We start from the raw sequence: 57,671 nt of genomic DNA, 5'->3' as shown, positions 1-57,671 counted from the left end.
AGGTGCCGGCGTCGAGCAGGACCGCGACGCCGGTGACGCCGCTGTGCCGCAGCCTGGCCAGCTCCCTGGCCTCCTCGGGGTCGAGCGCGCCGAGCACGGCCACGATCAGGCCGTCGCCGCCGCCCTGGCGCAGGGCCGAGACGCCCATCTCCAGCGAGCGGGCCGAGCTGTGCCGCACCACGGCGAGCGTGTCCAGCAGCGAGTAGCTGAGCCCCTGGTCGGTCAGGTGCTCGGCGCCCTGGTCGGTCACCAGCCGCAGGCCCAGGCCCTCGTGGGCGAGGTGCACGCCGATCGAGGCCGCGGCCGAGACCGCCACCTCGAAGGAGGAGCGCGGGCCCTCGCCGCGGTGGGCGTGCCTGCGGGTGTCCAGCAGGAGCGCGCCGCGGCTCTGCCACTGCTGCTCCTCGCGGCGCACCATCAGCTCGCCGTACCGGGCGGTCGAGCGCCAGTGCACCCGGCGCAGGTCGTCGCCCTGCCGGTACTCGCGCGGCGCCACGTCGTCGTCGCCGGCCGCGGCCACGCTCCGGGTGCGGCTGTCGCCGCCGCCCGTCCACTCGCCCGACAGCCGTACGTGCGGTAACGCCACCACCTGCGGCGTCACCACGAGCGTGTCGCTGATCGTGAACGCCCGCGTCAGCTCCACCAGCCCGAACGGGTCGGCGATGCGCACCGACAGCGGCCCGATCGTGTACCTGCCGCGCAGGTCGGACCGGACCCGGTAGTCGATCTCACGCACCCCCTTGGACTCGACCCGGTCGAGCACGAACCGCGGCCGCACGCCCAGCGCGTACGGCACGGTGTCCTCGATCAGCAGCAGCCCGGTCGGCAGCCTGGTCACGTTCTCCAGGCGCAACGTCACCGTGGCCTCCCCGCCCACCTCCGCCCTGGGCGGGTCCAGCCTCCGCGCGCAGCTCAGCCGGTACCTGGTACGTGCCACCACCAGCGCGGCCAGCAGCGGCAGCGCCGTGACCAGCACGCCGATCCTGAACAGGTCGTTCTCGCCCAGGATCAGCGCCATCAGCAGCGCCGCGATCCCCGAGGCCAGGAACGACCTGCCGCGGGAGGTCAGCGCCCGCAGTCCGGCCCTCACGACGCTCGCGTCTCCGGCACCGGCACACGCCTGACGAGGTCGGTCACCACCTGCTCGGGCAGACGGCGCTGGCCCTGGGCCTCGACGCTGGGCAGCAGCCGGTGCGCCAGCACGGGCACGGCCAGGTCCTGCAGGTCGTCGGGGATGACGTAGTCGCGTCCGGCCAGCGCCGCGTGCGCCCTGGCCGCGCGGACGAGCTGCAGCGTGGACCGGGGGAGGCGCCCAGCCGCAGGTCGGGGGAGTGGCGGGTGGCCACGACGAGGTCGATGGCGTACTTCTTGACCGGCTGCGAGACGTACACGCCGCGCACGGCCTCGATCAGGGCACGCACCTCGGCGGTCGTGGCGACCGGCTCCAGCTTGTCCAGCGGCGAGGTGCTGCCGTGCACGTCGAGCATCTCCAGCTCGGCCGTCGGCTCCGGGTAGCCCATGGCGACCCTGGCGGTGAACCGGTCGCGCTGGGCCTCGGGGAGGGGGTAGGTGCCCTCCATCTCGATGGGGTTCTGGGTGGCGATCACCATGAAGGGGGCGTCCAGGGGGTACGTCACGCCGTCCACGGTGACCTGGTGCTCCTCCATGCACTCCAGCAACGCCGACTGTGTCTTGGGGGAGGCGCGGTTGATCTCGTCGCCCACCACGATGTTGGCGAACACCGGTCCGGGCTTGAACTCGAACTCACGCGTCTGCTGGTTGTAGGCGCTTACCCCGGTGATGTCACTGGGCAACAGGTCGGGCGTGAACTGCACGCGGCGCACCGGGCAGTCGATGGACCGCGCCAGCGCCTTGGCGAGCATCGTCTTGCCGACCCCCGGCACGTCCTCGATCAAAAGGTGGCCCTCGGCGAGCAGGACGGTCAGCGTGAGCCGGACGGCGTCGCTCTTTCCCTCGATCACCGACTCGATGGCCTGCCGGATTCGGTGGGCGGTGGAGACCAGCTCGTCAAGCTGGGGAGGGACGTCATGGGTTAGTGCCACCAGGCCTCCATAGTGCGACGGCTGTCCCGCACGGTGCCATTACGGGAGCCATGCCATTCCTTTTCCATTGTCTGTACGACCCTACGACGCTGCGGGTTCTTGAGCGACATTTGTGGATATTCCAGGGAACCCCGCTGATGTTCCTGTTCTTGTCGCATAGCAGTGCGAATCCCGTGACACTGACCCCCTCGGCCGCCCCACTTTCCTCCACCCCCGCCTTCGCGCCCGCCGGGAGCCCCTATATCGCCAGTCTTTTGAACCCTCGACACGCCCATGAGGGTTGGCCCGCCCCCGGCGCCCCCCACCCCCGCTCCACCCCGCTGACCTGCGGTAACGCAACGGAAACTGACGATGAAGACGGTTCGAATCAGTTGACGGTGGGGAGAAGTGGAGTATGGTGGTGCGCAGTGGAGGGCCCGGTGCACCAGCGCTGAGCGCTTCGCTGAGGCACGGGAGGTGGCGCCGATGTTCCTCGGCACCCATCAACCGCGTCTTGACGACAAGGGACGGCTGTTCCTGCCGGCTAAGTACCGTGAGGAGCTGGCGGAGGGTCTTGTGATCACCAAAGGCCAGGAGCGATGCCTCTACGTCTTTCCAGTAGAGGAGTTCCAGCGCATAACCGAGGCTCTCAGCACCGCCCCGGTCACCGCCAAGGCGGTGCGTGACTACAGCCGCGTCTTCTTCGCCAGCGCGTCCGACGAGAAACCAGACAAGCAGGGACGCGTCACAATCCCGCAGAGCCTGCGCCAGTACGCCGGCCTGGAGCGTGACTGCGTCGTCATCGGGGCCAACACCCGCCTGGAGATCTGGGACTCGCAGGCTTGGGACACCTATCTCAACGCGCAGGAGCAGGCGTTCGCCGATCTGTCGGAGGAGGTGCTGCCAGGGATCTTGTAGTGACCACGGTCGATCCGTCGGTGATGTCGTTCGGCGAGGTCTCCACCCGCAACCACTGCCTGCCAACTGATGCACCTTCCCCGGTGTCAGAGGGCGGGCGTCCACGAAGAGGGTGCGGATGGGGACCTGGCCGGGCGGCGCCGGGTGGGGACCCAGGAATGACTGACGATTGATCGATACGCGTCATCCGCGAGCAGGACGCGAGAGGGGGGTTGGAGATGGACGACAACGCAGGCACGGGCGGTCACGTTCCGGTGATGCTCGAGCGCGTACTGGAGCTGCTGGGCCCGGCGCTGTCGGGGCCGGAGCCGGTCGTCGTCGACGCCAACCTCGGGCTCGGCGGCCACTCCGAGGCCCTGCTCGCCGCCTTCCCCTCCCTGCACCTCATCGGGATCGACCGCGACCCGTTCGCGATCGACTTCTCCACCCGCAGGCTCGCCCCCTACGCGGGCCGCACCACCCTGGTCCACGCCTCCTCCGGCGACCTGGCCCAGATCGTCGACGAGGCCGGGCATCCCACGGTCCACGGCGTGCTGTTCGACCTCGGCGTCTCCTCGCCGCAGCTCGACGAGGCCGAGCGCGGCTTCGCCTACTCCTACGACGCCCCGCTCGACATGCGCATGGACACCGAGCAGGAGCTGACGGCCGAGCGGGTGGTCAACACCTATCCGGCCGCCGACCTGGCACGAATCCTGCGCGACTACGGCGAGGAACGTTTCGCGCCGAGGGTCGCGGGGCTTATCGTCAAGGAACGCGCCAAGGAGCCCATCACCTCCACCAAGAGACTCGCCGACATCGTGCGCGACGCGATCCCCGCGGCGACCAGGCGCACCGGCGGCAACCCCGCCAAGAGGACTTTCCAGGCGCTGCGCATCGAGGTCAACGCGGAGCTGTCCGCCCTGGAGGCGGCGCTGCCCGCGGCGCTCGACGCGCTGGCGCTGGGTGGGCGGGTCGTCGTGCTCTCCTACCACTCCCTTGAGGACCGGCTCACCAAGCAGGCCCTCACGGCGCGAACCAAGGACACCAGCCCGCCAGGGCTGCCCGTCCCGCTACCGGCACACCAGCCGAGGTTCCGCCTGCTGACGAGGGGAGCCGAGCTCCCCAGCGATGAAGAGCTCGCCCGCAACCCGCGGGCGGCCTCGGCCCGGCTACGGGCGGCAGAGAGGATCCGCGTTGACGATTGAGCAGGAGACCGGCCGGGTCGCGCCCGTCCGCCGCGCCATGCCCAAGCCGGGCACGCGCAGGCCGGGCGTCTCTCACCAGACCAAGCCGCGGCCCCGTCCTGACACCGACGGCCGGCGGCCGGCCGACGCGCGTCCCGGCGAGAGCGCCGCGCCCGCGCGCCGTCCCGCCGCGCGGCGACCCTCGACCAAGCGGCAGCGGGCGCCGTTCGTGCTGCTCGTCGTCGGGTTGATGTGCGGCGGCCTGGTGAGCCTGCTGCTGCTCAACATCATGCTCAACCGCGACGCCATCACCGACGCCAAGCTGCGCGACGAGATCGCGGTGGCCCGGCAGGAGAAGGAAGCGCTCCAGCAGAAGCTCGACAGCAAGATGCAGCCCCAGAACCTCGCCGATCGTGCCGAGGCGCAGGGCGACCACCTGGACAAGAGCCTGCGGCCCTACAACGCGGGCGACCCGACTGCTCAGGCGGTCCCGGAGCGGTGAGGGATTCAGGCGGCAGGGGACAGGGTCCCGGCCGCGGCGCTGGCGGCGCCGGCTCTCCTGGAGGGCCCGGCGCCGCTCGTCGTACGCCGGGCGGTCCGGGGCGGGCAGGGCGAGGGGGCTCTGCCCGTTCTGAGGGGGCGGGCCGCCCGCCGTCGCCGGACGACCCGCCGCGCAAGCGTCCGCCCGACCCGTTCGACCTGCCGTTCGACGACGACCTGAGGGGCCGGCGGCCCCAGGACCCCGGCGACGACGCGCGCGGCAGCGCCCGACGCGACTCCGCGGGCGGCTCCCGCGGCCGGCAGCGCCGCGACGACGGCGACCGCGCGCGGCCGCGCGACGACGACGAGGGCACACGCTCGCGCCGCGATCCGGGCGACGGGCCCCGCCGCCGTCCCCGCGACGACTCCCGCGGCCGCCCCGCCTCCCAGGGGCGCGACGACGACGACCGCCCGCGCGGGCGCACCCCGCAGAGCCGCGACGGCGGCGACCGTCCGCGTGGCCGTGCTGCCCAGGGGCGGGACGAGAGCGACCGGGCACGCGGGCGCGCGTCCCAGGGGCGCGACGACGGCGCCCGGGACAGGGCGCCGCAGGAGGGCCCGCGCCGTCGCGGCGACGGTCCCGGTCCCGACCAGGGGCGCGGCTCCCGGCCGGACCCGGCGCGCGGCTCGCGGTCCGAGCAGGCGCGGCCCGGCTCAGGGCCGGGCCAGAGCCGGGGCTCCCGGCCCGATCAGGGGCGCGGCGCCAGGCCCGGCCAGACCCGCGGTCCTGCCTCCGGCCAGGCGCGCGCCTCCGGGCTGGACCAGGCGCGCGGGCGGGAGCGCGGCATGTTGCGCCGGGGCGCGGACGTGCCGCCCCCAGGGGCCCGCGCCGCCCGCCCACCCCGCCGCGGCCGCCGCGGCCCCCGCTGGTGCTGCGCCTGGGCAGCCCGCGCCGGCGCATCAACATCGGCCTGATCGGCATGACGTTCATCCTGTCGATCTTCGCCGGCCGGCTGATCCAGATGCAGGGCCTCGACTCCAAGGTCTACGAGGCCGCCGCCGTCGGCCAGCGCCAGCACGTCGAGGAGATCCCCGCCAAGCGCGGCACGATCACCGACGTCAACGGCAACGCGCTGGCCCGTACGTCGGAGGCCCGCGAGGTGTCCATCGACCCCTCCAAGGTCCCCGAGGCCGCCCGCGCCAACGTGGCCGCGATCCTGGCCAGGCAGCTCGGCAAGCCCGTGGAGGAGATGACCGCCAAGCTGTCCAGGACCGGCAGCCGCTACCAGCTCCTGGCCAGAGACGTCGACCCGGTCGTGGCCACCCGCCTGCTGCAGGCCCGCGTGCCCGCGCTCAGCGCGAAGAAGACCTACCGCCGCGACTACCCGGCCGGCGACCTGGCCGGCAGCCTCATCGGCTTCGTCGGCGACGAGGGCAACGGCCTGGGCGGCATGGAGCAGGCCAGGAACACGATCCTGGCCGGCCGCGACGGCAAGCAGCGGGTCGAGACCGGCCGCGACGGCCTGCGCATCCCCATGACCAGCAGCGAGCGCACCGCGCCCGTCAACGGCCAGGACGTACGGCTCACGATCGACCGCGACATCCAGTGGGCCGCCCAGAAGGCGGTCGCCGACCAGGTACGCGAGTCGGGCGCGAGCAGCGGCGCGGTCATCGTCATGGACGTCAGGACCGCCCAGATCATCGCCATGGCCAACGCGCCCGAGCTCGACCTGGGCAACTGGCGCAGGGCCCCCGCGTCCTCCTACGTCAACAAGGCCGCCGCGGACGTGTTCGAGCCCGGCAGCACCAACAAGGTGATCACCGCCGCCGCCGCGCTGGAGGCCAAGGAGGTCACCCCCGACACGGTGTTCCAGGTGCCCGACAACATCAGGTGCGCCGACCGGGTGCTGCGCGACGCCCACGCCCACAAGCCCGAGGCGATGACCTTCCGGCAGGCCATGGCCCAGTCCAGCAACGTGGCCACGATCATGGCCGCCCGCAAGGTGGGCAGCGAGCGCCTGTACGCGATGCTCAGGGCGTTCGGGTTCGGCACCACCCCGGCGGGCGGCGTGCCCAACGCCGAGGCGGGCCTGCTGCCCAACTACAAGAACTGGTCGGGCAGCCAGAGCTGCACGGTCGCCTACGGCCAGGGCGTGTCGGTGACCGCCCTGCAGACGGCCAGCGTCTACCAGACCATCGCCAACGGCGGCGTCCGCGTCGATCCGCAGATCGTGGCGGGCACCACCGACGCGAACGGCAGATTCGTCCCGGCTCCCGCGGGCAGGCAGACCAGAGTGGTGAGCGAGACGACGGCCAAGGAGATCACGACGATGCTGGAGACCGCGGTGAGCGCCGAGGGCACCGGCGCGCTGGCCGCCATCCCCGGCTACCGGGTGGCGGGCAAGACCGGCACGGCCGACCGCTACGACGCCGAGCTGGGCCGCTACGACGGTTACACGGCCTCCTTCGTCGGGTTCGCGCCCGCCGACGCGCCCCGGCTGGTGGTGCTCTCGGTGCTCCAGAACCCCAAGAACGGCCATTTCGGCGGCCAGCTCGCGGCCCCCGTGTTCAAGGATGTGATGACGTTCGCCATCAAGAGCAGGAAGATTCCTCCCACAGGCTCGGACGCGCCGCCGGTGCGTACGCGCGCGGGACAGTGAGCAGGGAAGGTACGCTCTCGCCGTGCGTCCCCCGTCGTCTATGCGTCCCAAGACCAGCCCGCCCCGTCCGCTGACCGGGCTCGCGACCATGCTCGACGCCGATTCCGGCACGTCGAGGTCGCCCCATGCCGCCCTGACCGGCGTCACCATCGATTCCCGCGCCGTGCAGCGCGGCGATCTCTACGTGGCGCTGCCGGGCAACCGCGTGCACGGCGCGACCTTCGCCGCCGAGGCGATGGCGCGCGGAGCCGTGGCCGTCCTCACCGACCCGGCCGGGCGGGAGGCCGCCGTGGCCACCGGCCTGCCGGTGCTGATCGTGCCCGACCCGCGCGCGCTGCTCGGGCAGGTCTCCTCCTGGGTCTACGGTCAGCCGGCCCACGACGTCCAGGTGATCGGGGTGACCGGCACGAGCGGCAAGTCCACCACCACCTTCATGGTGGAGGCCGGCCTCCGGGCGGCCGGCCACACGACGGGCCTGGTCGGCGGCGTCGAGATCGCCGCCGGAGACCTCCGCTTCGAGCCCACGCTGACCACGCCGGAGGCCCCGCAGCTGCACGCCCTGTTCGCGCTGATGCGCGAGCAGGGGGTCACCGCGGCCACCATGGAGGTCTCCAGCCACGCGCTGGCGCTCGGCCGGGTCGACGGCATCTTCTACGACGTCGCGCTGTTCACCAACCTCTCCCAGGACCACCTCGACTTCCACAAGGACTTCGAGGACTACTTCGCCACCAAGGTCAGGCTGTTCCAGCCCGAGCTGAGCCGCGTCGGCGTGACCAACATCGACGACCCGCACGGCCGGGAGCTGCTGCACCGGGCCAAGGTGCCGATGACCACGTTCTCGGCGCTCGGCGACCCGGAGGCGGAGTGGCGGGCGCTGGAGGTCCGGCTCGGCGCCGACGGCAGCGCGTTCCGGGTGGCCGGCCCCGGCGGGGTCGAGGCCGACGCGCAGATCTCGCTGCCCGGCCCCTTCAACGTCGCCAACGCGCTCGGCGCGATCGTCTGCCTGGTGGAGTCGGGGGTGCCGCTCCAGACCGCCGTGCACGGCGTGGGCAGCCTCACCGGAGTGCCCGGGCGCATGCAGCGCATCACCTCCGCCGAGGAGGAGTTCCAGGCGCTCGTGGACTACTCCCACAAGCCGGGCGCCGTGGAGTCGGTGCTGCGCTCGCTGCGGGAGGTGACCGCGGGCACGCTGACGATCGTCCTGGGCTGCGGCGGCGACCGCGACACCGGCAAACGCCCGATCATGGGCGAGATCGCCGCCCGGCTGGCCGATGTGGCGATTTTCACCAACGACAACCCGCGCTCGGAGGATCCGCTCGCCATCCTGGCCGCGATGATGGAGGGAGCGCTCGGCGTTCCGCCCCGCGACCGCGCCCATGTGATCATTGAGCCCGACCGTGCGGCCGCGATCGACCTGGCCGTCGGCCGGGCCGGCCGCGGCGACGTGATCGTCGTCGCGGGCAAGGGTCACGAGCAGGGCCAGTACGTCTCAGGCGAAGTGATCCCGTTCGACGACCGTGAAGTGGTCGCCGAAGCGATCGACGCACGCAAGGAAAGCAGGAAGCACCGATGATCCCGTTGCCGCTGGCCAGGATCGCCGAGATAACCTCGGGCGCCCTGTCGGGCATGGCAGACCCCCGCGCCGTGGTGCGCGGGCCCGTAGTGATCGACTCACGCGCGGTGGAGCCGGGATCGCTGTTCGTCGCCCTTGCCGGCGAGCGGGTCGACGGCCACGACTACGCCGCGCAGGCGATCCGGGCCGGCGCGGTCGCCGTCCTGGCCTCCAGGCCGGTCGACGCGCCGGCGGTGATCGTCCCCGACGCCGCGGTCGCGCTGGCCGAGCTGGCCGCCGCGCAGACCGCCGCGCTGCCGCAGGCCACCGTGATCGGCGTGACCGGCTCGGCGGGCAAGACCAGCACCAAAGACCTGCTGGCCAGGCTGGCCGGCCGGATGGGCCCGACCATCGCGCCCGTGGGCAGCTTCAACAACGAGCTCGGCCACCCGCTGACCGTGCTGCGCGCCGACGTCGACACCCGGTTCATGGTGCTCGAACTGGCCGCCCGCAACATCGGCCACATCAAGGACCTCACCCGCATCGCGCCGCCCACGATCGGCGTGGTGCTCAACGTCGGCACCGCGCACCTCGGCGTGTTCGGCGGCAAGGAGGCCATCGCCAAGGCCAAGGGCGAGCTGGTGGAGGCGCTGCCGCGCACCGGGGTGGCGGTGCTCAACGCCGACGACCCGCTGGTGTCGCAGATGGCCTCGCGCACCGACGCGCGCGTCACGTACTTCGGGCGCGGCGAGGGCGCGGCCATCAGGGCCGAGCAGGAGACGGTCGACGGGCGCGGGCGGGCCTCGTTCACGTTGCGCACCCCGTCCGGGGCCGCGCCGGTCACGCTCCAGCTCTACGGCGCGCACGCCGTGGAGAACGCCCTGGCCGCCGCAGCCGCGGCCTACGAGCTGGGCCTGCCGGTCGCCACGATCGCCGAGGAGCTGTCGGAGGCCACGCCGCGCAGCCGCTGGCGCATGGAGGTCACCGACCGGCCCGACGGCGTCACGGTGGTCAACGACGCCTACAACGCCAACCCCGACTCGATGCGGGCCGCGTTCGACATGTTCGGCGTGATGGGGCAGGAGCGGCGGCGGTTCGCGGTCATCGCGGCGCTGCGCGAGCTGGGCGAGGAGAGCGCGGCGCTCAACGCCGAGCTGGGGCGGCTGGCGGGCGGTTCCGGCCTGACGGGCCTGGTCGTCGTCGGCCCCGACGCGGGCCCGGTGCTGGAGGGCGCGAACGAGGCGGCCTCGGCCGCCGCGGGACCGCCAGGTGGCGGAGGGCCATATGCTCCCCAGATGACCCGGATCGTACACGTCCCTGATGCCGAGGCAGCGGCGGCCGCACTGGCCGGCCTGCTGCGCCCCGGCGACGCGGTGCTCGTCAAGGGCCCCCGCGCGATGGGCCTGGAACGCACGGCGGAGCTCCTTCTCGGAGGTGCCGCTCAGTGATCAACATCGTCATCGCCGGCGCGGTGGGCCTGGTCCTGTCGATGCTGGGGACCCCCTTGGCGATCAGGCTTTTCTCGCGGCGCGGCTACGGCCAGGAGATCCGCGAGGAGGGTGTCCAGGCCCACCTGGGCAAGCGCGGCACCCCCACCATGGGCGGCATCGTCTTCGTGCTGGCCGCGCTGCTCGCCTACGGCGGCTCCCACCTGGCCACGCTGTCGCCGCCGACGGTGTCGGGCATGCTCGTGCTGTTCCTGATGACCGGCCTCGGCGCGGTCGGCTTCCTCGACGACTTCATCAAGATCTACAAGCAGCGCAGCCTGGGCCTGCGCAGCGGCGCCAAGGCCCTCGGCCAGCTCGTCGTCGGCGCCGTGTTCGCCGTGCTGATCACCCGCCAGCCCAACGTCTACGGCATCACCCCCGCCGAGACCCGGCTGTCGTTCCTGCGCGACATCGGCCCCTCGATCGGCATCGTCGGCTTCACCATCTGGGTGCTGTTCATGATCGTCGGGTTCTCCAACGCCGTGAACCTCACCGACGGCCTCGACGGCCTGGCCAGCGGCGCGACCGGCGTCGTGCTCGGCGCGTACGTGCTGATCGGCAACTGGCAGCTCCGCAACAACTGCATCGACCAGCTCGGGCCCAACTGCTACTGGGTGCGCGACCCGCTCGACCTGTCGGTGGTGGCCGCGGCCGTGCTGGGGGCGCTGGTCGGGTTCCTGTGGTGGAACGCCCCGCCGGCGAAGATCTTCATGGGCGACACCGGCTCGCTGGCCCTGGGCGGCGTGCTGGCCGGCCTGGCCATCGCCACCCGTACGCAGCTCCTGCTGATCATCCTGGCCGGCCTGTGCGTGATCATCACGGCGTCCGTCATCATCCAGGTCGGGTTCTTCAAGATGACCGGCAAACGGGTGTTCAGGATGGCGCCGCTGCAGCACCACTTCGAGCTGAAGGGCTGGGCCGAGACCACGATCGTGGTGCGGTTCTGGCTGATCGCCGGGCTCTGCGCGGCGCTCGGGCTCGGGCTGTTCTACGTCGAGTGGATGCCCAAGCCATGACGTTGACGTGCGTGGCCGGGCTCGGCGTCTCCGGCACCGCGGTGGCCAGGGCGCTGGCCGGACGCGGCGAGCGGGTCGTGGTCGTGGAGGCCGTGGAGGGGGAGCGGCAGCTCGCCGCCGCGGCCGAGCTGGCCCGTGCCGGGGTCGAGACCAGGTTCGGCGAGATGGTGCTGCCCGAGGGCGCGACCAGGCTCGTCACCACCGGCTGGGCCCCGCACCACCCGCTGGTCGCCGCCGCGCTGGCGGCCGGCGTCGAGGTCGTCGGCGAGGTGGAGCTGGCCTGGCGGCTGCGCCCGCCGCACGCCGCCCCCTGGCTCGCGCTGACCGGCACCAACGGCAAGACCACGGCCGTGCGCATGCTCACCTCGATCCTCCAGGCCGCCGGGCTCGACGCCCTGGCCGTGGGGAACGTGGGCGTCCCGGTCGTCCGCGCCGTCGCCGAGCCGTACGACGCCCTGGCCGTCGAGCTGTCCAGCTTCCAGCTCCACTGGTCCAGCACCCTGGCCCCGCACGCCGCGGCGATCCTGAACATCGCCCCCGACCACCTCGACTGGCACGGCTCCATGGCCGAGTACGCCGCCGCCAAGGGCCGCATCTACGAACGCGCCGGCACCGTGATCTACAACGCCGACGACCCCGAGTGCGCCCGCCTGGCCGAGCCCTACGAGGGCGCCGTCGGCTTCACGCTGCGGGCGCCGCGCAGCGGCCAGATCGGCGTGGTCGAAGACCTGCTGGTCGACCGGGCGTTCGTGGCCGACCCGGTCGAGGCGGCCGAAGAGCTGGCCACGTTCGCCGACATCCGGCCCCTGGCCCCCCACAACGTGGCCAACGCCCTGGCCGCCGCCGCCCTGGCCCGTTCGCTCGGCGTGCCGTCCGAGGCCGTACGGCTGGGCCTGCGCGCCTTCAAGCCCGACCCCCACCGCCTGTCCCACGTCGACCGGGTCAGCGACGTCGACTACGTCGACGACTCCAAGGCCACCAACCCGCACGCCGCCGCGGCCGCGCTGAGCGCCTACCCGTCGATCGTGTGGGTGGCGGGCGGTCAGCTCAAGGGCGCCGACGTCGACGACCTGGTCCGGCGGGCCGCGCCCCGGCTGCGTGGCGCGGTGCTGCTGGGCGCCGACCGCGCGGCGATCGCCGAAGCACTCGCGCGACACGCGCCGAATGTCCCCGTCGTGGACATCCCGGGCCAAGACACTGGTGTGATGGACACCGTCGTCACCGAAGCCGCGCGCCTGGCCTCGCCCGGGGACACCGTGCTGCTCTCCCCAGCGGGCGCCTCGCTCGACATGTTCCCCGGCTACCCGGCACGAGGGGAGGCCTTCGCGCGTGCCGTCCACGAGCTGAGGCGGCGGCGTGAGCAGTAGCACCGGCACCGCCGGCGCGCGTCCGGCCGCGGACAAGCCCAAGACGCGGTCGAAGGCCCAGGAGGGCCCGGCGAGCTGGGTCCGCGAGCAGCGCGCCGTGCTGAAGGAACTGCTCGACAAGCCGCTGACGACCTACTACCTGATCATCATGTGCAGCGCGCTGCTGCTCGCGCTCGGGCTCATGATGGTGCTGTCGGCCTCCGCGATCGAGGCCCAGCAGAAGACCGGCAACCCGTTCTCGTGGTTCATCAAGCAGTCGCTGTCGGCCGGCGTCGGCGTGCCCGTGATGTACGCCTGCTCGCGCCTGCCGCCGAAGTTCTTCCGCTGGGCGGGCTACCCGCTCATGGCGCTGGCGGTGCTGGCGCTGGTCATGGTGCTGTTCATCGGCGAGTCCGAGCTGGGCGCGCAGCGGTGGATCTACCTCGGCCCGTTCACCCTCCAGCCGTCCGAGCCGGCCAAGCTGGCGCTCGTGCTGTGGGGGGCCGACCTGCTGGCCAGGCGGGCCAGGCAGGGCCGGATCGAGTGGCGGCAGATGCTGATCCCGCTCATGCCCGGCACTGCGATCCTGGTCGTCATGGTCCTGCTCGGCCGCGACCTCGGCACCACCCTCGTGCTCTTCATGATCTTCCTCGCGCTGCTGTGGGTGGTGGGGGCGCCGATCAAGCTGTTCGGCGGCATCCTGGCCCTGGCGGTGCTGGCCGCGGTCATCATGATCAAGGTGGAGCCGTACCGGATGGCGCGCATCGGGGCCTTCCTCGACCCGTGGGCCGACGCCCAGGGCGCCGGCTACCAGGCCGTGCAGGGGCAGATCGCGATGGGCTCGGGCGGCTGGTTCGGCCTCGGGCTGGGCAGCAGCCGCCAGAAGTGGAGCTGGCTGCCCCACGGCGAGAGCGACTTCATCTTCGCCATCCTCGGCGAGGAGCTGGGGCTGATGGGCACGCTGATGGTGGTGGCGCTGTTCGGCCTGCTCGGCTACGCGGGGCTGCGGGTCGCGGTCCGGGTGAACGACGGCTTCGTCCGTCTGGCCGCGGCCGCCATGGTGGCCTGGATCGTCGGGCAGGCGACCGTCAACATGGGCGCCGTGCTCGGCGTCCTGCCCATCACCGGCATCCCGCTGCCGCTGGTCTCCTACGGCGGATCGTCCCTGCTCCCCACGCTCGCGGCGCTGGGCATCCTGCTGTCGTTCGCCAAGCGCGAGCCCGGCGCGCGCGAAGCCTTGGCCGCGCGTGGCCCCGGACCCGCCGCACGGGGCCTAAGCTGGCTTGGCCTGGGGGGTACGTCCAGAGGCCGAGTGAGACGTTAGGGAGTGACCGAGATGAGGGTGGTCCTCGCCGGTGGGGGGACGGCCGGGCACATCGAGCCCGCGCTCGCCCTTGCGGACGCGCTGCGCCATCTTGACCGGAGCGTCGGCATCACCTGCGTGGGCACCGAGCGCGGCCTGGAGACGCGGCTCGTGCCCGCCAGGGGCTACGACCTCGAACTGGTGCCGGCCGTGCCGCTGCCCAGGGCGATCACCCCGAGCCTGCTGACCGTGCCGGGCCGGCTGGCCGGGGCGATCAACGCCGTGTCGGGCGTCCTCGACCGGGTCGGCGCCGACATCCTGGTCGGTTTCGGCGGCTACGTCGCCACGCCCGCCTACCTGGCGGCCAAGCGCAAGGGCCTGCCGATCGTCGTCCACGAGGCCAATCCCCGTCCCGGCCTGGCCAACCGGCTGGGCGCCCGGCTGACCGACCACGTCTTCACCGGCTTCCCCGACGCCGCGCTGCCCAAGGCCGAGTTCATCGGCACCCCGCTGCGCCGCGAGATCGTCACGCTCGACCGGCTGTCCACCGGCGACAAGGCGCGCTCCTGGTTCGGCCTGGAGAACGACCGGCCCACGCTGCTGGTGTTCGGCGGCTCGCAGGGCGCCAGGTCGCTCAACCAGGCCGCGCTGGCCGCCGCGCCGGTGCTGCGCCGGGCCGGCATCCAGGTGCTCCACGTGCTCGGCCTGAACAACACCGTCGAGCACGAGCCGCCGCCCGGCGACCCCCAGTACGTGCTGCTGCCCTACGTCGACCGCATGGACCTCGCCTACGCCGCCGCCGACGTCGCGCTGTGCCGCAGCGGGGCCCTGACCTGCGCCGAGCTGACGGCCGTCGGGCTGCCGGCCGCGTACGTGCCGCTGCCGCACGGCAACGGCGAGCAGACCGTCAACGCCGAGCGCGTCGTGCGCGGCGGCGGTGGCCTGATGGTCGACGACTCCGACCTGTCACCCGATTGGATCATCCAGAACGTGCTGCCCATGCTCCACGACCCCGAACGGGTCGCCGTCATGTCGGAGGCCGCCTCCCGGCTGGGGCGCAAGGACGCCGATATCATGCTTGCCAGGAAAGTGTTGGAGATAGCCCGATGAGTCTCGTCAAGCTGGTCGATCCCGTAGCCGTCGAAGACCTCGGCCGCGTGCACTTCATCGGCATCGGCGGCGCGGGCATGTCAGGCATCGCCCGTATCCTGCTCAAGCGCGGCGTCCGCGTCACCGGAAGCGACGCGCGCAGCTCCGAGCTGGTGACCGAGCTGCGCGAGCTGGGCGCGACCGTGCACATCGGGCACGCCGCCTCCCACATCAGAGACGTCGACACCGTGGTCGTCTCCACCGCCATCCGCGACTCCAATCCCGAGCTGGGCGAGGCGCTCAAGCAGGGCCTGCGGATCATCCCGCGGGCCGCCGCGCTGGCCTCGGTGATGGCCGGCCGCACCGGCGTGGCCATCGCCGGCACCCACGGCAAGACCACCACCACCTCCATGCTGACCGTGGCGCTGCAGAAGTGCGGCGCCGAGCCGTCCTACTGCGTGGGCGGCCAGCTCGTCACCACCGGGCTGGGCGCCGACGAGGGCACGGGCCGGGTGTTCGTGGCCGAGGCCGACGAGAGCGACGGCTCCTTCCTCATGCTGGCCCCCGACATCGCCGTGGTGACCAACGTCGAGGCCGACCACCTCGACAACTACGGCGACCCGCGCGCGGTGCACGACAGCTTCGCCCGCTTCGCCGACCGGGTGGGCTCGCTGCTCATCGTCTGCGCCGACGACCCGGGCGCCGCCGAGCTGGTCGGGCGGGCGCGCGAGCGCGGGCTGCGGGTCAGGACCTACGGCGAGCGGGGCGAGGACTACCGGGTGACCGGCGTGCGTCCCGACGGCTTCGGCACGGTGTTCTCCATCGAGGGCAGGGGAGACGTGCGGCTGGCCGTCCCCGGGGCGCACAACGCCCTCAACGCCACCGCCGCCATCGCCGTGGCCGACGAGCTGGGGCTGGCGTTCGAGGACATCAGAGACGGCCTGGCGGCCTTCACGGGGGCCAAGCGGCGCTTCGAGGCCAAGGGCGAGGCGGGCGGCGTCGCGGTGTTCGACAGCTACGCCCACCACCCGACCGAGCTGGCCGCCGACCTGCGGGCCGCGCGCGACGTCGTGGCCTCCTACTCGGGCACCGGCCGGGTCATCGCGATCTTCCAGCCCCACCTGTACTCGCGCACCCGCTTCTTCGCCGACGAGTTCGGCGCCGCGCTCGGGCTGGCCGACGAGGTCATCGTGCTCGACGTCTACGGCGCGCGGGAGGATCCCGAGCCGGGCGTGTCCGGCGCGATGGTCGCCGGGCGTGTGCCGCTGCCCGCCGAGCGGGTGGCCTACGCCCCCGACCGGGCGGCGGTGCCCGACCTGGTGGCCGGGCGGGCGCGTCCGGGTGACATCGTGCTGACGATGGGGGCGGGCGACGTGACCGAGCTCGGGCCGCAGCTCGTGGCGCGCCTGTCCTGAGCCGTACGGGCGTGGCGGGCGGGTGCCGGGCGGCCCGGCGGCGTACGTTCGAAGCCGGCGGGCGAGGAGGGCGATGAAGGCGCGTAACGCGTTCCTGGTGCTGTTGACGGCGGGGGTGGTCGGCTCGGCCGCCTGGCTGGTGTTCTTCTCGCCGGTGCTGGGCGTGCGGTCGATCGAGATCGTGGGAAATCTCACAGTCACCAGCGAGCACATCAAGCAGCAGGCCGCCGTGCCCGACCTGCATCCGCTGGCCACGGTCGACCTGGCCGACGTCCAGGCGCGCGTGCTCGGCATCCGGCAGCTCGCGACGGCGAAGGTCGACCGGGTGTGGCCGGGCACGCTCAAGATCGAGGTGGTCGAGCGCGAGCCGGTCGCGGTGATCCCCGCGGGCGGCCGGTTCGCGGTGGTCGACAAGCAGGGCGTGGTGATCGAGGTCAAGGACACGTCGCCGTTCATGCTGCCGTTGCTCAAGGTCGACCGGCCGGCCGCGGGCGACCCGGCCACCATGGCGGCGCTCCAGGTCGTCCAGGCGTTGCCGCCCGTGGTGGCGGGCAAGGTCCGGCAGGTTCGCGCCGCCTCGGCCGAGGGCGTGACGCTGGAGCTGTCCGACGGCCGTACCGTCCTGTGGGGCGGGGCCGACAGGGCGGAGGAGAAAGGCCGCATCCTGGTCTCGCTCCTGGGCCGCAAGGCCACCCTGTACGACGTCAGCTCTCCCGACGTCGTGACCTTGAAGTGATCACGAGTGTCAGGGTCTGGCAACTCCGTGGCAAGGGCATCGCGTGCCTGTGCGAGGTGGGGGTCGCGGCGTGAGAGCCTGTAGATCGGAGCTTCGGCACAGGAAGGCCCCGACCAGGCGCGACTTCGGAGCGAATCGGACAGCCCGCGACACGCCGGACGTGCTTGCGGCGCGGTTAGTTGACCCGCCTGGTAGGGGCCTCCTACTGTCCGTATCAATCCTCAGGTTGACATAAATCTAAATCTCAACCTGAGGTTGAGAGTTACGAAAACTGAGAAAAAGCGGAGACGATCCGCACCGAAATGGCAAGTCAACGAGCGGAAAGGCCCCTCGTCGTGGCAGCACCGCAGAACTACCTCGCGGTCATCAAGGTCGTCGGCATTGGCGGCGGCGGAGTGAACGCCGTCAACCGGATGATCGAGGAGGGACTCAAGGGCGTCGAGTTCATCGCCATAAACACCGACGCCCAGGCGCTGCTGATGAGTGACGCCGATGTGAAACTCGACGTGGGCCGCGAGCTCACGCGCGGACTGGGCGCCGGAGCCAACCCCGACGTGGGGCGCAAGGCGGCCGAAGACCACCGTGAGGAGATCGAGGAGGTCCTCAAGGGGGCCGACATGGTCTTCGTCACGGCCGGCGAGGGCGGTGGCACGGGCACCGGCGGCGCGCCGGTCGTGGCCAACATCGCCCGGTCGCTCGGCGCGCTGACGATCGGCGTGGTGACCCGGCCCTTCAGCTTCGAGGGGCGGCGTCGCGCCTCGCAGGCCGAGGCCGGCATAGAGACACTGCGCGACGAGGTCGACACCCTCATCGTGATCCCCAACGACCGGCTGCTGTCGATCTCCGACCGGCAGGTGAGCGTGCTCGACGCGTTCAAGGCGGCCGACCAGGTGCTGCTGTCCGGTGTCCAGGGCATCACCGACCTGATCACCACGCCCGGCCTGATCAACCTCGACTTCGCCGACGTCAAGTCGGTCATGTCGGGTGCGGGCTCGGCGCTCATGGGCATCGGCCACGCGCGCGGCGACGACCGGTCGGTCGCCGCCGCCGAGATGGCGGTCTCCAGCCCGCTGCTGGAGGCGAGCATCGACGGCGCCCACGGCGTGCTGCTGTCGATCGCGGGCGGCTCCGACCTCGGCCTGTTCGAGATCAACGAGGCGGCCCAGCTCGTGTCGATGGCCGCCGCGCCCGACGCCAACATCATCTTCGGCACGGTCATCGACGACGCCCTCGGCGACGAGGTGCGGGTCACCGTGATCGCGGCGGGCTTCGACGACGTGCCGCCGCCGGTCGAGAAGCCGCTGCCGAGGCCCGCGGCCCGGCCCGCCGCGCAGCCCGCTGCGCCGGTGTCGTCCTCGGCCCTGCGGCCCGGCGTCCCGGCCTCGCCCAGCGTGAAGTCCGAGCCGCCCGCGCCGCGCCCCGAGCCGAGGCCTGAGCCGCGTGCCGAGCTCCGGTCGGAGCCGCGCCAGGAGTTCAGGCCCGAACCGCGGCAGGAGTTCCGTCCCGAGCCGCGCCCCGAGCCTCGCCCGGAGCCGCGCGAGTTCAGGCCGGAGCCGCGTCCTGAGCCCCGCCCGGAGCCGCGTCCGGAGCCGGTGCGCCCGGTGGAGTCGGTCCAGCCCGCCGAGCCCGTCGCCGCCCTCGGCGACGACGAGCCGCAGGCCCCCGTCTCCATCCCGAGGCCCACGCCCGAACCGGCCAACCCGCCCACGCCCATCACCTCCCGCATGTCGGAGCCTCCCAAACGTCCTCGGGTGATCTTCGAGGAGCAGGAGGAGGAGCTCGACGTCCCCGACTTCCTCAAGTAGCTCACCACCCACCGCCGCTCCCCGCAGGCGTACGGGAGCGGCGCCGTCGTGTGTGCCGGGAACCGACCCGCGGCACGGAAAGGGGGCCATCGTGGCGTACGGCGTGCAGGCCGAACGGCGAGGCGATGGAGGCAGGGAGAGGGAGTCAGGCGTGCGTAGGGACGAGATCGCGGCCGGTCTCACCGAGATCGAGGCCCGCATCGGCGCGGCCTGTCATGCGGTGGGCCGCGACCGCGGCGAGGTCACCCTGATCGCGGTGACCAAGACCAGACCGGCCGACGACGTGCGCATCCTGTGCGAGCTGGGCGTGCGCGACGTCGGCGAGAACCGCGACCAGGAGGCCGCGCCCAAGGCGCACGAGCTGGCCGGCCTGCCGCTGACGTGGCACTTCGTGGGCCAGCTGCAGACCAACAAGGTGCGGTCCGTCGTCGGGTACGCCGACGTGATCCACTCGCTCGACCGCCTCCGGCTGCTGGAGGCGATCAGCAAGGAGGCCGTGCGGCAGGGCCGCAAGGTCGGCTGCCTGATCCAGGTGGCGCTCGACGACGACCCCTCCAGGGGCGGCGCCCGGCCCGCCGACGTGCCGGCGCTGGCCGACGAGGTGGCGCTGGCCGACGGCGTGTGGCTGGGCGGCGTCATGGCGGTCGCCCCGCTGGGGGTGGAGCCAGCCCGCGCCTTCGCCGTGCTGCGCGACGTCGCCGGCCGCGTCCAGGAGCAGCATCCGCGGGCCACGATGGTCTCCGCGGGCATGAGCCAGGACCTCGACGAGGCGGTCGCGTACGGTGCGACACACGTGCGGATCGGTACGGCGTTGCTCGGTCGTCGCAGGCCCTTCGTCAGGTAATGTCCCCTCAAGTGGGTCTTCAGGCCCATGATCAAGTAGAGGTCGATCCGCGGTGAGCTCCAAGGGGGTACGGCTGCCGCCTCGGCCCCGGCGACGGGTCCGAGCCAGTGCGACCATGAGCAGGAGGACGACGTAGCGATGGCCGGCGCGATGCGCAAGATGGCGGTCTACCTCGGTCTCGTGGAGGACGACCGCTACGAGAGGTACGAGACCTACACCGACGAGTACGCCTACGACGACGATGTCCAGCGGACCGGCGAGGAACGGCCCGTGGCGGTCCAGGACCGCGACGAGGAGGCCGACTCCGCGGTCCCCGCGCCCAGGCCCGCCACGACGATCCTGGAGCGCCGCACGACCGACCTGGCGCGCATCACGACCCTCCATCCCCGGACCTACAACGAGGCCCGAACCATCGGAGAGCACTTCCGCGACGGCACCCCGGTCATCATGAATCTGACCGAAATGGTTGACAGCGACGCGAAGCGGCTCGTGGATTTCGCGGCAGGTCTGGTCTTCGGCCTACATGGAAGCATTGAACGTGTTACCAACAAGGTGTTCCTGTTGTCCCCTGCCAATGTCGAGGTGACCGCCGAGGACAAGGCCCGAATCGCGGAACGCGGGTTCTTCAACCAGAGTTAGAGTCTCTGTATGTCCATCGCACCCAACCGGGCCCACGCGCGGCCGGGAGGGCACACCAGAAGTGGAGGCGCGGCCGGGCCGTGGAGATCGTGAGTGGGATCTTGGTCGTAGTCCTGTCTCTGTATTTGGTACTGCTCATCGGCAGGATGATCTTTGAGACGGTGCAGGCGTTCGCCCGGCAGTGGCGGCCTTCCGGGGTCGTGCTGGTGCTGGCGGAGGCCACGTACACCGCGACAGACCCACCTCTCAAATTCCTCCGCCGTTTCATTCCCCCGCTCCGGTTGGGTACGGTGGCCTTTGACCTAAGCTTCACTGTCCTGTTCATCGTCGTGCTGATCTTGATCCAGATCGCTGGGTCACTGGGCGGCCGGTGAGGCGGGCTGGTGGGGTGCCGGTCGTGATCCAACTCGTGTCCGCGCTGAAGTGATTCGGGTTCACCGTCCCTCCGGACAGACTCCAAGCGCGCCAAGGAGACCAAAAAATGCCGCTGACGCCCGCTGATGTGCGGAACAAGCAGTTCAGTACCACCCGGCTGCGGCCGGGCTACGACGAGGAAGAGGTCGACGCCTTCCTCGACGAGGTGGAGGCTGAGCTCGACCGCCTGATCCAAGAGAACGAGGAGCTACGCGCCAAACTGGCCGAGTGCCTGCGTGGGAAGGTGCCGGGCGGCATGGGCATGCCCATGGCCTCCGCCCCCGTCCAGGAGCAGCCGAAGCCGGAGATGATGGCGCCGCCGCAGCCGGAGCCCATGCGGGCCCCCGAGCCGCAGCCGATGCGAGCCCCCGAGCCGCAGCCCGTGGCCATGAGCATGCCTCCCGCCGAGGACAACATGGACACCGCGGCCCGCGTGCTGGCCCTCGCCCAGCAGACCGCCGACCAGGCGATCGCCGACGCCCGCCGGGAGGCGGACGAGACGGTGACCCGCGCCCGCCGTGAGGCCGACGAGATCCTCACCAAGGCCCGCCGCCAGGCCGAGCAGGTCATCGGCGACGCCCGTGCCCGCGCCGAGACGCTCGAGCGCGACGCGCAGGAGCGCCACCGCCAGGCGATGGGCTCGCTGGTGCAGACCCGCGACGAGCTCGAGCGCAAGGTCGAGGAGCTGCGCAGCTTCGAGCGCGAATACCGCAGCCGCCTCAAGCTCTACCTGGAGAACCAGCTCGCCGAGCTCAACGTCTCCGCCGAGGGCAGCGGTGGGTTCCCGGTCATGTCCGGTCCGCAGGGTCAGGCTCCCGCCATGTCGCACGCGGTTCCCCAGGGTGGCCAGCAGCCTCTCCCCGGTGGCCCCAACCCGTTCGGCGGCGAGGCTCCGCAGGGCGCCTTCCCCGGCGGCGACGGTCCGCACAACGACCGCCGGTAAAGTAACGGGTCACTAGGACCTGTCACTCGAAAGAGCCCCCTGTGATCCTTATCAGTGCTGGTTTGGTGCTCGCGGCGGTCGTGTTGCTGATCGCGGGCTTCGTACTGGCTAAGCCGTTCCTGATCATGTGGTCCATCGTGGTCAGCGTGCTGTCCGCGCTGTTCCTGGTGATCGGGGCGTTGCTGCGGCGTCACGAGCTGTTTCCCGGTGGTGGGCGGGCCGCTGCGCCGGCCACCCCTCCGGCCCCGCTCCCGCCGCCCGGCCTGCCGTACAACCAGACCGGTCCTGCCGGGCCCCAGCCGCACCCGCGGCCACAACCCCACCCGCACCCGCAGACGCTTCAGCGGACCGCCGTTCCGGCCTCCGCGCCTCGCCGCCCCGCGGCGAGCGGCATCTCGCCGGACGCGATCGTGATGGTGATCCCGGGCCGCAGGAGATACCACGTGCCGGGCTGCCGCCAGCTGGCCGGACGGGATCACGAGGAGCTCACCTACGAGGAGGCACGCGAGGAGGGCTTCACGCCCTGCACCACGTGCCTTCCGGACGCCGCGCTCGGCGGACGGCAGTTGCCGCCTGCCGCCGACCCCGAGCCCGTCGTCGCCCCCGGCCCCGCCGCCACCCCCTCCGCCGTGGCGGAGAGCCGGGCCGAGACCTCCGCGGAGACCCGGGACCTGCGCCCGCCGGTCGTACCGCCGAAGCCCGACACGAAGGCTTCCACCCCCACCCCGGAGCCCGCCGCCTCCAGCGAGGAAGGCCCGACCGGGTGGTTCGGCCGTCCGGCCGCCGCCGCGCAGGCGAGCGATCCGGCCAAGTCCCCCTCCTCCGCCGCCGCGCCCGATTCCGGGGCCGGTCCGGATGACGAGCAGGGGGAGATCCAGACTTCCTACTTCCGGCCGCCGTCGGAGCGCGAGCGGCCCGCGCGTCCCTCTTCGCCGGACGACGCCAAGGGCCCGTCGGGCGCCCCTTCGAGCCCTGCTGCGGCCTCCAAGGGTTCGCCGGCCTCGAAGCCGCCCAAGAGCCCGTCCATGAGCCCGTCCAAGAGTCCGTCCGAGAGCCCGGCGGCTTCGGGTGCGGCTTCGGCTCCGGCGTCCAAGGGGGCGGCTTCGGCCAAGGCCGGTGCGGGTGCGGCGACCTCGGGTCAGAAGGGCGATGACGCGGCTGATTCCGGGAAGTCGGCAGAGAGCGCGCAGGGCAAGCCGTCCGCGGCCGCCCGGCCGTCGCCCGCCGCCCGGCCCGCCGAGCAGCCCGCCGCACGCCCCGCCGAGCAGCCCGCCGACGACGGTGACGACGCCTCCGACCCGGACACGGCTCCGCAGCCTCGCGTGACGTCCTCCGGGCTGCCGGTCCAGCCGGAACCGGAACCCTCGGGTGGGGCTGCTGGGGCGTCCGAGCGGCCTTCTGGGGCTGCGCCGGCCCCTTCCGCCCGTCCGACGGGGGCCACCGCCCCGGCGCCGAAGACCGAGAGCAAGGACACCAAGCCCGGCAAGGAGAGCGCGGCCAAGGGCGAGACGTCCGGTGCCGAGCCCGGCGACAAGCCCGGCAAGGCGGGTGAGGGCTCGAAGGGCGAGACCGGCGGTACGTCCGGTCCGGGCGGGCGCCCAGGGACGGTCAAGGTCATCACCGGCACCCGTCGCTACCACAGCGCCACCTGCCCGCTGATCAGGGGCGCGGGGGAGACGGGCGTGGAGATCATGACGATCCCCGAGGCCGAGGACGCCGGTCTGACCAGCTGCCCGGTGTGCCAGCACGACCGCGAGACGGCCAAGTAACACCCGACCGCCCCGGGCCCGCTGCGCTTTCGCCAGCGGGTCTTCGGGGCTCATGACGTTCGCGGGGGGGCGTCAGGGGCGGGGGCGGTGGGGGCGGGGCGGTGCAGGCGGGTTAGCCACGGGTGGGTGGTGTGCTCGGTGCGCAGGGCCGCTGCCAGCCAGTGGCGCCGGCTGTCGTCCAGAAGTGGCAGGACGGTCTCGAAGTCGATCTCGTCCTTCGGGCGGGGAGCCGTGGACTTGTAGAGGAGCTGCACTTCCGGTGCGAGGTGCCGGAAGCCGTTCCGCATGATTGTCAGGTCTGTCAGGGGACGGCGGATCCGCGGGTCGCGACGGTAGATCCACTCGTCCCCGGCGGCCTCGTCGAGCATGAGCTGGAAGCGCCAGGGGGCGTCGGGGTGGTCGCGTACCCAGATGTCGTGGGCGGAGGCGGGCAGCAGCTCGTCCACGGGCCAGGGTCGCAGGGTGCCGGGGGTGATCGCGGCGTGCACGTCCCAGCCGGTCAGGAGGCGCCGGACGGCGAGCTGGTCGCGGCGCAGCAGTGCGATGTCGACGTCGTCGTGCTCGCGGTACGCGCGTCCGGCGGCCAGTTCCAGCGCGTGGCCGCCGGCCACCCACCAGGGCGCGGCCAGCCCGCGCAGCAGCGCGACGACCTCCTCCAGGGGCGCGGCCTCCCAAGGACCCCACGGCGTGTCGATCCACGTCATTCGGCCATTGTCCGCCCTTCGCCGGACGAGCGGGGTTCGCGTGTTCCCCGCGTCGGGAGAAGCCGGAAACCTGAGAAGAGGTACGAAGCTGCGGCCGCCACGCTGCTCAGCGGGCAGACTTCACTGCGCTCTCCACGCGGCCGCCGTCCTGCTGGTGGACTTGGCCATGACGGGCTCGGCGTGCGGGGCGGGCCACACCTGGATCAGGTACTCCTCGGCGGGGGCGCCGTCGTCCCGCGGGTCGCCGTCGTCGCGGTTGCGTCCGTGGACGCGCAGCCGGTAGTCGCCGGGGCCGGGCAGTTCCAGCTGTTCGGCCGGGTCGGCGCCGCCGTCCGTCGTCGCGAAGTCCATGAACGCGGATCGCCAGGCGACGGACACCTCGGCGACGTCCTGCCAGCCGTCGGTGGTCAACGGCGGGGCGGCGTCCCACAGTTCGGCGGTGACGCCGATGTCGCCGATCTCCTGGCCGCACACGATGCGCGCGCCGTCGCCGTCGGGGTCGGCCTGGACCAGGCCCGTCGCGGTCATGTCCCACTCGAGATCCGTCACGAGCCCTTCGCCGGTCAGGTCGACGGTGGACGCGTCCACGAACACCTGACCGGAGGCGCGGCGGATCAGAGTCGGCACGGGACCAGATCCTTTCGGAATGCGAGCGGAGGCAGGCGATCACCGCTACCAGTTCAGGGGCGCGCACGTCGGGGGCGCCACCGAGGTGATCGGTGGCGCCCCCGCGTGGTCGCCGGTCGGATCGCGGCCTGGGTCAGGCGCGGCGCAGGTGGAACGTCAGGCCCAGGTCCTCGTCGTGGTGGGCCGGGAGGTCCTCCTGGGCGCCCTCGGTGAGGGACGTGGCCAGGACCTCCTCGGCGACCGTTCCGCCGCCGGAGCGCAGGGCGGCGGCCAGGTCGGGCGAGGAGGCGGTCCACCACAGGTCGATGCGGTCGGTGATCGACAGGCCGGAGGACTTGCGGGCCTCCTGGACCAGCCGGATCACCTCGCGCAGCAGGCCCGCGCGGCGCAGCTCGTCGGACAGCTCCAGGTCGAGGGCGACGGTCTCGCCGGTGCCGGTGCCGATGGCGCCGGTCTCCACGGCCCAGCCCGCGCGCGGCTGCTCGGTGACGATCACCTCGTCGGGGCCGAGCATGATCTCGCCCAGCTCGTCCGCCTCGATCATGACGGGGGTGCCGCCACGCAGCGTGCGGGCCACGCGGGTGGCGTCGGCGGCGGTCACCGCGGCGGCCACCAGCTTGGTACGCGACCCGAACCGCTTCCCGAGCGCCCGGAAGTTCGGCTTCACCGTGTACGACACGAGATCGGCGTCGAATCCGGACATGTCCTCAAGGTCCTGGACGTTGAGCTCGTCCGCCACCAGCGCCCGCAGCTCGGCGGGCAGCGACGGCCAGCCGTGCGCACCGACCAGCGCCCGGCGCAGCGGCTGCCGCGTCTTCACGCCGGAGGAGGCACGCGCCGAGCGGCCCAGCTCGACCAGCCTGCGGACCAGGGCCATCTGGTCCGACAGCGCCGGATCGAGCAGGTCCTCGCGCACCTGCGGCCAGCTGGTCAGGTGGACCGAGGAGGGCGCGCCGGGCGCGCGCAGCACGTCCCAGAGGTAGTCGGTGACGAACGGCGTGATCGGCGCCATCAGCCGGATGACCGTCTCCAGGCACTCGTACAGGGTGGCGAACGCCTCGCGCGAACCCTGCCAGAAGCGGCGGCGCGAGCGGCGGACGTACCAGTTGGACAGGTCGTCGAGGAAGTCGGCCAGGCGGCGGCCGGCGCGCTGGGTGTCGTACTCGTCCAGGGACGCGGTGACCTCGGCGACCGTCCGGTGCAGCTCGGCCAGCACCCAGCGGTCCAGCAGCGGACGCTCGGCGGCCGGCGGAGCGGGCTCGGACGGGGTCCAGGACTCGGCGTTGGCGTACAGGGTGAAGAAGGAGGAGGTGTTCCACAGGGTCAGCAGGACCTTGCGGACGATCTCCTCCAGGCCGTTGTGCCCCACCCGGCGGGCCGCCCACGGCGATCCGGAGCAGGCCATGAACCAGCGCAGCGCGTCGGCGCCGTGCTGGTCCATCAGCGGGATCGGCTCCAGGATGTTGCCCAGGTGCTTGCTCATCTTGCGGCCGTCCTCGGCCAGGATGAGGCCGAGGCAGAGCACGTTCTCGTAGGAGGACTGGCCGAAGACCAGCGTGCCGACCGCCATCAGCGAGTAGAACCAGCCGCGGGTCTGGTCGGTGGCCTCGCAGATGAACTGCGCGGGGTAGACGCCCTCCGGCTTGCCGTGCTCACCCCACTGCGCGAACGGCATCGAGCCCGAGTCGTACCAGGCGTCGATCACGTCGGGCACGCGGGTGGCGAGCGCGCCGCAGGAGGGGCAGTCGAAGCTCACGTCGTCGACGTACGGGCGGTGCGGGTCGAGCGCGGAGACGTCCTGGCCGGCCAGCGTGCCCAGCTCGGCCAGCGAGCCGACGCAGGTGACGTGGCTCTCGTCCGCCGAGCACACCCACAGCGGCAGCGGCGTGCCCCAGTAGCGCGAGCGCGACAGCGACCAGTCGACGTTGTTGCGCAGCCACTCGCCGAACCGGCCCCACTTGATGGTCTCGGGGAACCAGTTGGTGTTGGCGTTCTCCGACAACATCTGGTCCTTGACCGCGGTGGTGCGGATGTACCAGGACGGGAGCGCGTAGTACAGCAGCGCGGTGTGGCAGCGCCAGCAGTGGGGGTAGGCGTGCTCGAAGTGGCTGCCCCGGTACAGCAGGCCGCGCCGGCGCAGGTCCTCGGTGAGCTCCTCGTCGGCGTCCTTGAAGAAGCGGCCGCCGACCATGGGCACGTCGTCGAGGAACCGGCCGTCGGGGCCGATCGGGTTGACGATCGGCATGTCGTACCGCTTGATGACGGCCATGTCGTCGGCGCCGAAGGCGGGGGCCTGGTGGACCAGGCCGGTGCCGTCCTCGACGGTGACGTAGTCGCCGAGCACGACGTAGTGGGCGCCGGGGATGTCGACCAGGTCGAAGGGGCGGCTGTAGCGGGTGCGCTCCAGCTCGCGGCCGGTGCAGCGGGCCACCTCGGTGACGTCCTCGCCGAGGACGGACAGCAGCGGCTCGGCCACCACCAGCACCTCGCCGTCGGCGGTCCTGGCCGCGACGTAGGTGACGTCGGGGTGCACGGCGACGGCCGTGTTCGACACCAGCGTCCAGGGCGTGGTGGTCCAGATCAGCAGCGCCGCGCCCAGCTCGGCCAGCGGCCCGGACGTGACGGGCATGCGCACGAAGACCGACGGGCTGGACACGTTCTCGTAGCCGCCCGGCTGGCCCAGCTCGTGGTCGGACAGGCCGGTGCCGCAGCGCGGGCAGTACGGCGTGATGCGGAAGTCGCGGAACAGCAGCCCCTTGTCGAAGACGACCTTCAGCGACCACCACACCGACTCGATGTAGGACGGGTCCATCGTCCGGTACGCCTGGGACAGGTCGATCCAGTAGCCCATGCGCTCGGTCATCTGCTCGAACGCGTCGACGTGCCGCAGCACCGACTCGCGGCACTTGGCGTTGAACTCGGCGATGCCGTAGTCCTCGATGTCCTTCTTGCCGGTCAGGCCCAGCTCGCGCTCGATGCCGACCTCGACGGGCAGGCCGTGGCAGTCCCAGCCGGCCTTGCGCGGGACGCTGAAGCCGCGCATCGACTTGTAGCGCGGGAACAGGTCCTTGAACACCCTGGCCTCGACGTGGTGCACGCCGGGCAGGCCGTTGGCGGTGGGCGGGCCCTCGTAGAACACCCAGGCGGGGTTGCCGGCGTTCTGCTCGACGGACCGCTCGAAAATCTTCCCGTCCCGCCAGCGGTCGAGGACCTCGCGCTCGAGCGCGGGCAGGTCGACCTGCGCGGGAAGAGAGCGGAATGATGGGGAAGACATGTCGGGCGGGACCTCCACGCGTCGTCGGCCGGTTGTGGCGTGCGCGAAGGGACGAAGCCTCGCGGCTCCGCGGTACCACCCTTCTTGGCCTCCGGGGAGGCCCTCTTCATTCGCTTGCTGCCGGGTCTAGTGAGCTCTGCCGAGCCGTTCTTCCGGCGGCTCCGGGGTGATATCCCTCACAGCGGGGCCCCATCAACGCCTTGCAGTCTCAAACCATAACGCAGAGTGGAGCCGAAGACTTCCAGGTTTCCTCCCGCTCCCGGCGGCGTTGGTACGCAGGGAGGAAATTTGTGGGAATGGACGTCCCCGGGGAGGAGTTGAACGGGCGAGGCGGGATAGTACGGGTGAGGTAAACCATCCGGCGGGTCGTTTGCCGTTCCGTTATGAGGATCCTAAGCTGCCCGCACCATTCACGGCCTTGATCAGCATGGAGGCAGCCATGGCGGCAGTCACGCAGACCGCTACACCGTCGATGTGGTCGGAAGAGGAGCTGGCCGAGGTACGCGGCAGGCTGCGGACCGAGATCGACGAGCTCGAGGCCGACATCCTCCGCCACGAGTCGGAGATAGCCTCTGGTGACGTCACCCAGGGCGCGGGCGACGACCAGGCGGACGCCGGCGCCAAGACGTACGAGCGCGAACGCGAGATCGCCCTTACCCTGAATGCGCGCGATCTGGTCGCGCAGAACGAACGTGCGATCGCCAGGATCGACGCAGGGACCTATGGAGTGTGCGAATCGTGCCACAAGCCGATCGGCAAGGAACGTCTTCAGGCGTTCCCGAGGGCGACGCTGTGCGTGGCCTGCAAGCAGAAGGAGGAACGCCGCTAGGCAGGCCACGCGGACGTCTCCTCGCGATCCTCACCTCGCTGGCGGTCGTCGTCTACGCGGCTGACCTGATCAGCAAGACGATCGTGCTGCGTACGCTCGAAGGCAAGGCGCCGCTCGTCGTCCTCCAGGACGTCCTGCAGTTCCGGGTGATCTTCAACTCCGGCGCGGCGTTCAGCATCGGCACGGGGATGACGTTCGTGTTCACGTTCATCGCGGCGGGCGTGGTGGTGGCGATCGTGCGCACCGCGCGCAAGCTCCACAGCCTGCCGTGGGCGATCACCCTCGGGCTGCTCCTCGGCGGGGCGCTCGGCAACCTGACCGACAGGTTGCTGCGCTACCCGTCGGGGTTCGGCCGGTCGACGCAGTTCCAGGGGCACGTCGTGGACTTCATCGAGGTGCTGCCCGGTCACTTCCCGGTGATCGACTACTTCCCGGTGTTCAACGTCGCCGACTCGGCGATCGTCTGCGGCGGCATCCTGGCGGTGCTGCTGGCCTGGCGCAACGTGCAGATCGACGGCACCAGGGAGACCGAGACCACCACGGAGACCGGGAAGGAGCCCCAGGATGGCTGAGCGGCGGAGCCTGCCCGTCCCCGACGGGCTGGAGGGCGAGCGGGTCGACGCGGCGATCTCGCGGCTGTTCGGCTTCTCGCGCACCCGCGCGGCCGAGTTGATCGCCGCCGGCGAGGTGCAGGTCGACGGCGGGCAGCCGGCCAAGTCCGACCGCGTGCACGCCGGCGCCTGGCTGGAGGTGACGCTGCCGCCCCCGGTCAGCACGCCGATGCCGGTGGCCGAGCCGGTGCCGGGCATGACGATCGTCTACGAGGACGACGACATCATCGTGGTCAACAAGCCGATCGGGGTGGCCGCCCATCCCACCGTCGGCTGGACCGGCCCGACCGTGATCGGCGGCCTGCTCGGCGCCGGCCACACGATCGCCACCAGCGGCGCGGCCGAGCGGCAGGGCATCGTCCACCGGCTCGACGCCAACACCACGGGCGCGATGGTCGTGGCCAAGAGCGAGCACGCGTACTCGGCGCTGAAGCGGGCCTTCAAGGAGCGCACGGTCGACAAGCGCTACCACGCGCTGGTCCAGGGCCATCCCGACCCGTTCCGGGGCACCGTCGACGCGCCCATCGACCGCCACCCCTCGGGCGAGGGCAAGTTCGCCGTGGTCGCGGGCGGCAAGCCGTCGGTCACCCACTACGACACGATCGAGGCGTTCCGGGCGGCCTCGCTGCTGGACATCAAGCTGGAGACCGGCCGTACGCACCAGATCCGCGTGCACATGTCGGCCCTGCGCCACCCCTGCGTCGGCGACATGCTCTACGGCGCCGACCCGACGCTCGCGGCCCGGCTGGGCGTCACCCGGCAGTGGCTGCACGCGGTCTCGCTGGGCTTCGAGCACCCGGCCACCGGCGACTGGATGTCCTTCAGCACCGACTACCCCGAGGACCTGCAGAAGGCGCTCGACGCCGTCGCCGCCGACACCTGAGCCGGTCGCTACTCCTCGCCGTCCTGCGACGGGTCGATCTGGCCGGGGGACCTGGAGGGGGCGTCGTCCTGCTTCTTCTCCTGCTCGTCCCGCTGGGCCGCCGACCTGGTCGGCGTCGGCTTCTTCGCGGGGGACTTCGCGGGGGTGCTGGTCCGTTCGCCGCTGGTGGGTGAGGGGGCACTGCTCCGCGGTGCGGTGGATCGCGGGGGATGCGAGGTGGCGGGGGGCGGTTCGGAGTCGGTGACGGTGGTCTTCGGCGTGTCCTTCGGGGCGTCGCTGCCGGGCGGGGTGACGACCGCCGGGATCGTCGGGGCGCGGCCCTGCACCGGCTGGTCCGACTGCTTCGTCCACCAGGCCGCGCCGCCGGTGACCAGGCCCACGAGCAGCGCGCCCGCCGCGATGGCCAGGATCGGCGTCCGGCGCGGGCGGCGTACGGCCATCGGGGGCACCGGGACCGGGCCGGTCTGCTCCAGCGGCCCGCCGGTCAGGACCAGTCTCAGCCGCTGCTCGGCCTCCTCCAGCGACATGCGCTGCGAGGGGTTCTTGCGCAGCAGCCCGAGCAGCACGGGGGCGAGCACGCCCGCGCGGGCCAGCGGTTCGGGCTCGGCGTGCATGACCGCGCCGAGCGTGGCCAGGGCGTTCTCCCGGTGGAAGGGGGAGTGGCCCTCGACCGCCATGTACAGCGTCACGCCCAGCGACCACAGGTCGGACGCGGGCCTGGCCTGGCCGCCGGCCGCCCGTTCCGGGGCCATGAAGGCGGGGGTGCCGATGAGGATGCCGGTCCTGGTGACGGGGGCCTCGTCCTCGGTGGTGGCGATGCCGAAGTCGGTGAGCACCGCCCGGCCGTCCTCGGTCAGCAGCACGTTGTCGGGCTTGACGTCACGATGGAGCACGCCCGCCGCGTGCGCGGCGCGCAGCGCCTCCAGCAGTTGCAGCCCGATGGCGGCGACCTTGGCCGGGGGCAGCGGGCCGTCGGCGCGGATGGTCTCGCCCAACGTACGGGAGTGCACGAGCTGCATGACGATCCACGGATGCCCGCCCTCCTCCAGTACGTCGTAGACGGCCGCCACCCCCGGATGCGCCACCCGGCCTGCCGCCCGCGCCTCGCGGAACGTGCGCACGGCGAACACCTCGCGCTCAGGGCCGGTCAGGTCCGGTGGCGGCAGCACCTCCTTGACGGCCACGTCACGGCCGAGCACCTCGTCATGCGCCTGCCACACGGTTCCCATACCGCCCTGGCCGATCGTCCTGAGCAGCCGGTAGCGGCCACCGACCATCCCCGCAGAATCGGACATGCACGGCGACTACCCAAGAAACATCCGGGCAAGCGCGGTGACGACGGCCGCCGCCGCCAGGACGACGAGGAACGGCGCCCGCAGCACCAGGGCGACCACGGCCGCCACCAGACCGGCCGTACGCGCCGGGTCGAACGCTGGCCTGCCCTCCTCGGTGAACATCTGCACCGCGATCAGGGCCGACAGCAGCGCCACGGGCACCAGTTCGGCGAACCTGCGCATCGCCGGATGGTCCAGCACCCGGCGCGGCGCGGCCAGCCCGGCCAGCTTGAGCGCGTAGCAGCCGAGGCAGACCGCGACGATCGCCCACCACACCGTCATCGCACCATCACCACCAGCACCGCCACCGCCGACAGCAGCACCGGCACGCCCGGCGGGAAGAACGGGCTGGCCGCCAGCGCGACCGCCGCCCCGCCCACCGCCAGCACCCGCAGCCGCCCGTTGGCCGCCAGCCGCGGCCACAGGATGGCCAGGAAGGTGGCCGGGCCCACGGCGTCGAGCCCGAGCACCCGCGGGTCGCCCAGGAAGGACGTGCCGACCGCGCCGGCGAGGGTGGTGAGGTTCCAGGCGACGTACAGGCTGGCGAAGGTGGTGAGGAAGCCGGTGCGCGCCGACGGCTCGTCCGGCTGGGCCAGCGTGACGGCCGTGGTCTCGTCGATCACGCCGTGGGCGGCCAGCAGCCGGCGCGGGCCGCGGACGTTCAGCAGGTCGGCCAGGCGCAGGCCGTAAAGGGTGTTGCGGCCGCCGAGCAGCAGCGCGCCCGCGGCCGCGGCCGTCAGGTCGCCGCCCGCGCCGATCGCCCCGGCCAGTGCGAACTGCGAGGCGCCGGTGAAGGCCAGCAGGCTCAGTACGCACGCCTGGGGCACGCTGAGCCCGGCGGTGATCGCCGCCGCGCCGAACGCGAGACCGGACAACCCCACGGCCAGACCCACACCCAGACCGTCACGCACAGCGGCGGAACGGCGAGTTGTCTGTTCCATGGGAAACAGCTTATGAAGTGGGCAAATATCCGGTCTTGTACGTTCCTGCGGCCCGTTGGTAGGCGGCGGGCGGCACGCCCACGACACGCTTGAAGTGCCGGTTCAGGTGGGCCTGGTCGGTGAAGCCCACGTCCGCCGCCACCTGCGCCGGGCGTACCCCCGCCAAAAGCAGCCGGCGGGCCTGCCGGACGCGCAGCGAGGTGAGGTAGGCGTGCGGTGGCAGCCCCGTCACGGCCTTGAACGCGCGCAGCAGCGGGAACGGCCGCACGCCCACCGCCGCCGCCAGCGCCTCCAGCGTCGGCGGGTCGAGCAGGCTCTCGTGCAGCAGCGCCATCGCCTCGCGCACCGCCTGCCGGCCCGCGCCGGGCGGGTTCGCGTCCGGCCTGGGCGCTGCGTGCCTGCTCAGCAGCCGGGCGAACAGCGTGCGCGACAGCGTGGAGGCCGCCAGCGCGTCGCCGCGCTCGGCCGCCTGGTGCGCCCGCCCGAGCAGCACCGCCACCTCCGGGTCGCGCACCACCTGCTCGGGGAAGTACGGGGTGGCGAGCGGCGCGTCGAGCTCGGCCGCGATCCCGGCCAGCGCCTCGACCGACGGATACAACATCCGGTACGCCCAGCCGCCCGGCGTGCCCGCCTGGCCGGTGTGCACCGAGTCCGGGTTGACCAGCACCAGCTCACCCGCGCCCGCCCGGTGCAGGGTGCCGCGGTAGTCGAACTCCTCCACGCCCGCCACGATCAGCCCGATGGCGTAACCGTCGTGGACGTGCCGGGAGAAGCGGTGGGTGACGTAGCGGGCCTTGAGCAGGTCGGTCTCGGGGACCGCCGGATGCCGCCAGAACCGGGCCCGTTCGCGCGCGCCGTCGTGCTCCGGCGTCATTCCGGGCGGAAGGTCTTGACGAAGGTGTCGAACCAGTGCCGGTCGGCGGCCCAGCGGGAGTCGAGGGTCTCCCAGTACAGGGCGTACGGGCGGCCGGCCGCGGTGTGGAAGCCGCGGTTGATCACGTGGATGAGCTGCCCCTTGCGCATATGGGTGAACTCCCAGTCGGAGGCGCGCAGGCCGAGGTACTCGGTGGGGGTGATGCCGATCCGGGTGTAGCGGTCGAACTCGCCCTTGGCCTTGATCTCCTTCTCCAGGCCGATCCAGTGCTGTTGCGGGTCCTTCCACGGGATGTCCGGGACGGTCCACTCGACGATCATCGCGCCGGGGGTGCCGGGGCCGGAGAAGCGGATGCTGTCCCTGGTCGGGTTCTTGGCGGCCGTCCAGGTCTTGGGGATGGCCATCGAGAAGTGGCCGGTCGCGCTGGTGAGGCGGCGCCAGCCGGCGGGCACCGCCGGGGCCGTGGGGGTCGGCTCGCCCGTGGGCTCGCCGGTGGGTTCCTCGGTCGGCTGCGGGCTCGGCTCGGGCGTCGGTTCCTTCGACGGCGGCGTCGAGGGATCGGAGGTGGGGCCGCCGGTGGCGGGCGGCTGGGCACCGGCCGTCGGGGTGGACGTCGAGGGACCTGACAACTGGTCGTAGAGCAGCACGCCGCCGCCGCCCAGGAGCGCCAGGACGGTCACCGCGGCGGGCACCGCGATCCACATCGTCCGGCCGCGCCGCCGCGGCTCTCCCGGGACCGTCCGGTGCGGCGGCCGCGCGTCTCCGGTGACGGGCTGCGATCCCCGCGGCGGCGGGTAGGGGCCGCCCGGCGTGGGGTGGCGGTCGCTCGGGGCCGGGCCTTGGGGGTACGGGCCGGGTGCGGCGGGCCCGGGGGCCGGGAAGGGGGCCGACCACATGGGGGTCTGGTCGGCCAGCAGCGGCTGCCCGGTGGCCACCTGGTGGAGCAGGCGCGCGGCCTCGCCGGCCGGCATCCTGGCCGCCGGGTCGCGCCGCAGCAACCCCATGATGACCGGCTGCAACGCCCCCGCCCGCACGGGCGGCTCGGGCTCGTCGCGCAGCACGGCCGCCACCGTGGCCGCCCACGAGTCGCGCTTGAACGGCGGCCGCCCCTCCACCGCCGCGTAGAGGGTGGCGCCCAGCGACCACAGGTCGGACTCCGGACGGGCGGCCTCGCCGTTGAGCCGCTCCGGCGGCATGTACGCCGGGGTGCCCACCAGCCCGCCGGTCGCCGTCAGCCCCGACTCGGCCTCCAGGGCGGCGATGCCGAAATCGGTCAGCACGACCCTGCCGTCGTCGGCCAGCAGCACGTTCTCGGGTTTCACGTCACGATGGAGCACCCCGGTGGCGTGGGCGGCCCGCAGCGCGTCGAGCACCCGGCCGCCGACCATCGCCACCAGCGCCACCGGCAGCGGCCCGCGCTCGCCGATCACCTCGGCCAGGGAGCGGGACCGGACGAGCTGCATGACGATCCACGGCCGGCCGTCCTCCTCGACGACGTCGTGGATGACGATCACCGACGGGTGGTCGAGGCGGCCCGCCGCCCTGGCCTCCCTGATCGTCCTGCGGTTGAGGTCGGCCCGCTTGGCGTCGCCCACGCCCGTGTAGCGGACCTCCTTGATCGCCACCGTACGGTCGAGCAGCTCGTCGTAGGCACGCCAGACCACCCCCATGCCGCCCTCGCCGAGGGGCTCGATGAGGCGATACCGGTTGCTGACCTGCCTTTCCACGCAGGGAAGCCTACTTGGCGGGCTTGAAGGTCGCGCTGAAGCCCTCGAACAAGTGGTAGTCCTTCTTCCAGTGACTGTTGAGGGTGTGCCAGTAGATGGCGTACGCCTTCCCGTTCTCGGTGATGAAGCCGCGGTCGCGCACCCGGGTCTTGCCCGTGTTGGTGTTCCAGGTGAAGTCCCAGTCGGCGGCGGCCTTCATGTAGTCGACCTTCTTGATGCCGATCTTCTTGTAGCCGCCGAAGTTGTGCTTGAGCGACGGCTCCTGCTTCTTCCAGTCCTTGTACGGGTCCTTGCCGGGCTTGGCCGCCTCCTCGATCATCAGGTAGGCGTTGGAAGCCGCGCCGGGGCCCTTGAACTTGACCTGCCGGCCGCCGCGGTCCCAGACGTCCCAGCCCTTGGGCAGCCCGATGGAGAAGCCGAGCTCCTTGTCCTTGTACATCTTCCAGCCGCTGGGCAACGGGTCGGACTCCTCGGTCTTGTCCGGCGTGGCCGAGGGCGAGGAGGACGGCGTGGCCGTGGGCGTGCTCGTGGCCGGCGGTCTCGACTCGGTGTCCGAGGCGGACGCGGAGGGCGAGGTGTGGACCTTGGCCGACTGCCTGGCCTGCGGCGGCCTGGACGAGTGGTCCTCGGGGGCCGAGCTCAGCCCGAGATAGCCGCCGATGCCGGCGACCAGCACGACCGCCCCGGCGGCCAGCGCGATCGGCCCGAACCTGCGGCCCTCCTGGCGGCTGCTCACCGTGGGCTGGCCGGTGGGCTCGCCGGGGAGCGCGGAGTCCCTGGTCGAGGGCGGGATCCGCCGGCCGGTCTCGACGGGCGGCGGCGTGCCGGCGGCCCTGCTCCTCGGCGTGGGAGTGGTCCTGGGTGCAGGCCGGGGCGCGGGCCTGGGCGGGGGGACGGGCAGGTCGGGGTCGGTCGGGGTGTCGTCCTCGTCCTCGACGGGGGCCGGGGCGGGGACGGCGGCGCGCAGCTTCCGGCTGGGGAACCGCCTGGTCTCCGCCGGGCTCGACGCGCTGGCGGCCTCGCGCAGCATCCGCGCGGCCTCCTCGTACGTCAGGCGCTGCACCGGCTCCTTGACCAGCAGCCCGCTGATCACCCCGGCCAGCGGCCCGGCGTGCGGCGCGGGGTCGGGCTCGTCGGTCAGGACGGCGTGCATCGTGGCCAGCGCCATGCCGCGCTCGTGCGGCGAGCGGCCCTCCACGGCCGTGTAGAGCGTCGCGCCCAGCGACCACAGGTCGGACTCACGGCGCGCGGGCAGCCCCTTGAGCCGCTCGGGCGCGATGAACGCGGGGGTGCCGGCCAGGCCCGTCACGGTGAGCTGCGTCTCGGTCTCCAGCGTGGCGATGCCGAAGTCGGTCAGCACGACCCTTCCGTCGTCGGCCAGCAGCACGTTCTCGGGCTTGACGTCGCGGTGGAGCACCCCGGCCTCGTGCGCCCGGTGCAGCGCGTCGAGCACGGCGACGCCGATCTCGGCCACCCGCTCGGGCGGCAGCGGCCCCTCCTGCTTGATCACCGCCCCCAGGGAGCGCGACTGGACCAGCTGCATGACGATCCAGGGCCGGCCGTCCTCCTCGATCACGTCGTGGACGACGATCACGTTGGGGTGCTCGAACCTGGCCGCGGCCCGCGCCTCGCGCATCGTGCGCCGGTTGAGCAGCTGCACCTCGTCGCCCAGGGCGGCGGCGTAGCGGACTTCCTTGATGGCGACGGTGCGGTCGAGGAGCTCGTCGTGGGCGCGCCAGACGATGCCCATGCCGCCCTTGCCGATGGGCTCCAGCAGCTCGTACCGGCCGGCGATGCGGCGTCCGTCCTGCTTGCGATCCGACATCAACGGCCTCAAACCCTCCCTCTCGGCCAAGAAATACTCCCATAGCGAGGGATCATCGGCGACTCGCCGGAAGGTCAGTCCGCCATATGAGAAGGAACGTCCAGCAGGTGGAGGCGGGTGTAAGGTTTCAGACATGACTTGTCGCTACATCTTTACCGAGCCGGCTCCGGGAGGGCCGGTCGTCAGCTAGCGACCACCTGGAGTCGGCACAAGGCAGAGACGCCCCGTCTCTGCCTTTTTGGTTTTCCTGCCGGCTTCGCTGGGCCGGCCCGAGTGGGGAGTCGAGATGACATCGACCTTGGAGCGGCACATGGTGACGATCGGCGGGCTGCGCGTGGGCCACGGCCCGGCCGTGGTGATCGGCGGGCGGGTGAGCCTGCGCCCGCATCGGGGGCAGGTCGACGCGCGTGAGGCGCTGGGGGAGCGGGCCACGCTGGTGGAGCCGTACTCGGCGGCCGACCTGCCGGCGATCGCCGCGCTGGCCGACGCCGTGGTGGTGGGGGCCACGTGGACGCGCGACATCCCGCTGGTGCGGGCCGCGGCCGGGCTCGGGCTGCCGGTGGTGGTCGAGCGGCGGCCGTCGGCGTCCGTGGAGGAATGGGTGGGCCTGGCCGGCTACTGCGCGGCCGAGGGGAACGACCAGGTGGTCCTGTGCGAGGGTGGCCGGCTCGACCTCGGGGTGCTGCGGGCGGCGCGGGCCGCGTCGGGGCGTCCGGTGCTGGCCGACGTCTCGCGCGACCCGGGGCTGGCGGCGGCGGCCGTGGCGGCGGGCGCCGACGGCCTCGTGGTCGCCGGGCCCGGCGACTCGGGCGGCGCGGGCGGCGCGGGCGCGTCCGGGCGGGCGGACGGGGCTGCGGACGTACGGGCGGCCGAGGAGGCCGTGACGCTGGTCGGCGCGCTGTTGCGGCCCGAGTCGCCGGCCACGCTGGCCGAGTGCCGGGAGGCGATCGACCGGGTCGACGCGGCGCTGGCCACCCTCCTGGAGCGGCGCGCCGCCCTGGCCGGTGTCGTGCAGCGGCTCAAGCCGGTGGGCGGGTTCGCGGGGCGCGACCTGGCGCGGGAGCGGGCGCTGGTGGCGCGGATGGCGGCGCGGGCGCCCCAGCTGGGCGAGGAACGACTGGCGGCCGTCATGAACGCCGTCATCGAGGCGGGCCTCCACCTGGCCGAGGAACGCGCCCGCCGCTGAGCCCACCACTGGGCCGCGGGGCGGGCCGCCCGCGGCTCAGGAGGGGGTGAGGCGGTAGTTGTGCAGGGGGCGGCCGGGGCCGGTGGCGATCTGCTGGTTGATCAGCTCGGCGAAGCGGCGGTAGCCGTCGCCGGTGGGGTGGAAGCTGCGGGCGTTGACGGTCAGCGGGTCCATGTCCACGGCCAGGCTGTTGAGGTACGGCTGCGGCGTGCCGGCCTCGTGGCCCGTGAACGCCTCGTAGGCGTCGACGTACTCGACGCTGCCGGGGGCGCCGAGGCCGGCCAGGCCGCGGTCGTGCTCGGCCGTGACGGCGCCCACCGTGTCGTTGAGCTTGCGCGTGACGGTGTTGAGCCACCGCTGGTCGGCCACGCTCAGGTTGTCGACCGTGCGGACGGGCGATGCGGGGAACGGCCTGGGGTAGCCGAGGACGATGATCCGGGCCCCCGGCGCGCGGGCGCGCAGCTCGCCGAGCACCCTGGTCAGGCTGGGCCGCAGCTCGGCGATGCGCCGGGCGACCGCGGCGTCCTGGTCGACGCAGGCCGACGACCAGGGCAGCTTGACGATGCACCCGGTCAGGACGTCGGTGAACCCCGCGTCGTTGCCGCCGATGCTGAGCGTCACCAGGCTGGCCGACGGGCCGACGCGGGTGATCTGGGGCTGCTGGCCGTACTGGCCGGACAGGAGCTGGCGGGTGGTGGCGCCGCTGCAGGCGTAGAAGGAGCTGCCGCCGGTGAACGGGTGGGCCTTCGCCACCAGCGGGACGTAGGAGCCGCGGGCACGGTGACAGCGGTCGGCGCCGTCGTTGACCGGGCCGGTGTCCTGCTCGTAGACGCCCTCGCCGGAGGAGTAGGAGTCGCCGAGCGCGACGTACGTGCCGCTCAGCGCGGCCTGGACGGCCGTCAGCCGGGTCAGCCGCGGCAGGTTGCCGCGCGGCTCCTGGAGCGGCCCGCAGCCGGGGGAGAGCACGGCGCAGGCGAGCTTCGGGTAGACGCCCAGCGGCACGCCGATCAGCGCGAGCACGGCTCCCGCCGCCGCTGCCGCCGCCGCGACCCGCCAGACCTTCCGCCGCCGCCGCTCCGCACCGACCCCGACCGGGGCCCAGGGTTCGACGGCGGTCACGGTGGCGGTCACGGTGGCGGGCCCGATGGCAGGCACAGTGGCTGGCTCGGGACCGGTGGTGTCCGGCGGCCCGGCGACGGGGACGGCGGTTGCCGTCTGACCGAGCGCGGGATCGAGTGTGTCGTCCAGCTTGTCCAGTGTGGCCTCCCCCGAGCGGCGACTCCTGCCCGGACGAGACTAACCCGCCTCGTGCGCGGCCTCCCGCGGCCGGCGCCGGCGGCGTACCACCAGCCAGCCGAGCGCGATGCCCGCGACCAGGGCCGGGATGAGGAAGAAGGCCACCCGCTGATCGCGGTCGGCGAACGGCATCAGCAGGATCACCAGCGCCAGGAACCCGAGCGTCAGCCAGTTGGTGTACGGCGAGCCCGGCATCGGGAACGCCGACCGGTGCCCGGTGGCGCGCAGCCGGGTCTGGCAGTAGACCAGCACCCCCCACGTGGTGATCACCCCCAGCGAGGCGACCGCCGTGGCGATGTTGAAGGCACGCTCGGGCAGGTAGTAGAACAGCCCCACGCCGCCGAGGAACATGGCCGCGGTGAACACGATCCCGCCGATCGGCACGTGCCGGGAGCTGAGCGCGGCGGCGAAGGCGGGGGCCTCCCGCTTGGTGGCCATCGACCGCAGGATGCGCCCGGTGGCGTACAGGCCCGAGTTGCAGGACGAGAGCGCGGCCGTGATCACCACGAGATTCATCGCGTCGGCCGCCCAGGGCACCCCGAGTCCGGCGAAGAACGTGACGAACGGCGAGGTGCCGGCGCTGTAGGACGTCCAGGGCAGGACCATCGCCAGCAGCAGCACCGAGCCCACGTAGAAGATCGCGATGCGCCAGATCACGCCGTTGATCGCCCGCGGCATGACCTCGTGCGGCCGGGCGGTCTCGCCGGCGGTGATGCCGACCAGCTCGATCGAGGCGTAGGCGAACACCACCGACTGCAGGCTCATCAGCACCAGCGGGAAGCCGGTGGGGAAGAAGCCGCCGTGCGCGACCAGGTTCTGCGGCCCGGCCTCGCCGACGGCGAAGACCACCAGCACCAGCGCGACCACCAGGAAGATCACGATGGCCAGCACCTTCAGCATCGCGAACCAGAACTCCAGCTCGCCGAACAGGCGGACCGACAGCAGGTTGACCACCAGCACGAACCCCAGCGCGAGCAGCGCGGTCAGCCACTGGGGGAAGCCGCCGGCCCAGTAATGGACGTACGCGGCGATGGCGGTCAGCTCGGCGATGCCGGTGAAGGCCCAGTTGACCCAGTACATCCAGCCGCTGGCGAAGGCCGCCCACGGGCCGATGAACTCGCCCGCGTACTCGACGAACGAGCCCGAGGCCGGGCGGTAGAGCACCAGCTCGCCGAGCGCCCGCATGACGAAGAAGGCGGCCAGCCCGGCGGTGGCGTAGGAGAGCACGAGCGCGGGCCCGGTGGCGGCCAGGCGGCCGCCCGCGCCGAGGAAGAGGCCGACCCCGATCGCGCCGCCGATCGCGATCATCTGGATCTGGCGGTTGCCCAGCGCGTGGCTGTACCCCTCGTCGGACTGCGTGCGCACCCGGTGTCTCCTTCATTACTTTGAGTGAGGGAGACGATATCGAGGCCGGTGGCCGCGACGCTTCCGGCGCGCCGGTCCCGCGGGGCGCGCGAGGCGGCTCCGGGATGTCGGTCCGGCCCACTAGAGTCGGAGCGCACCATCGCATCCAGACCCGGGGAGGCGCCGCTCCATGTCGTCCAGCGACTCGTTCGTCCATCTGCATGTGCACACCGAATACTCCATGCTCGACGGGGCCGCCCGGCTCAAGCAGATGTTCAAACAGGTCGGCGACCTGGGCATGCCCGCCATCGCGATCACCGACCACGGCAACATGCACGGCGCGTACGACTTCTACCGGCAGGCGACGGGCGCCGGCATCAAGCCGATCATCGGCATCGAGGCCTACGTCGCGCCGGAGCTGCGGCACAACAAGAAGCCCGTGCTGTGGGGCGAGCCGCACCAGAAGAAGGACGACGTCTCGGCGGGTGGCTACTACACCCACATGACGATCTGGGCGCGCAACAAGACCGGCCTGCACAACCTGATGAAGCTCAGCTCGCGCGCCTACACCGAGGGCTTCGTGCGCAAGTGGGCCCGCATGGACGCCGAGATCCTGGCCGAGCACGCCGACGGCCTGATGGCCACCACCGGCTGCCCGTCGGGCGAGGTGCAGACGAGGCTGCGGCTCGGCCAGTACGACGAGGCGCTCAAGGCCGCCGCGAAATATCAGGAAATCTTCGGCAAGGACAATTTCTTCCTGGAGATCATGGACCACGGCCTCGACATCGAGCGCCGGGTCCGCGACGGCCTGACCCGCATCAGCAAAGAGCTCGCCATCCCGCCGCTGGTGACCAACGACTCCCACTACACCTACGAGTCCGACGCCGCCTCCCACGACGCCCTCCTGTGCATCCAGACCGGCAAGCAGCTGTCCGATCCCGACCGCTTCCGCTTCGACGGCTCCGGCTACTACATCAAGACCGCCGACGAGATGCGCGCCGTCGACTCCTCCGACCTGTGGGCCGAGGGCTGCCGCAACACGCTCCTGGTGGCCGAGAAGGTCGATCCGGCCGGGTTCTTCGAGTTCAAGAACCTCATGCCCACCTACCCCATCCCCGACGGCATGACGGAGAGCGAGTTCTTCCGCAAGACCGTCTGGGAGGGCATGGACCGCCGCTGGCCGGAGGGCTACGACGCCGAGCACAAGCGGCAGGCCGACTACGAGATCGGCATCATCGAGCAGATGGGCTTCCCGAGCTACTTCCTCGTGGTCGCCGACTTCATCATGTGGGCCAAGCAGAACGGCATCCCGGTCGGCCCTGGCCGTGGCTCGGCGGCCGGCTCGCTGGTGGCGTACGCGATGGGCATCACCGACCTCGACCCGCTCCCGCACGGCCTGATCTTCGAGCGCTTCCTCAACCCCGACCGCGTCTCCATGCCCGACGTCGACATCGACTTCGACGAGCGCAGGCGCGGCGACGTGATCCGCTACGTGACCGAGAAGTGGGGCGCCGACAAGGTCGCCATGATCGCCACGTTCGGCACCATCAAGGCGAAGGCCGCCATCAAGGACGCCGGTCGCGTCCTGGGCTATCCCTACGCGCTGGGCGACAAGGTGTCCAAGGCGTTCCCGCCGGCCGTGATGGGCAAGGACATCCCGCTGTCGGGCATCTTCGACAAGGACCACCCGCGTTACAACGAGGCCGGCGAGCTGCGCCGCCTCTACGAGGAAGACGTCGACGTCAAGGCGACGATGGACCTCGGCAAGGGCCTGGAGGGCCTGATCAGGCAGACGGGCGTGCACGCCGCCGGCGTGATCATGTCCCGCGAGGTGATCACCGATCACATCCCGATCATGCGCCGCGACTCCGACGGCGCGATCATCACGCAGTTCGACTACCCGACCTGCGAGACGCTCGGCCTGCTGAAGATGGACTTCCTGGGCCTGCGCAACCTCACGATCATCGACGACTGCCTGAAGATGATCGAGGGCACCACCGGCGAGCAGATCGACCTGCTGAAGCTGCCGCTCGACGACCGCAAGACGTACGAGCTGCTGGGCAGGGGCGACACGCTGGGCGTGTTCCAGCTCGACGGCGGCGGCATGCGCTCGCTGCTGCGGCTGATGAAGCCCGACAACTTCGAGGACATCTCGGCCGTCGGCGCCCTCTACCGTCCCGGCCCGATGGGCGCCAACTCCCACACCAACTACGCCCTGCGCAAGAACGGCCAGCAGGAGATCACCCCGATCCATCCCGAGTTCAAGGAGTCGCTGGCCGAGATCCTCGACACGACCTACGGCCTGATCGTCTATCAGGAGCAGGTCATGGCCATCGCGCAGAAGGTCGCCGGGTTCTCGCTCGGCAAAGCCGACCTGCTGCGCCGGGCGATGGGCAAGAAGAAGAAGGCCGAGCTGGACAAACAGTTCGAGTCCTTCGAGAGCGGCATGAAGGACAACGGCTACTCCTCCGACGCCGTCAAGACGCTCTGGGACATCCTGCTGCCCTTCTCCGACTACGCCTTCAACAAGGCCCACTCGGCGGCCTACGGCCTGGTCTCCTACTGGACGGCCTACCTCAAGGCCAACCACCCGGCCGCGTACATGGCGGCGCTGCTGTCGAGCGTCAAGGACGACAAGGACAAGTCGGCCCTCTACCTCAACGAGTGCCGCCGCATGGGCATCAAGGTGTTCCCGCCCGACGTCAACGACTCCGACTTCGACTTCACCCCGCGCGGCACCGACATCCGCTTCGGCCTGTCGGCGGTGCGCAACGTCGGCGGCAACGTCGTCGACGGCATCATCTCGGCGCGCAAGTCCAAGGGCCGCTTCGCCGACTTCAAGGAGTTCCTGCGCAAGGTGCCCGCGATCGTGTGCAACAAGCGCGTGATCGAGTCGCTGGTCAAGGCCGGGGCCTTCGACTCGCTCGGCCACGTGCGCAAGGGCCTGGTCATGGTGCACGAGCAGGCCGTCGACGCGATCATCGACATCAAGAAGAACGAGGCCATCGGCCAGGACTCCCTGTTCGGCGCGATCGACGGCGGCGAGGACCAGACCTTCGACGTGCAGATCCCGGTCGGGGAGTGGGACAAGAACACGCTGCTGCAGTTCGAGCGGGAGATGCTCGGCCTCTACGTCTCCGACCACCCGCTGTTCGGCGTGGAGCACATCCTGGCCGCCGGGGCCGACTGCTCGATCGCCGCCGTCCAGGACGAGAGCCGGGCCGACGGGCACGTGGTGACGCTGGGCGGCATCCTGAGCGGGGTGCAGCGCAAGGTCACCAAGAAGGGTGACACGTGGGTGCTCACCCAGCTCGAGGACCTCGAAGGCGCGATCGAGGTGATGATCTTCCCGTCGGCGTACCAGCTGTGCTCGACGATCCTGGCCGAAGACGCGATCGTCTTCGTCAAGGGGCGCATCGACAAGCGCGAGGACGTCGCGAAGATCATCGCCATGGAGGTGACCGCGCCCGACCTGACCCAGGAGGCGGGCGGGCCGCTGCTGGTGAGCCTGCCGCTGACCCGGTGCACTCCGCCGGTGGTCGGGCGGCTGAAGGAGATCCTCACCACGCACCCGGGCACCTCGGAGGTGCACCTCCAGGTGCACAACGGGCCGAAGACCACCGTCATGCGGGTCGACGACCGCCTCCGGGTGTCGCCGTCACCGGCGCTGATGGGCGACCTCAAGCAACTCCTCGGCCCGGCCTGCCTGGGCGCCTGACCCTCCGGAGCCACCTGGGCCCGGCCCGCCCCGGCGCCTGACCGCGCCGGGGCTTCTCGGCCCGTCTTGTGGGCGGGTGCCAAGGCGGGCGGGAGAGGTGGGCAAAGGTCGCCGTCGTGTCCCGGCGCGCGGGTGGGGCAGGATCGCAGGGTGAGCGAACTGCACTACCTGACCGCGACCGAGATGGCCCGCCTGATCAGGGCCGGGCAGGTGAGCGCCGTGGAGCTGCTCCAGGCCCACCTCGACCGCATCGAGCAGGTCAACCCCCAGGTCAACGCCATCGTGACGCTGGTGGCCGAGCGGGCGCTGGAGGCGGCCAAGGCGGCCGACGCGGCCGAGCCCGAGGGGCCGCTGCACGGCGTCCCGGTCGCCCACAAGGACCTGGTGGACACCGCGGGCATCCGCACCACGTACGGTTCGCCGCTGTTCGCGCGGAACGTCCCCGACAAGGACGACCTGATCGTGCGCCGCCTGCGCGCCGCCGGGGCGATCACGATCGGCAAGACCAACACGCCCGAGTTCGGCACCGGCTCGCACACCGTCAACGAGGTCTTCGGTGCCACCAGGAACCCCTACGACCTCACCAGGTCGGCCGGCGGCAGCAGCGGCGGGGCCGCGGCGGCCCTGGCCACCGGCATGGTGCCGCTGGCCGACGGCTCCGACATGGGCGGCTCGCTGCGCAACCCCGCCTCGTTCTGCAACGTCGTGGGCCTGCGCCCCACGCCGGGGCGCGTCCCCGACCCCTCCGACACGGCCGCCTGGTACACGCTGGCCGTGCCGGGGCCGATGGCGCGCACGGTCGACGACCTCACGCTGATGCTCGGGGCCGTCGCCGGGTTCGACGCCCGCTCGCCGTTCGCGATCAAGGAGAGGTTCACGCCCGAGCCCGAGGAGGGGGTACGCGGGATGCGGGTGGCGTGGAGCCCCGACCTGGGCGGGCTGCCGGTCGACCCGCGCACGGCCGCGGTGACCGCGACGGCGCCGGCCGTGTTCGAGAAGCTGGGGGCGCACGTGGAGCAGGTCGAGCTCGACCTGTCCGACGCCGAGGACGCCTTCCGGATCTACCGCGCCTGGTACTACGCGCTGTCCTTCGGCGACCTGACCGGCCTCGGCCCCAACACGAGCTGGAACGTCGAGCGGGGCCGCACGGTCACCGGCGCCGACCTGGCCCGCGCCGAACGGCTGCGCAGCGGCCTCTACCAGCGCATGGCCGGCTTCTTCGACACCTACGACGTGCTGATCGCGCCGGTCAGCCAGGTGCCGCCGTTCCCGGTGGAGCAGCCGCACGTGAGCGAGATCAACGGCGAGCCGCTGCCCGACTACCTGGCCTGGATGCGCTCGGCGTACTGGATCAGCGTGCTGCACGCGCCGGCGGTCTCGGTGCCGGCCGGGTTCACGCCCGAGGGGCTGCCGGTCGGGGTGCAGATCGTCGGGCGGCCGTTCGCCGACGCCAGGGTGCTGCGCGTGGCCCGCGCGTTCGAGCAGGCCACCGGCCACGGCCTGCGCAGGCCGCCGGTCTAGGGCTCGATCCCGTACGGGTGCCGCAGCGGCGACTCGCGGTAGCCGTGCATGCCTTCCAGCAGCCCGAACAGGCCGACCGCGAGCAGCGGCCAGGCCACCAGCACCCCTTCGGCGGTCAGCTTCAGCGCCCCGGGGACGATCCGCACCCCGGGCTCGGCCGCGGCCTCCACCACCACCGCGCCGACCGTGAACGTGGACCCGGCCCACAACGTGAGGAAGCTGCCCGCCACCCCGCCCGCGCACAACCCGAGCAGCACCGCCAGCATCCAGCGCCGTCCGGCGAACCAGGCCAGACCGCCGCAGAGCAGCCCCAGCGCGCCCGTGATCACCGCGAACCAGCCGTCGGCCGCGATCAGCGCCTGCGTGGTGAGGTCGGCCAGCACCAGGCCATGATCGGTCACCTGGTACGGAGCCCGCGGCGAGATCGCGGACCAGCTCAGCCCGGCGGCGACCCCGAGAGTGGCGAGTATGAGGACAGTTACCGCAAAAGCGCGTACTTCCCTCGTCACGCCATTCCCCCTCACAACTGCATCCGAACCTGCTCGATGGTATCTCCCGGTTAGGCTCGCTTCGTGATTGCAGAAGAGGTCTGGCTGATCGAGCCCTCCGGCCCCCTCCGCGGGGACGTCGTCGTACGGGGCTCCAAGAACGGTGTGTCCAAGCACATGGTCGCCGCCATGCTGGGCAACGGCGAGAGCAGCATCCACAACGCCCCCGACGTGGGCGAGGTGGGCATCACCGCGGCGATGCTGGAGGCGCTCGGCATCCACGTCGAGATCGCCGGTTCCGAGATCCGCATCGAGCGCGGGGCGGAGATCAGGCCGCGGGTGCCCGACGCGTTCACCGGGCTCAACCGCATCCCCATCCTCATGCTCGGGCCGTTGCTGCACCTGGCGGGGGAGGCGTTCGTCCCGCTGGTCGGCGGCGACCCGATCGGGCGGCGGCCGGTGAACTTCCACGTGGAGGCGTTGCGCTCGATGGGGGCCGAGGTGGAGGTGGGGGACGCCGGCATCTCCGCCAAGGCCAAACGGCTCAACGGGGCCCGGCTCGAACTGCCGTACCCCAGCGTGGGGGCGACGGAGACGATCCTCATGTCGGCGGTGCTGGCCGAGGGCAAGACCGTGCTGAAGAACGCCGCCATGGAGCCCGAGGTGGTGGAGCTGGCGCTGTTCCTGCAGCGCATGGGCGCCCGGATCGAGCTGTCGCCCGACCGCCGGATCGTCATCGAGGGCGTCGACCACCTGCGCGGCGCCTCCACCTGGCTGACCGGCGACCGCATCGAGGCGTTCTCCTACCTGGCTGCCGGGCTGGTCACCGGGGGAGAGGTGCGCGTGCACGGCTGCCCCCAGGACCGGCTGGTCACCGCGATCACCACGCTGGCCAGGATGGGCGCCCGGTTCGACATCAACGACGAGTACCTGTGCGCCACCGCCCCGCCCGAGGGCCTGCGCTCGGCGGCCGTGCAGACCGACACCCACCCCGGCTTCATGACCGACTGGCAGACGCCGCTCATGGTGCTGTTCACGCAGAGCCAGGGCATGTCGGTGCTGCACGAGACGGTCTTCGAGAACCGCCTGGTCTACGTGCCCGCGCTGCAGCGGATGGGCTGCGAGATCGAGGTGTTCGACCAGTGCCTGGGCGGGCCGGCCTGCCGTTACCACGACACCAACGCCCGGCACTCGGCCGTGGTGCGCGGGGTCTCCAAGCTCAAGGGCGCCGACGTGACGCTGCCCGACATCAGGGCCGGGTTCTCGGCCGTGCTGGCCGCGGCGGTGGCCGACGGCACGTCCACGCTGCGCGGCGTGCACCACATCGAGCGCGGCTACCACCGGCCGTACGAGCAGTTCGCCTCGCTTGGTCTGAACATCCGAAGAGAACGGTAAAGACCGAGGAAGTGGGCGTTTGCCGATGATCTGCTGGTTGCAGATCATCTGCGTGACCGTACTCAGATCCATCGGTGGCCTCGCCATGGCGGGGGCGCTCGGCGGGGTGCTGGCGGCGGCACTGGCCGTTCCCGTGGTGAGCGGCGGCGGCCTGGCCGCCAAGAACGTCGCCGACACCTTCGTCGACCTGCCGCCCGCGCCCCGCGAGGAGCCCCTGGCGCAGGTGACCAGGCTGCTGGACAAGGACGGCAGGCAGTTCGCCCAGTTCTACGAGGCCAACAGGACGGCCGTGCCGCTCGGGGCCGTGGCGCCCCTGATGCGCAAGGCCATCGTGGCCATCGAGGACGCCCGCTTCTACGAGCACGGCGGCCTCGACGTCCGGGGCACGTTGCGGGCACTGCTCACCAACACGCAGGCGGGCGGCATCCGGCAGGGCGGTTCGTCGCTGACGCAGCAGCTCGTCAAGAACATCCTCGTCGAGAGCGCTCGTAGCGGCGCAGAACGGGACAAGGCGCGCGCCCCCAACCTGGCCCGCAAGATCACCGAACTGCGGTACGCGATGGCACTGGAACACAAGTACCGCAAGGACGAGATCCTTGAGCGTTACCTCAACATCGCCTACTTCGGCGCGGGCGCCCATGGCGTGGAGGCGGCGGCCCGGCGTTTCTTCTCCACCACCGCCTCCAGGCTGACGCTGACCCAGGCGGCCACGCTGGCGGGGGCGGTGCGGATGCCGTACTCGACCGATCCCTCGCTCGGCCGCTCGCACCAGGCGCGGCTGAAGGAGCGGCGCGATCTCGTGCTGGACCGGATGGCCGGGCTCAAGCTGATCACGCAGGCCCAGGCGAGCGCCGCCAAGAGCACGCCGCTGGCCCTGCGGCTGCGGCCCGAGCCGGGCGGCTGCGGGCAGAGCGCGTACCCCTACTACTGCCTGTACGTCCAGAACGAGATGTTGTCGAACCCGGCGTTCGGCAACACCCCGGCCGAGCGGCGGGCCAGGATGGCGAGGGGCGGCCTGGTGATCAGGACCGGCCTCGACCCGGTCGCGCAGCGCGCGGCCGAGCGCGCGATCCGGCGGCACGTCTCGCCGGAGGACAGCGAGGTCGCCGCGGAGGCCATGATCGAGCCCGGCACCGGCCGGATCAGGGCGATGACGGCCAGCAAGGAGTTCGGCCGCAACCGCGGCAACAAGAAGAACGGCCCGAGGACCACCTTCAACCTGGCCGCCGACGTGGCGCACGGCGGCGGCCAGGGCTTCCAGGCGGGCTCGACGTTCAAGGTCTTCACCCTGGCCACGGCGTTGCAGCAGGGCTGGCGGTTCGGCGACGGCTTCCAGACGCCGGGGGAGCTGGTGCCCGCGCAGGGCTACCGCAACTGCGCCGGCCGGCCGGTGAACGACCCCGAAACGCGCATACTCAACGCCAGCGGCGAGGGCTCGGGCGGCCCGCACAGCATCGAGACCGGCACCTGGAAGTCGGTGAACATCTTCTACATGATGCTGGAGCGCAAGGTCGGGCTCTGCAACGTGGTCAAGACGGCCAGGGCGCTCGGGGCGGTGCGGGCCGACGGCAGGCCGCTGCGCGAGGTGCCGACGTTCACGCTGGGCGTCAACGAGATGGACCCGGTGACGGTCGCGGGGGCCTTCGCCACGTTCGCGGCGCGCGGCGTGCACTGCCGGCCGCTGGCGATCGTGGAGATCACCGACCGGAGCGGCCGGCGCGCGCACGTGCCGCCGTCCTGCGAGCAGGTCATGGAACGGCCGGTCGCCGACGCCGTCAACCACGTCCTGTCCGGGGTGTTCGACAAGGGCACCATGCAGGGGCAGAGCATCGGCCGCCCGGCCGCCGGCAAGACCGGCACCAACAACGGCTACACCTCGGCCTGGTTCGCCGGGTACACGCCGGACCTGGCGGCGGCGGTGAGCCTCGGCGACATCCGGGGCTCCTACCGCTACCCGCTCCAGGGCGTGCAGATCGGCGACCAGTACTACGGCGCCGTGCAGGGCGCGTCGCTGCCCGGCCCGATCTGGGTCGAGTCGATGCAGCAGGCCCTGGGCAACACCGAGCCGAGGGGCTTCCCCGGGCCGGACATGGGCCGGTTCGGCGGCGGGTTCACGCCCGGCCTGAAGGAGGCCGAGGCGCAGGAGGAGGACAAGAAGAAGAACAAGCGGCAGGGCGAGCGCGCGTTCTTCCGGCACCACCGGCGGCTGTTCGAGTGGCTGCTCGGGCAGGGCCCGCCCGACCCGTCCTTCCGCCGCCCGCGCCACCGCTCCCGGTAGCCTTCGGGCGGGACGCTCAGCCGGCCTTGCCGATGGGGGCGGTGGCCGCGCGGGTGAGGGTGATCAGGTTGTCGGGGGCGGTCTCGATCTGGAGCCCGCGCCGGCCGGCCGAGAAGTAGATCGTCTCGTGGTCGAGCGCCGAGGAGTCGACCACGGTGGGAAGCTGCTTGCGCTGGCCGAGCGGGCTGATGCCGCCCACCACGTAGCCGGTCACCCGCTCGACCTTGGCCGCGTCGGCCATGGCGGCCCGCTTGCCGCCCAGCGCCGCGGCCAGGGCCTTGAGGTCGAGCTTGCCCGACACCGGCACGACCGCCACCGCGAGGCCGCTCTCGGTCTCGGCGACCAGCGTCTTGAAGATGCGGTCGTAGGGCACGCCGAGCGCGTCGGCCGCCTCCTCGCCGTAGGCCTGGGCGCCCGGGTCGTGGTCGTAGGGGTGGAGCGTGAAGTCGGCCTTGGCCTTGGTCAGCGCCATGGTGGCCGGGGTGCCGCCGCCCTTGCCTTTCGTTTTGCTCACGTCTGACAAGTGTAGCGAATCTACATTGTAAAGGCGCGGCCCGGCGTGTACCCGAGCGCCCGCCGGAAGACGTCGATGAACGCGCTGGCCGAGGCCCAGCCGCAGCGATGGGCGACCACCGTCACCGGCAGGCCGTCGGCCAGCAGCAGCAACGCCTGGTGCAGGCGGAGCTGGGTGCGCCACTGGGGGAAGCTCATGCCGAGCTCGCGGCGGCACAGCCGGGCGAGCGTGCGCTCGCTGGTGCCCGCCAGGGCGGCGAGGGTGGCGAGGGTACGCCCGTCGGCGGGGTCGTCGTGCAGCGCGGCGCAGACGGCGGCCAGGCGCGGGTCGCGGGCGGCGGGCACGTGGAAGGGCTGCTCGGGGGCGCGTCTGAGCCGGTCGAGCAGGACGGCGAGCAGCCGTTCGCGCTCCTCGCCCACGGGGGCGTCGTCGTCGGTGTAGGCCATGACGAGCTCGCGCAGCAGCGGCCCGACGGCGAGCACGGCGGGCCGGTCGAGCCCGAGCGGGTTGCCGGTGAGCCCGACCAGGCGCAGGTCGGTGCTGCCGTGGGCGCGGTGTTCGTGCACGGTGCCGGCGGGCACCCAGATCGCGCGGTTGGCGGGGGCGACCCAGGTGCCGGCGTCGGTGGTGACGGAGAGCATTCCGGCGCAGGCGTAGGCGATCTGGTGGGTGTCGTGCCGGTGGGCGTCGATGCCCGTGCCGGGCGCCAGGGGGCGGCGGCCGGTGGGTGCCACGGGGGTGTGGCGGATATTCGGCATAGATTGGCATTTTATCGGAAGCAGGCCAAGCCGGGCCAGGGACATCATCGGTGGCGTGAACAGGATCCGGTCGCTGGCGGCGGGGCATGCGTGCGTGGACTTCTACCAGGGCGCGGTGCCCGCGTTGGTGCCGTTCCTGGTGTCCGGGCGGGGGTACGGCTATGTGGCGGTGTCGGGGATCGTGCTGGCGGCCACGTTGTCGTCGTCGGTCGTGCAGCCGGTCTTCGGGCTGCTGACGGACCGGTGGCGGATGCCGTGGCTGATCCCGTCGGCCACGGTGGTGGCCGGGGCGGGGGTGGCGTGCGCGGGGGTGACGGGGTCGTACGCGGTGACGTGGCTGGCGGCGGCGGTGTCGGGGCTGGGGGTGGCCGCCTACCATCCGGAGTCGGCGCGGCTGGCCAGGATCGCCAGTGAGGGCGGCCATGTGCCGATGAGCTGGTTCTCGTTGGGCGGGACGCTGGGGTTCGCCTCGGCGCCGGTGCTGGTGACGCCGCTGTTGTCGGCGTGGGGGCTGGGGGCCTCGCCGCTGCTGGCGGCGCCGGCGGTGCTGGGGGCGGCGCTGACGCTCCCGGCGGTGCGGGCCCTGGCGGGCGGCCGGGGCGGGGCGCGTCCGGCGGTGCGGGCGGCGGGCCGTGACGACTGGCCGGGGTTCGCCCGGCTGACGTCGGTGATCGTCTTCCGGTCGGTGGTGTACGTCGGTCTGAGCGCGTTCGTGGCCCTGTACGTGGGCGGCGGCGCGGCGGGCGCGGTGGCGTTGTTCGTGCTGTTCGCGGGCGGGGCGGCGGGCACGGTGCTGGGCGGCCGGCTGGCGGCCCGGTGGGGGAGGGTGCCGGCGATGCGGGTGGCGTACGCGGCGGCGGTGCCGGCGGTGGCCGGGGTGGTGCTGGCGCCGGGTCCGCTGGTCTACGTCTTCGTCGCCGCGTCGTCGGTCGCCCTGTACGTCCCGTTCTCCCTGCACGTGACCCTGGGCCAGGATTTCCTGCCGAACCGGGTGGGCACGGCGAGCGGCGTCACGCTGGGGCTGGCGGTGAGCGTGGGCGGCCTGACCAGCCCGCTGGTGGGCGCGCTCGCCGAGGCCGCCTCGCTCAGGACGGCGCTGGCCTGCCTGATCGCCTTCCCGGTGCTGGCCTGGCTGCTGGCGCGGACGCTGCGGGAGCCGGCGCCGGCCGCGTCCTAGCCGGTGGCGGTGCGCAGGCGCAGGACGGCGGAGTTGTCGCGCTGGGCGGGGTCGAGGCGGGTGGAGGTGACGTGCATGGTGACCGGCAGGGTGGCGTCCGCGTCGCGGCCGACGGCGACCTTGGCGGAGATGCGCACCGGCCGGCCGGGGTGGATGACGTCGATCACGCATTCGGCCCGGTGGTCGCCGTGGCGGCAGGTGGCGCCGTTGACGGAGGTCAGGGTGGCGCCGGGCGGGAGGGTGAGGGTGACGGGCACCTGGGCGGCGGCCATGAGCCCGCGCATGGTGACGGTCGCGGTGACGGTGGCGGTGCCGCCGCGGCGGACGGGCGAGGAGGGGCCGGCGGCGTTGAGGGAGAGGGAGTCGTAGACGCCCTGGGGGTCGGCCTGGCGGACGATCGCGCCGTAGCTCTCCTGGTTGAGCGCGTTGGCGACGGAGTTGCCGTCGGGCTCGCCGTCCTCCTTGCCGGCCGACAGCACGCCGACCAGGTCGTCGCTGCCGCGGACGACCCACGGCCCGCCGCTGTGGCCCTTGGCCAGGTGGCAGTTGTAGGTCTCCATCCGTCCGGCCGGGTCGCCGGTGCCGGCCAGCCGGGCGGCGAGCATGTCGCCGGTGGTGTTCTCGCCGCGGGCCTGCTGGGTGCGGCCGAGGCACCAGAGCTGGTCGCGGCCGTCGTAGGGGCGGCGGCCGAGCACGCCGGGGTAGCCGGAGGTGGCGATGGTGAAGCGGCCGCCCTCGTTGCGCAGGGGGGTGAGGGCGCCGACGGTGTCCTGCAGGGTGCGGTTCCTGCCGCCGACCTCGACGAGCGCGACGTCGTAGACGGAGTTCCAGTCGCCGCCGGTGCGTCCGGTGTAGGCGTCGGGCTTCCAGGCGCGCCGTCCGCCCCATCTGCCGTACGGCTCGCGCTGCGCGGCGGTGGCGGCGCGGCCGTCGTAGGCGGGGACGAAGGCAAAGTTGGTGTGCCAGGTGCCGGACGCGGAGCCGTCGGGGCTGCTGTAGACGCAGTGGGCGGCGGTGATGACCAGCAGCCTGCTGGCCGAGCGGACGACGGAGGCGCTGCAGGAGTCGTCGCGGCCGGTGGCGTTGACGAAGAACAGGCGGCCGGTGACGCGGCTGTTGCCGTCGGCGGTGTACGGCCGGTTCACGGGGGCGTAGCCGTTGGTGTCGCCGCCGGGGGTGAGCCGTTTGGCGCCCGGCACGCTGCGCCGCTCGGCCGCGCTGTGGTCGGCCCCGCTGTGGTCGGCCGCGCTGGGGCCGGCCGTGTCGTGGCCGGTCGTGCTGAGGGGGAGGGCGACGGCCTTGGCCTTGGCCTGTTTGCCGGGCGTCCAGTACCGGGCGGCGCGTCCGGGGCGCATGAGCGGCGACGACGCGGCGCCCGGACTACGGTCCCGGCTCCGGGCCTTGGCAGGGCTCTGGGCAAGGCTCTGCGCAGGGCGTTGGGCGGGGCTCTGGGCGGGGCTCTGCGCGGGGGCCTTGAGCGGCGGCGGCTCGGCGGTGGCGGGCGCGGTGGTGAGCGCGGTGGCGAGCGAGATGCCGGCGAGCGCGGCCAGCGTGGTGACCAGGGTCTTCGACACGATGTCCCCTTGAGCGGTCCGAAGCGATTTCGATCACTATAAGTCATGACTTCATCGCTTACCGTGGCCAAGCAGGACGTGTCGCGCCATGTCCTCTGCGTGCGGTGTCAGCCCGCCGCGGCGTCCCCCTGGGCGAGGAACTCGGCGGTGCTGGCGTCGCCAGGTTCGCGGTCGGGGCGCAGGCCGCGCCAGGAGGGGTGGCGCAGGCGGCCGTCGCCGGTGACCTCGGCGTACTGGACCTCGCCGACGACGCGGGGTTCGACCCAGCGGGCGTGGCGGGCGTGCTCGCGCGGGACGGGCTCGTCGAAGGGCGGGCCGGGGCGCTCCAGGGGCGCGAGGAGGTCCTGGAGGTCGCGCAGCATCTGCTGGGTGAAGCCGGTGCCGACGTGCCCGACGTAGAGCAGGCGGCCGCGCGGGTCGTACGCGCCGAGCAGCAGCGAGCCGATCATGCCGGACCGCCGTCCGCCGCCGGGGTGCCAGCCGCCGATGACGACCTCGGCGGCGCTGACGTTCTTGACCTTGGTCCATTCGCCGCTGCGCCGGCCGGGCCGGTAGGGGGAGCCGAGCCGCTTGCAGACGATCCCTTCGAGCCCGAGCTGGCGGGAGGAGTCGAAGGCGCGGTCGGCGTGGTCGGCGAACCACACCGGCACCTCCCAGCGGAAGCCGGGCCGCAGGGTGTCCTCCAGCAGCTCGCGGCGCTCGCGGTAGGGGCGGCCGATCACGCTGTCGTCGTCGAGGTGCAGGATGTCGAAGGCCATGAACGTCACCGGGACCGCCCGGGTGAGCTCGGCGACGGTGGCGGGGTTGCGCTGGTGCATGCGGGGCTGGAGGGCGGCGAAGCTGGGGCGTCCGGTCTCGTCGAAGGCGACGATCTCGCCGTCGATCACGGCCGCGTGCCGGCCGGTGGAGCCGGCCATGAGCTGCAGCTCGGGGTAGGCGGGGGTGATGTCCTTGTTGTTACGGGACATCAGGCGGACCGAGCCGCCTTCGACGTAGGCGAGGGCGCGTACGCCGTCCCATTTCATCTCCACGGCCCAGCCCTCGCCCTGGACGGAGGTCAGGGTGCCCAGCTGGGCCATCATCGGCGCGTAGGCCGGCAGCCCCACCATGGATCATGCCGTACCCCGGGGGGTTGATCGACAGTGGCGGGCCGGGGTCTACAAATGGTCAAGCGGGGTGTCTTCCACCAGCTCGCCGAGGTCTACGCCGTGTTCGTCCAGTTCGGAGACGGTCTTGCAGTAGCCGCGCAGGTACGTCCGGCCGTTGACGCGGTGGGAGACGCGCAGCAGTGGACGATCATCGAGGATGATCGCCTCCACCAGGATGCCGCCGGGGGCTCGCCACTGTCCCATGCCGCCCAGGGTAGGCGAGCGGACATAATGGACATGTAATGCGAAAGGCATGACGAACCGCCTACGCCGCGCCGAGCGGGGCAAACGGCCGCAAGGTTATTTTTAACTCACCCAGAGTTTTCTTTGCCGCAGGGTGTTAGACGCCTGGCGGGCCGGGCAGAAGGGGGCCAGGCCATTCCCCCGGCCGTGACCGCGCCCCCGTGGCGGCCACGGCCTCTCGGCCCCGGCTTGGCCCGGTCCGGGGCTCTGGTGGCCGCGAGCGCGGTGTCGGCGAACGCCGCGCTCGCGGCCCCCGTAACCTGTCCCAACCTGCGTCCCGCATTCTGGACAGAAGCGGATCCGGGGCCCGGACTCCGTAGACTGTCAGGGTGATTTCCCGTATTGACATGCGCGGTTCCCTTCCTGCGGACCTGCGCGACGTGCTGCCACGCGCCGAGCTCGACGTCGAGGCCGCCCTGGAGAAGGTGCGGCCCATCTGCGACGACGTGCGCCATCGCGGGGCGGCAGCCGTACGGGAGCTGACCGCCAGGTTCGACGGTGTCGAGATCGCCTCCACCCGCGTCCCCGTCGATGTCGTCCGGCGGGCGCTCGACGAGCTCGACCCGCGGGTCAGGGTCGCACTGGAGGAGTCGATCAGGCGGGCCCGGCTGGTCCACCGCGCCCAGCGCCGCTCCGACGTCACCACGCAGGTCGTGCCCGGCGGCACGGTGACCGAGCGCTGGGTGCCGGTCGACCGCGTGGGCCTCTACGTGCCCGGCGGCCGTGCCGTCTATCCCTCCAGCGTGGTCATGAACGTCGTCCCGGCCCAGGAGGCGGGCGTCGCCTCGCTGGCCGTCACCAGCCCGGCCCAGAAGGAGTTCGGCGGGCTGCCCCACCCCGCCATCCTGGCCGCGTGCGCGCTGCTCGGCGTCGACGAGGTCTACTCCGTGGGCGGGGCGCAGGCCGTGGCCATGTTCGCCTACGGTACCGAGGAGTGCCCGCCCGCGACCATGGTGACCGGCCCCGGCAACATCTGGGTCGCCGCCGCCAAGCGCCTGCTCAAGGGCCGCATCGGCATCGACTCCGAGGCCGGCCCCACCGAGATCGCCATCCTGGCCGACGAGACCGCCGACCCGGTGCACGTCGCCGCCGACCTGATCAGCCAGGCCGAGCACGACACGATCGCCGCCGCCGTCCTGGTCACCACCAGCCCCGAGCTGGCCGAGGCGGTCGAGAAGGAGCTGCCGGGCCAGGTCTCGGCCACCCGCCACTCCGAGCGCATCACCGAGGCGCTGGGCGGCCGCCAGTCGGGCATCGTGCTGGTCTCCTCGATCGACGACGGCATCAAGGTCGTCGACGCGTACGCGGCCGAGCACCTGGAGATCCACACCGCCGACGCGGCCGAGGTCGCGGCCCGCGTCCGCAACGCCGGGGCGATCTTCGTCGGCCCCTACGCGCCGGTCTCGCTCGGCGACTACCTCGCCGGGTCCAACCACGTGCTGCCCACGGGCGGCTGCGCCTGCCACTCCAGCGGCCTTTCGGTGCAGTCGTTCCTGCGCGGCATCCACGTCGTCGACTACACCCGCGACGCGCTGGCCCGCGCGGCGGCCCACGTGTCGGTGCTGGCCGACGCCGAAGACCTGCCGGCGCACGGCGCCGCGATCCGCGCCCGCTTCGACTGGCGAGTCCCGACGGAGTCAGAGTGAACCCCACCGACGTGACGCCCGCCGACGTGACGCTCGACGACCTGCCGATCCGCGACGACCTGAAGGGCCGCTCGCCCTACGGTGCGCCGCAGATCGACGTGCCGGTCCGGCTCAACACCAACGAGAACCCCTATC

At 72.3% G+C, this 57,671-nt stretch carries 48 protein-coding genes and 1 pseudogene (2 of these 49 cut by a window edge); 30 read left to right on the top strand and 19 right to left on the bottom strand.

Annotated elements, in window-relative coordinates; genetic code table 11:
• Positions 1 to 1,090, bottom strand: partial view of a DUF58 domain-containing protein gene (locus ACNF49_RS42285; protein WP_357968033.1) — the 5' portion only. Its footprint begins 173 nt before the window's first position; the window shows 1,090 of its 1,263 coding nt (coding positions 1-1,090); the start codon lies at positions 1,088 to 1,090; its stop codon lies off the left edge, out of view.
• Positions 1,087 to 2,063 (bottom strand): annotated as a pseudogene (locus tag ACNF49_RS42280) (AAA family ATPase). The gene ACNF49_RS42285 and the pseudogene ACNF49_RS42280 overlap by 4 nt, the downstream one beginning before the upstream one ends.
• A gap of 465 nt (positions 2,064 to 2,528) precedes the next feature.
• Between ACNF49_RS42280 and mraZ the strand changes: the two are divergent.
• The 19 genes from mraZ to ACNF49_RS42185 all read left to right on the top strand — a co-directional run bounded on the left by mraZ (position 2,529) and on the right by ACNF49_RS42185 (position 23,621).
• The gene (mraZ, locus tag ACNF49_RS42275) at positions 2,529 to 2,960 is read left to right on the top strand and encodes a division/cell wall cluster transcriptional repressor MraZ (RefSeq protein ID WP_352326976.1); all 432 of its coding nucleotides are present in this window, start codon (positions 2,529 to 2,531) and stop codon (positions 2,958 to 2,960) included.
• Positions 2,961 to 3,178: 218 nt separating this feature from the next.
• Entirely contained in the window at positions 3,179 to 4,144 is a 966-nt protein-coding gene (gene rsmH, locus ACNF49_RS42270) for a 16S rRNA (cytosine(1402)-N(4))-methyltransferase RsmH (RefSeq protein ID WP_482941262.1), read from the top strand.
• Positions 4,134 to 4,625 carry a cell division protein FtsL gene (ftsL, locus tag ACNF49_RS42265; protein ID WP_357968039.1) on the top strand — a complete coding sequence of 164 codons (492 nt, stop codon included), beginning with the start codon at positions 4,134 to 4,136 and terminating at the stop codon, positions 4,623 to 4,625. Before rsmH ends, ftsL begins: the two co-directional genes overlap by 11 nt.
• Positions 4,622 to 5,578: a hypothetical protein gene (locus ACNF49_RS42260; protein WP_482941261.1), complete on the top strand. Its 957-nt coding sequence runs from the start codon at positions 4,622 to 4,624 to the stop codon at positions 5,576 to 5,578. The genes ftsL and ACNF49_RS42260 overlap by 4 nt, the downstream gene beginning before the upstream one ends.
• Positions 5,533 to 7,263 carry a peptidoglycan D,D-transpeptidase FtsI family protein gene (locus ACNF49_RS42255; RefSeq protein ID WP_482941260.1) on the top strand — a complete coding sequence of 577 codons (1,731 nt, stop codon included), beginning with the start codon at positions 5,533 to 5,535 and terminating at the stop codon, positions 7,261 to 7,263. Before ACNF49_RS42260 ends, ACNF49_RS42255 begins: the two co-directional genes overlap by 46 nt.
• 40 nt (positions 7,264 to 7,303) lie before the next feature.
• Positions 7,304 to 8,836 carry a UDP-N-acetylmuramoyl-L-alanyl-D-glutamate--2,6-diaminopimelate ligase gene (locus ACNF49_RS42250; RefSeq protein ID WP_357968498.1) on the top strand — a complete coding sequence of 511 codons (1,533 nt, stop codon included), beginning with the start codon at positions 7,304 to 7,306 and terminating at the stop codon, positions 8,834 to 8,836.
• A complete protein-coding gene (locus ACNF49_RS42245; protein ID WP_357968043.1) occupies positions 8,833 to 10,263 on the top strand; it encodes a UDP-N-acetylmuramoyl-tripeptide--D-alanyl-D-alanine ligase in 1,431 nt (476 codons plus the stop codon). Before ACNF49_RS42250 ends, ACNF49_RS42245 begins: the two co-directional genes overlap by 4 nt.
• Positions 10,260 to 11,318: a phospho-N-acetylmuramoyl-pentapeptide-transferase gene (gene mraY / locus ACNF49_RS42240; protein WP_352325068.1), complete on the top strand. Its 1,059-nt coding sequence runs from the start codon at positions 10,260 to 10,262 to the stop codon at positions 11,316 to 11,318. The genes ACNF49_RS42245 and mraY overlap by 4 nt, the downstream gene beginning before the upstream one ends.
• The gene (murD, locus tag ACNF49_RS42235) at positions 11,315 to 12,685 is read left to right on the top strand and encodes a UDP-N-acetylmuramoyl-L-alanine--D-glutamate ligase (RefSeq protein WP_482941259.1); all 1,371 of its coding nucleotides are present in this window, start codon (positions 11,315 to 11,317) and stop codon (positions 12,683 to 12,685) included. The genes mraY and murD overlap by 4 nt, the downstream gene beginning before the upstream one ends.
• On the top strand, positions 12,675 to 13,988 hold the full coding sequence (ftsW, locus tag ACNF49_RS42230; protein WP_482941258.1) for a putative lipid II flippase FtsW: 1,314 nt from the start codon (positions 12,675 to 12,677) through the stop codon (positions 13,986 to 13,988). The genes murD and ftsW overlap by 11 nt, the downstream gene beginning before the upstream one ends.
• 12 nt (positions 13,989 to 14,000) lie before the next feature.
• Entirely contained in the window at positions 14,001 to 15,077 is a 1,077-nt protein-coding gene (gene murG / locus ACNF49_RS42225) for an undecaprenyldiphospho-muramoylpentapeptide beta-N-acetylglucosaminyltransferase (protein WP_352358438.1), read from the top strand.
• Positions 15,074 to 16,471, top strand: a complete 1,398-nt coding sequence (gene murC / locus ACNF49_RS42220) for a UDP-N-acetylmuramate--L-alanine ligase (protein ID WP_357968048.1) — start codon at positions 15,074 to 15,076, stop codon at positions 16,469 to 16,471. Before murG ends, murC begins: the two co-directional genes overlap by 4 nt.
• Positions 16,472 to 16,544: 73 nt before the next feature.
• Complete coding sequence (locus tag ACNF49_RS42215; RefSeq protein WP_357968051.1) at positions 16,545 to 17,207, top strand: cell division protein FtsQ/DivIB; 663 nt, start codon at positions 16,545 to 16,547, stop codon at positions 17,205 to 17,207.
• Positions 17,208 to 17,542: 335 nt separating this feature from the next.
• Positions 17,543 to 19,012 (top strand): cell division protein FtsZ, encoded by a 1,470-nt coding sequence (ftsZ, locus tag ACNF49_RS42210; protein WP_482941257.1) that lies wholly within the window; start codon positions 17,543 to 17,545, stop codon positions 19,010 to 19,012.
• Positions 19,013 to 19,163: 151 nt separating this feature from the next.
• On the top strand, positions 19,164 to 19,856 hold the full coding sequence (locus ACNF49_RS42205; protein WP_357968054.1) for a YggS family pyridoxal phosphate-dependent enzyme: 693 nt from the start codon (positions 19,164 to 19,166) through the stop codon (positions 19,854 to 19,856).
• 138 nt (positions 19,857 to 19,994) lie between these two features.
• Complete coding sequence (locus tag ACNF49_RS42200) at positions 19,995 to 20,495, top strand: cell division protein SepF (protein WP_357968056.1); 501 nt, start codon at positions 19,995 to 19,997, stop codon at positions 20,493 to 20,495.
• 80 nt (positions 20,496 to 20,575) lie between these two features.
• A complete protein-coding gene (locus ACNF49_RS42195) occupies positions 20,576 to 20,869 on the top strand; it encodes a YggT family protein (protein WP_125630468.1) in 294 nt (97 codons plus the stop codon).
• Between the two features lie 107 nt (positions 20,870 to 20,976).
• Positions 20,977 to 21,852, top strand: a complete 876-nt coding sequence (locus ACNF49_RS42190) for a DivIVA domain-containing protein (RefSeq protein ID WP_352325076.1) — start codon at positions 20,977 to 20,979, stop codon at positions 21,850 to 21,852.
• A 62-nt stretch (positions 21,853 to 21,914) separates the two neighbouring features.
• On the top strand, positions 21,915 to 23,621 hold the full coding sequence (locus ACNF49_RS42185; RefSeq protein ID WP_482941256.1) for a hypothetical protein: 1,707 nt from the start codon (positions 21,915 to 21,917) through the stop codon (positions 23,619 to 23,621).
• Between the two features lie 50 nt (positions 23,622 to 23,671).
• On the opposite strand, the gene ACNF49_RS42180 is transcribed toward ACNF49_RS42185, so the two are convergent.
• The 3 genes from ACNF49_RS42180 to ileS form a co-directional block, all read right to left on the bottom strand.
• Positions 23,672 to 24,325 (bottom strand): nucleotidyltransferase domain-containing protein, encoded by a 654-nt coding sequence (locus ACNF49_RS42180; protein ID WP_482941255.1) that lies wholly within the window; start codon positions 24,323 to 24,325, stop codon positions 23,672 to 23,674.
• A 120-nt stretch (positions 24,326 to 24,445) separates the two neighbouring features.
• Positions 24,446 to 24,952 (bottom strand): hypothetical protein, encoded by a 507-nt coding sequence (locus ACNF49_RS42175; protein WP_357968063.1) that lies wholly within the window; start codon positions 24,950 to 24,952, stop codon positions 24,446 to 24,448.
• Positions 24,953 to 25,085: 133 nt separating this feature from the next.
• A complete protein-coding gene (gene ileS, locus ACNF49_RS42170; RefSeq protein ID WP_357968065.1) occupies positions 25,086 to 28,226 on the bottom strand; it encodes an isoleucine--tRNA ligase in 3,141 nt (1,046 codons plus the stop codon).
• A gap of 439 nt (positions 28,227 to 28,665) precedes the next feature.
• Here ileS and ACNF49_RS42165 point away from each other — a divergent pair, with 439 nt between their 5' ends.
• From ACNF49_RS42165 to ACNF49_RS42155, 3 genes are read left to right on the top strand one after another with little or no spacing between them, the layout of a single operon-like run.
• Positions 28,666 to 29,055 carry a TraR/DksA family transcriptional regulator gene (locus ACNF49_RS42165; protein ID WP_357705396.1) on the top strand — a complete coding sequence of 130 codons (390 nt, stop codon included), beginning with the start codon at positions 28,666 to 28,668 and terminating at the stop codon, positions 29,053 to 29,055.
• The gene (gene lspA, locus ACNF49_RS42160) at positions 29,019 to 29,627 is read left to right on the top strand and encodes a signal peptidase II (RefSeq protein ID WP_482941254.1); all 609 of its coding nucleotides are present in this window, start codon (positions 29,019 to 29,021) and stop codon (positions 29,625 to 29,627) included. The genes ACNF49_RS42165 and lspA overlap by 37 nt, the downstream gene beginning before the upstream one ends.
• Positions 29,620 to 30,549, top strand: a complete 930-nt coding sequence (locus tag ACNF49_RS42155; protein WP_357968068.1) for an RluA family pseudouridine synthase — start codon at positions 29,620 to 29,622, stop codon at positions 30,547 to 30,549. Before lspA ends, ACNF49_RS42155 begins: the two co-directional genes overlap by 8 nt.
• An 8-nt stretch (positions 30,550 to 30,557) precedes the next feature.
• On the opposite strand, the gene ACNF49_RS42150 is transcribed toward ACNF49_RS42155, so the two are convergent.
• The 6 genes from ACNF49_RS42150 to ACNF49_RS42125 are packed head-to-tail and all read right to left on the bottom strand — an operon-like array spanning position 30,558 to position 37,250.
• Entirely contained in the window at positions 30,558 to 31,844 is a 1,287-nt protein-coding gene (locus tag ACNF49_RS42150) for a serine/threonine-protein kinase (protein ID WP_482941253.1), read from the bottom strand.
• 9 nt (positions 31,845 to 31,853) lie between these two features.
• Complete coding sequence (locus ACNF49_RS42145) at positions 31,854 to 32,165, bottom strand: AzlD domain-containing protein (protein WP_482941252.1); 312 nt, start codon at positions 32,163 to 32,165, stop codon at positions 31,854 to 31,856.
• On the bottom strand, positions 32,162 to 32,824 hold the full coding sequence (locus tag ACNF49_RS42140) for an AzlC family ABC transporter permease (RefSeq protein WP_482941251.1): 663 nt from the start codon (positions 32,822 to 32,824) through the stop codon (positions 32,162 to 32,164). The genes ACNF49_RS42145 and ACNF49_RS42140 overlap by 4 nt, the downstream gene beginning before the upstream one ends.
• Before the next feature lie 10 nt (positions 32,825 to 32,834).
• Positions 32,835 to 33,698 (bottom strand): AraC family transcriptional regulator, encoded by an 864-nt coding sequence (locus tag ACNF49_RS42135; protein WP_357968080.1) that lies wholly within the window; start codon positions 33,696 to 33,698, stop codon positions 32,835 to 32,837.
• A complete protein-coding gene (locus ACNF49_RS42130) occupies positions 33,695 to 35,425 on the bottom strand; it encodes a protein kinase domain-containing protein (protein ID WP_482941250.1) in 1,731 nt (576 codons plus the stop codon). Before ACNF49_RS42130 ends, ACNF49_RS42135 begins: the two co-directional genes overlap by 4 nt.
• A 10-nt stretch (positions 35,426 to 35,435) precedes the next feature.
• Positions 35,436 to 37,250, bottom strand: a complete 1,815-nt coding sequence (locus ACNF49_RS42125) for a serine/threonine-protein kinase (RefSeq protein WP_482941249.1) — start codon at positions 37,248 to 37,250, stop codon at positions 35,436 to 35,438.
• A gap of 286 nt (positions 37,251 to 37,536) precedes the next feature.
• Here ACNF49_RS42125 and ACNF49_RS42120 point away from each other — a divergent pair, with 286 nt between their 5' ends.
• Entirely contained in the window at positions 37,537 to 38,436 is a 900-nt protein-coding gene (locus tag ACNF49_RS42120; protein WP_482941248.1) for a chorismate mutase, read from the top strand.
• Between the two features lie 36 nt (positions 38,437 to 38,472).
• Here the strand turns inward: ACNF49_RS42120 and ACNF49_RS42115 are convergent, their stop codons facing one another.
• Both ACNF49_RS42115 and ACNF49_RS42110 read right to left on the bottom strand, forming a co-directional pair.
• Complete coding sequence (locus ACNF49_RS42115; protein ID WP_482941247.1) at positions 38,473 to 39,591, bottom strand: SGNH/GDSL hydrolase family protein; 1,119 nt, start codon at positions 39,589 to 39,591, stop codon at positions 38,473 to 38,475.
• A 141-nt stretch (positions 39,592 to 39,732) separates the two neighbouring features.
• Positions 39,733 to 41,097, bottom strand: coding sequence for an amino acid permease (locus ACNF49_RS42110; RefSeq protein WP_357968091.1), 1,365 nt, complete (start codon positions 41,095 to 41,097; stop codon positions 39,733 to 39,735).
• 169 nt (positions 41,098 to 41,266) lie between these two features.
• On the opposite strand from ACNF49_RS42110, the gene dnaE reads away from it, so the two are divergent.
• Both dnaE and ACNF49_RS42100 read left to right on the top strand, forming a co-directional pair.
• Positions 41,267 to 44,794, top strand: a complete 3,528-nt coding sequence (gene dnaE / locus ACNF49_RS42105; protein WP_357968094.1) for a DNA polymerase III subunit alpha — start codon at positions 41,267 to 41,269, stop codon at positions 44,792 to 44,794.
• A 150-nt stretch (positions 44,795 to 44,944) separates the two neighbouring features.
• Positions 44,945 to 46,315 carry an amidase gene (locus ACNF49_RS42100; protein ID WP_482941246.1) on the top strand — a complete coding sequence of 457 codons (1,371 nt, stop codon included), beginning with the start codon at positions 44,945 to 44,947 and terminating at the stop codon, positions 46,313 to 46,315.
• On the opposite strand, the gene ACNF49_RS42095 is transcribed toward ACNF49_RS42100, so the two are convergent.
• Complete coding sequence (locus ACNF49_RS42095; protein ID WP_357968099.1) at positions 46,312 to 46,824, bottom strand: hypothetical protein; 513 nt, start codon at positions 46,822 to 46,824, stop codon at positions 46,312 to 46,314. The two genes, ACNF49_RS42100 and ACNF49_RS42095, sit on opposite strands and share 4 nt — an antisense overlap.
• 63 nt (positions 46,825 to 46,887) lie before the next feature.
• Here ACNF49_RS42095 and murA point away from each other — a divergent pair, with 63 nt between their 5' ends.
• The gene (gene murA / locus ACNF49_RS42090; protein WP_357968102.1) at positions 46,888 to 48,198 is read left to right on the top strand and encodes a UDP-N-acetylglucosamine 1-carboxyvinyltransferase; all 1,311 of its coding nucleotides are present in this window, start codon (positions 46,888 to 46,890) and stop codon (positions 48,196 to 48,198) included.
• Between the two features lie 37 nt (positions 48,199 to 48,235).
• A complete protein-coding gene (locus tag ACNF49_RS42085; RefSeq protein ID WP_498703374.1) occupies positions 48,236 to 50,476 on the top strand; it encodes a transglycosylase domain-containing protein in 2,241 nt (746 codons plus the stop codon).
• A gap of 16 nt (positions 50,477 to 50,492) precedes the next feature.
• Here ACNF49_RS42085 and ybaK read toward each other — a convergent pair whose 3' ends face one another.
• Together ybaK and ACNF49_RS42075 are read right to left on the bottom strand one after the other, a co-directional pair.
• Entirely contained in the window at positions 50,493 to 50,948 is a 456-nt protein-coding gene (gene ybaK / locus ACNF49_RS42080; RefSeq protein ID WP_357968507.1) for a Cys-tRNA(Pro) deacylase, read from the bottom strand.
• A 62-nt stretch (positions 50,949 to 51,010) separates the two neighbouring features.
• Positions 51,011 to 51,748 carry a helix-turn-helix domain-containing protein gene (locus ACNF49_RS42075; RefSeq protein WP_357968106.1) on the bottom strand — a complete coding sequence of 246 codons (738 nt, stop codon included), beginning with the start codon at positions 51,746 to 51,748 and terminating at the stop codon, positions 51,011 to 51,013.
• Between the two features lie 55 nt (positions 51,749 to 51,803).
• Here ACNF49_RS42075 and ACNF49_RS42070 point away from each other — a divergent pair, with 55 nt between their 5' ends.
• Complete coding sequence (locus tag ACNF49_RS42070) at positions 51,804 to 52,925, top strand: MFS transporter (protein ID WP_357968108.1); 1,122 nt, start codon at positions 51,804 to 51,806, stop codon at positions 52,923 to 52,925.
• Here the strand turns inward: ACNF49_RS42070 and ACNF49_RS42065 are convergent.
• From ACNF49_RS42065 to ACNF49_RS42055, 3 genes are all read right to left on the bottom strand, one after another.
• Complete coding sequence (locus ACNF49_RS42065) at positions 52,922 to 54,499, bottom strand: trypsin-like serine peptidase (RefSeq protein ID WP_498703371.1); 1,578 nt, start codon at positions 54,497 to 54,499, stop codon at positions 52,922 to 52,924. The genes ACNF49_RS42070 and ACNF49_RS42065 overlap by 4 nt on opposite strands.
• Positions 54,500 to 54,606: 107 nt before the next feature.
• The gene (gene ligD / locus ACNF49_RS42060; RefSeq protein WP_482941243.1) at positions 54,607 to 55,608 is read right to left on the bottom strand and encodes a non-homologous end-joining DNA ligase; all 1,002 of its coding nucleotides are present in this window, start codon (positions 55,606 to 55,608) and stop codon (positions 54,607 to 54,609) included.
• A gap of 48 nt (positions 55,609 to 55,656) precedes the next feature.
• On the bottom strand, positions 55,657 to 55,851 hold the full coding sequence (locus ACNF49_RS42055; protein ID WP_352358385.1) for a hypothetical protein: 195 nt from the start codon (positions 55,849 to 55,851) through the stop codon (positions 55,657 to 55,659).
• 368 nt (positions 55,852 to 56,219) lie between these two features.
• On the opposite strand from ACNF49_RS42055, the gene hisD reads away from it, so the two are divergent.
• Together hisD and ACNF49_RS42045 are read left to right on the top strand one after the other, a co-directional pair.
• Positions 56,220 to 57,536, top strand: coding sequence for a histidinol dehydrogenase (gene hisD / locus ACNF49_RS42050; RefSeq protein WP_482941242.1), 1,317 nt, complete (start codon positions 56,220 to 56,222; stop codon positions 57,534 to 57,536).
• On the top strand, positions 57,533 to 57,671 hold the beginning of the coding sequence (locus ACNF49_RS42045; protein WP_482941241.1) for a histidinol-phosphate transaminase. The gene runs 962 nt beyond the window's last position; 139 of the gene's 1,101 nt are visible here — the first part of the coding sequence; its start codon is at positions 57,533 to 57,535; the stop codon falls past the right edge of the window. Before hisD ends, ACNF49_RS42045 begins: the two co-directional genes overlap by 4 nt.

The organism is Actinomadura sp. ATCC 39365, from assembly GCF_054392275.1.
Note: the sequence above shows the minus strand (reverse complement) of the source record. Positions and strands in the feature narration are given on the sequence as shown.

Coding starts and splice junctions, on each gene's coding strand:
- murC (WP_357968048.1), top strand. CDS start 15,074: ATGAGTCTCGTCAAGCTGGTCGATCCCGTAGCCGTCGAAGACCTCGGC.
- ACNF49_RS42250 (WP_357968498.1), top strand. CDS start 7,304: ATGCGTCCCAAGACCAGCCCGCCCCGTCCGCTGACCGGGCTCGCGACC.
- ACNF49_RS42150 (WP_482941253.1), bottom strand. CDS start 31,844: ATGTCCGATTCTGCGGGGATGGTCGGTGGCCGCTACCGGCTGCTCAGG.
- ybaK (WP_357968507.1), bottom strand. CDS start 50,948: ATGGCGCTGACCAAGGCCAAGGCCGACTTCACGCTCCACCCCTACGAC.
- murD (WP_482941259.1), top strand. CDS start 11,315: ATGACGTTGACGTGCGTGGCCGGGCTCGGCGTCTCCGGCACCGCGGTG.
- murG (WP_352358438.1), top strand. CDS start 14,001: ATGAGGGTGGTCCTCGCCGGTGGGGGGACGGCCGGGCACATCGAGCCC.
- ACNF49_RS42140 (WP_482941251.1), bottom strand. CDS start 32,824: ATGGAACAGACAACTCGCCGTTCCGCCGCTGTGCGTGACGGTCTGGGT.
- rsmH (WP_482941262.1), top strand. CDS start 3,179: ATGGACGACAACGCAGGCACGGGCGGTCACGTTCCGGTGATGCTCGAG.
- ACNF49_RS42180 (WP_482941255.1), bottom strand. CDS start 24,325: ATGACGTGGATCGACACGCCGTGGGGTCCTTGGGAGGCCGCGCCCCTG.
- ACNF49_RS42215 (WP_357968051.1), top strand. CDS start 16,545: ATGAAGGCGCGTAACGCGTTCCTGGTGCTGTTGACGGCGGGGGTGGTC.
- ACNF49_RS42165 (WP_357705396.1), top strand. CDS start 28,666: ATGGCGGCAGTCACGCAGACCGCTACACCGTCGATGTGGTCGGAAGAG.
- ACNF49_RS42055 (WP_352358385.1), bottom strand. CDS start 55,851: ATGGGACAGTGGCGAGCCCCCGGCGGCATCCTGGTGGAGGCGATCATC.
- ACNF49_RS42245 (WP_357968043.1), top strand. CDS start 8,833: ATGATCCCGTTGCCGCTGGCCAGGATCGCCGAGATAACCTCGGGCGCC.
- ligD (WP_482941243.1), bottom strand. CDS start 55,608: ATGGTGGGGCTGCCGGCCTACGCGCCGATGATGGCCCAGCTGGGCACC.
- ACNF49_RS42190 (WP_352325076.1), top strand. CDS start 20,977: ATGCCGCTGACGCCCGCTGATGTGCGGAACAAGCAGTTCAGTACCACC.
- mraZ (WP_352326976.1), top strand. CDS start 2,529: ATGTTCCTCGGCACCCATCAACCGCGTCTTGACGACAAGGGACGGCTG.
- dnaE (WP_357968094.1), top strand. CDS start 41,267: ATGTCGTCCAGCGACTCGTTCGTCCATCTGCATGTGCACACCGAATAC.
- ileS (WP_357968065.1), bottom strand. CDS start 28,226: ATGTCTTCCCCATCATTCCGCTCTCTTCCCGCGCAGGTCGACCTGCCC.
- ACNF49_RS42075 (WP_357968106.1), bottom strand. CDS start 51,748: ATGCCGAATATCCGCCACACCCCCGTGGCACCCACCGGCCGCCGCCCC.
- ACNF49_RS42200 (WP_357968056.1), top strand. CDS start 19,995: ATGGCCGGCGCGATGCGCAAGATGGCGGTCTACCTCGGTCTCGTGGAG.
- ACNF49_RS42145 (WP_482941252.1), bottom strand. CDS start 32,165: ATGACGGTGTGGTGGGCGATCGTCGCGGTCTGCCTCGGCTGCTACGCG.
- ACNF49_RS42125 (WP_482941249.1), bottom strand. CDS start 37,250: ATGTCGGATCGCAAGCAGGACGGACGCCGCATCGCCGGCCGGTACGAG.
- ACNF49_RS42155 (WP_357968068.1), top strand. CDS start 29,620: ATGGCTGAGCGGCGGAGCCTGCCCGTCCCCGACGGGCTGGAGGGCGAG.
- ACNF49_RS42135 (WP_357968080.1), bottom strand. CDS start 33,698: ATGACGCCGGAGCACGACGGCGCGCGCGAACGGGCCCGGTTCTGGCGG.
- ACNF49_RS42120 (WP_482941248.1), top strand. CDS start 37,537: ATGACATCGACCTTGGAGCGGCACATGGTGACGATCGGCGGGCTGCGC.